Annotated in this window: 45 protein-coding genes (1 of these 45 running past the window's edge); 19 read left to right on the top strand and 26 right to left on the bottom strand. The window is 72.0% G+C overall.

The window, feature by feature from the left end; translation table 11 throughout:
• Positions 1-518 precede the first annotated feature (518 nt).
• Positions 519-968: a PTS glucose transporter subunit IIA gene (locus tag ACFU5O_RS18855; protein ID WP_384241724.1), complete on the top strand. Its 450-nt coding sequence runs from the start codon at positions 519-521 to the stop codon at positions 966-968.
• A gap of 78 nt (positions 969-1,046) precedes the next feature.
• The gene (gene ptsP, locus ACFU5O_RS18860; protein ID WP_384241726.1) at positions 1,047-2,717 is read left to right on the top strand and encodes a phosphoenolpyruvate--protein phosphotransferase; all 1,671 of its coding nucleotides are present in this window, start codon (positions 1,047-1,049) and stop codon (positions 2,715-2,717) included.
• A gap of 84 nt (positions 2,718-2,801) precedes the next feature.
• Here ptsP and ACFU5O_RS18865 read toward each other — a convergent pair whose 3' ends face one another.
• Positions 2,802-3,713, bottom strand: a complete 912-nt coding sequence (locus ACFU5O_RS18865; protein ID WP_384241728.1) for a hypothetical protein — start codon at positions 3,711-3,713, stop codon at positions 2,802-2,804.
• 86 nt (positions 3,714-3,799) lie between these two features.
• Positions 3,800-5,776 (bottom strand): acetoacetate--CoA ligase, encoded by a 1,977-nt coding sequence (locus ACFU5O_RS18870; protein ID WP_384241730.1) that lies wholly within the window; start codon positions 5,774-5,776, stop codon positions 3,800-3,802.
• A 229-nt stretch (positions 5,777-6,005) separates the two neighbouring features.
• Between ACFU5O_RS18870 and ACFU5O_RS18875 the strand changes: the two genes are divergently transcribed.
• Positions 6,006-8,366: a glycoside hydrolase family 31 protein gene (locus ACFU5O_RS18875; RefSeq protein ID WP_384241732.1), complete on the top strand. Its 2,361-nt coding sequence runs from the start codon at positions 6,006-6,008 to the stop codon at positions 8,364-8,366.
• On the opposite strand, the gene ACFU5O_RS18880 is transcribed toward ACFU5O_RS18875, so the two are convergent.
• Together ACFU5O_RS18880 and ACFU5O_RS18885 are read right to left on the bottom strand one after the other, a co-directional pair.
• Positions 8,357-8,899, bottom strand: coding sequence for an NUDIX domain-containing protein (locus ACFU5O_RS18880; protein WP_384241735.1), 543 nt, complete (start codon positions 8,897-8,899; stop codon positions 8,357-8,359). The two genes, ACFU5O_RS18875 and ACFU5O_RS18880, sit on opposite strands and share 10 nt — an antisense overlap.
• 52 nt (positions 8,900-8,951) lie before the next feature.
• Positions 8,952-9,773, bottom strand: a complete 822-nt coding sequence (locus ACFU5O_RS18885) for a M15 family metallopeptidase (protein ID WP_384241737.1) — start codon at positions 9,771-9,773, stop codon at positions 8,952-8,954.
• 199 nt (positions 9,774-9,972) lie between these two features.
• Between ACFU5O_RS18885 and ACFU5O_RS18890 the strand changes: the two genes are divergently transcribed.
• The 4 genes from ACFU5O_RS18890 (at position 9,973) to glpK (ending at position 14,280) form a co-directional block, all read left to right on the top strand.
• Positions 9,973-10,425 (top strand): Zn-ribbon domain-containing OB-fold protein, encoded by a 453-nt coding sequence (locus ACFU5O_RS18890; protein ID WP_384241739.1) that lies wholly within the window; start codon positions 9,973-9,975, stop codon positions 10,423-10,425.
• Positions 10,422-11,609, top strand: coding sequence for a lipid-transfer protein (locus tag ACFU5O_RS18895; protein ID WP_384241742.1), 1,188 nt, complete (start codon positions 10,422-10,424; stop codon positions 11,607-11,609). The genes ACFU5O_RS18890 and ACFU5O_RS18895 overlap by 4 nt, the downstream gene beginning before the upstream one ends.
• 310 nt (positions 11,610-11,919) lie before the next feature.
• Positions 11,920-12,681, top strand: a complete 762-nt coding sequence (locus ACFU5O_RS18900) for an MIP/aquaporin family protein (protein ID WP_384241744.1) — start codon at positions 11,920-11,922, stop codon at positions 12,679-12,681.
• A gap of 78 nt (positions 12,682-12,759) precedes the next feature.
• Positions 12,760-14,280 (top strand): glycerol kinase GlpK, encoded by a 1,521-nt coding sequence (gene glpK, locus ACFU5O_RS18905; RefSeq protein ID WP_384241746.1) that lies wholly within the window; start codon positions 12,760-12,762, stop codon positions 14,278-14,280.
• An 86-nt stretch (positions 14,281-14,366) separates the two neighbouring features.
• Here glpK and ACFU5O_RS18910 read toward each other — a convergent pair whose 3' ends face one another.
• Genes ACFU5O_RS18910 through ACFU5O_RS18925 form a run of 4 tightly spaced genes read right to left on the bottom strand, consistent with a single transcriptional unit; the run spans position 14,367 to position 18,557 of the window.
• On the bottom strand, positions 14,367-14,972 hold the full coding sequence (locus tag ACFU5O_RS18910) for an ATP/GTP-binding protein (RefSeq protein ID WP_384241748.1): 606 nt from the start codon (positions 14,970-14,972) through the stop codon (positions 14,367-14,369).
• Positions 14,953-15,375: a DUF742 domain-containing protein gene (locus tag ACFU5O_RS18915; protein ID WP_384241750.1), complete on the bottom strand. Its 423-nt coding sequence runs from the start codon at positions 15,373-15,375 to the stop codon at positions 14,953-14,955. Before ACFU5O_RS18915 ends, ACFU5O_RS18910 begins: the two co-directional genes overlap by 20 nt.
• A 24-nt stretch (positions 15,376-15,399) precedes the next feature.
• Entirely contained in the window at positions 15,400-15,819 is a 420-nt protein-coding gene (locus ACFU5O_RS18920) for a roadblock/LC7 domain-containing protein (RefSeq protein ID WP_384241752.1), read from the bottom strand.
• Positions 15,816-18,557, bottom strand: coding sequence for a nitrate- and nitrite sensing domain-containing protein (locus tag ACFU5O_RS18925; protein WP_384241754.1), 2,742 nt, complete (start codon positions 18,555-18,557; stop codon positions 15,816-15,818). Before ACFU5O_RS18925 ends, ACFU5O_RS18920 begins: the two co-directional genes overlap by 4 nt.
• A 449-nt stretch (positions 18,558-19,006) precedes the next feature.
• Here ACFU5O_RS18925 and ACFU5O_RS18930 point away from each other — a divergent pair, with 449 nt between their 5' ends.
• Positions 19,007-19,423, top strand: coding sequence for a hypothetical protein (locus ACFU5O_RS18930; RefSeq protein ID WP_384241756.1), 417 nt, complete (start codon positions 19,007-19,009; stop codon positions 19,421-19,423).
• Positions 19,424-19,461: 38 nt separating this feature from the next.
• Here the strand turns inward: ACFU5O_RS18930 and ACFU5O_RS18935 are convergent, their stop codons facing one another.
• From ACFU5O_RS18935 to ACFU5O_RS18950, 4 genes are all read right to left on the bottom strand, one after another.
• Positions 19,462-24,993, bottom strand: a complete 5,532-nt coding sequence (locus ACFU5O_RS18935; protein ID WP_384241759.1) for a hypothetical protein — start codon at positions 24,991-24,993, stop codon at positions 19,462-19,464.
• 33 nt (positions 24,994-25,026) lie between these two features.
• Positions 25,027-25,938: a hypothetical protein gene (locus ACFU5O_RS18940; RefSeq protein ID WP_384241761.1), complete on the bottom strand. Its 912-nt coding sequence runs from the start codon at positions 25,936-25,938 to the stop codon at positions 25,027-25,029.
• A 136-nt stretch (positions 25,939-26,074) separates the two neighbouring features.
• Entirely contained in the window at positions 26,075-27,619 is a 1,545-nt protein-coding gene (locus tag ACFU5O_RS18945) for a hypothetical protein (protein ID WP_384241763.1), read from the bottom strand.
• A 120-nt stretch (positions 27,620-27,739) separates the two neighbouring features.
• On the bottom strand, positions 27,740-28,462 hold the full coding sequence (locus ACFU5O_RS18950; RefSeq protein WP_384241764.1) for a GntR family transcriptional regulator: 723 nt from the start codon (positions 28,460-28,462) through the stop codon (positions 27,740-27,742).
• Between the two features lie 177 nt (positions 28,463-28,639).
• Between ACFU5O_RS18950 and ACFU5O_RS18955 the strand changes: the two genes are divergently transcribed.
• From ACFU5O_RS18955 to ACFU5O_RS18970, 4 genes are read left to right on the top strand one after another with little or no spacing between them, the layout of a single operon-like run.
• On the top strand, positions 28,640-29,917 hold the full coding sequence (locus tag ACFU5O_RS18955; RefSeq protein ID WP_384241766.1) for an MFS transporter: 1,278 nt from the start codon (positions 28,640-28,642) through the stop codon (positions 29,915-29,917).
• A 14-nt stretch (positions 29,918-29,931) separates the two neighbouring features.
• Positions 29,932-30,696, top strand: a complete 765-nt coding sequence (locus ACFU5O_RS18960; RefSeq protein ID WP_384241769.1) for a LamB/YcsF family protein — start codon at positions 29,932-29,934, stop codon at positions 30,694-30,696.
• Positions 30,693-31,346, top strand: coding sequence for a 5-oxoprolinase subunit PxpB (gene pxpB, locus ACFU5O_RS18965; protein WP_384241771.1), 654 nt, complete (start codon positions 30,693-30,695; stop codon positions 31,344-31,346). The genes ACFU5O_RS18960 and pxpB overlap by 4 nt, the downstream gene beginning before the upstream one ends.
• The gene (locus ACFU5O_RS18970; RefSeq protein ID WP_384241773.1) at positions 31,343-32,209 is read left to right on the top strand and encodes a biotin-dependent carboxyltransferase family protein; all 867 of its coding nucleotides are present in this window, start codon (positions 31,343-31,345) and stop codon (positions 32,207-32,209) included. Before pxpB ends, ACFU5O_RS18970 begins: the two co-directional genes overlap by 4 nt.
• Positions 32,210-32,242: 33 nt before the next feature.
• On the opposite strand, the gene ACFU5O_RS18975 is transcribed toward ACFU5O_RS18970, so the two are convergent.
• The 6 genes from ACFU5O_RS18975 to ACFU5O_RS19000 form a co-directional block, all read right to left on the bottom strand.
• Positions 32,243-35,863, bottom strand: a complete 3,621-nt coding sequence (locus ACFU5O_RS18975) for a hydantoinase B/oxoprolinase family protein (protein WP_384241775.1) — start codon at positions 35,861-35,863, stop codon at positions 32,243-32,245.
• Positions 35,860-36,696: an SGNH/GDSL hydrolase family protein gene (locus ACFU5O_RS18980; protein ID WP_384242253.1), complete on the bottom strand. Its 837-nt coding sequence runs from the start codon at positions 36,694-36,696 to the stop codon at positions 35,860-35,862. Before ACFU5O_RS18980 ends, ACFU5O_RS18975 begins: the two co-directional genes overlap by 4 nt.
• Before the next feature lie 545 nt (positions 36,697-37,241).
• Positions 37,242-38,447, bottom strand: a complete 1,206-nt coding sequence (locus ACFU5O_RS18985) for a glycosyltransferase (protein ID WP_384242255.1) — start codon at positions 38,445-38,447, stop codon at positions 37,242-37,244.
• Between the two features lie 23 nt (positions 38,448-38,470).
• A complete protein-coding gene (locus tag ACFU5O_RS18990; protein ID WP_384241778.1) occupies positions 38,471-39,586 on the bottom strand; it encodes a glycosyltransferase family 4 protein in 1,116 nt (371 codons plus the stop codon).
• Between the two features lie 459 nt (positions 39,587-40,045).
• Positions 40,046-41,464 carry a HEAT repeat domain-containing protein gene (locus ACFU5O_RS18995; protein ID WP_384241780.1) on the bottom strand — a complete coding sequence of 473 codons (1,419 nt, stop codon included), beginning with the start codon at positions 41,462-41,464 and terminating at the stop codon, positions 40,046-40,048.
• 220 nt (positions 41,465-41,684) lie between these two features.
• A complete protein-coding gene (locus tag ACFU5O_RS19000; protein ID WP_384241781.1) occupies positions 41,685-42,077 on the bottom strand; it encodes an ankyrin repeat domain-containing protein in 393 nt (130 codons plus the stop codon).
• A gap of 318 nt (positions 42,078-42,395) precedes the next feature.
• Between ACFU5O_RS19000 and ACFU5O_RS19005 the strand changes: the two genes are divergently transcribed.
• Together ACFU5O_RS19005 and ACFU5O_RS19010 are read left to right on the top strand one after the other, a co-directional pair.
• Positions 42,396-42,590: a hypothetical protein gene (locus tag ACFU5O_RS19005; RefSeq protein WP_351224353.1), complete on the top strand. Its 195-nt coding sequence runs from the start codon at positions 42,396-42,398 to the stop codon at positions 42,588-42,590.
• A gap of 46 nt (positions 42,591-42,636) precedes the next feature.
• Positions 42,637-44,316, top strand: coding sequence for a hypothetical protein (locus ACFU5O_RS19010; protein WP_384241783.1), 1,680 nt, complete (start codon positions 42,637-42,639; stop codon positions 44,314-44,316).
• A gap of 117 nt (positions 44,317-44,433) precedes the next feature.
• Here the strand turns inward: ACFU5O_RS19010 and ACFU5O_RS19015 are convergent, their stop codons facing one another.
• On the bottom strand, positions 44,434-45,933 hold the full coding sequence (locus ACFU5O_RS19015) for a PLP-dependent aminotransferase family protein (RefSeq protein WP_384241785.1): 1,500 nt from the start codon (positions 45,931-45,933) through the stop codon (positions 44,434-44,436).
• Positions 45,934-46,033: 100 nt separating this feature from the next.
• Here ACFU5O_RS19015 and ACFU5O_RS19020 point away from each other — a divergent pair, with 100 nt between their 5' ends.
• The 4 genes from ACFU5O_RS19020 to ACFU5O_RS19035 all read left to right on the top strand — a co-directional run bounded on the left by ACFU5O_RS19020 (position 46,034) and on the right by ACFU5O_RS19035 (position 49,548).
• A complete protein-coding gene (locus ACFU5O_RS19020) occupies positions 46,034-46,714 on the top strand; it encodes a YitT family protein (RefSeq protein ID WP_384241787.1) in 681 nt (226 codons plus the stop codon).
• Positions 46,711-47,484: a glycerophosphodiester phosphodiesterase gene (locus ACFU5O_RS19025; protein WP_384241790.1), complete on the top strand. Its 774-nt coding sequence runs from the start codon at positions 46,711-46,713 to the stop codon at positions 47,482-47,484. The genes ACFU5O_RS19020 and ACFU5O_RS19025 overlap by 4 nt, the downstream gene beginning before the upstream one ends.
• 53 nt (positions 47,485-47,537) lie before the next feature.
• Positions 47,538-48,905, top strand: a complete 1,368-nt coding sequence (locus ACFU5O_RS19030) for an MFS transporter (protein ID WP_384241792.1) — start codon at positions 47,538-47,540, stop codon at positions 48,903-48,905.
• Between the two features lie 268 nt (positions 48,906-49,173).
• On the top strand, positions 49,174-49,548 hold the full coding sequence (locus ACFU5O_RS19035) for an RNA polymerase-binding protein RbpA (RefSeq protein ID WP_003959706.1): 375 nt from the start codon (positions 49,174-49,176) through the stop codon (positions 49,546-49,548).
• A 292-nt stretch (positions 49,549-49,840) separates the two neighbouring features.
• Here ACFU5O_RS19035 and fxsA read toward each other — a convergent pair whose 3' ends face one another.
• The 4 genes from fxsA to ACFU5O_RS19055 all read right to left on the bottom strand — a co-directional run bounded on the left by fxsA (position 49,841) and on the right by ACFU5O_RS19055 (position 53,956).
• Positions 49,841-50,428, bottom strand: coding sequence for an FxsA family membrane protein (gene fxsA / locus ACFU5O_RS19040; RefSeq protein ID WP_384241794.1), 588 nt, complete (start codon positions 50,426-50,428; stop codon positions 49,841-49,843).
• Between the two features lie 91 nt (positions 50,429-50,519).
• Entirely contained in the window at positions 50,520-51,305 is a 786-nt protein-coding gene (locus ACFU5O_RS19045) for a polyprenol monophosphomannose synthase (RefSeq protein WP_384241796.1), read from the bottom strand.
• Between the two features lie 577 nt (positions 51,306-51,882).
• The gene (locus ACFU5O_RS19050) at positions 51,883-53,505 is read right to left on the bottom strand and encodes an amidohydrolase (protein WP_384241798.1); all 1,623 of its coding nucleotides are present in this window, start codon (positions 53,503-53,505) and stop codon (positions 51,883-51,885) included.
• 10 nt (positions 53,506-53,515) lie between these two features.
• Entirely contained in the window at positions 53,516-53,956 is a 441-nt protein-coding gene (locus tag ACFU5O_RS19055) for an Lrp/AsnC family transcriptional regulator (protein ID WP_384241800.1), read from the bottom strand.
• Between the two features lie 224 nt (positions 53,957-54,180).
• On the opposite strand from ACFU5O_RS19055, the gene ACFU5O_RS19060 reads away from it, so the two are divergent.
• The gene (locus ACFU5O_RS19060) at positions 54,181-54,585 is read left to right on the top strand and encodes a hypothetical protein (protein ID WP_384241803.1); all 405 of its coding nucleotides are present in this window, start codon (positions 54,181-54,183) and stop codon (positions 54,583-54,585) included.
• Between the two features lie 788 nt (positions 54,586-55,373).
• Here the strand turns inward: ACFU5O_RS19060 and ACFU5O_RS19065 are convergent.
• The 3 genes from ACFU5O_RS19065 to ACFU5O_RS19075 all read right to left on the bottom strand — a co-directional run.
• Complete coding sequence (locus tag ACFU5O_RS19065) at positions 55,374-56,546, bottom strand: acyl-CoA dehydrogenase family protein (protein WP_384241805.1); 1,173 nt, start codon at positions 56,544-56,546, stop codon at positions 55,374-55,376.
• A 316-nt stretch (positions 56,547-56,862) separates the two neighbouring features.
• A complete protein-coding gene (locus ACFU5O_RS19070) occupies positions 56,863-57,003 on the bottom strand; it encodes an SCO1431 family membrane protein (protein WP_384241807.1) in 141 nt (46 codons plus the stop codon).
• A 151-nt stretch (positions 57,004-57,154) separates the two neighbouring features.
• Positions 57,155-57,671, bottom strand: partial view of a peptidase C39 family protein gene (locus ACFU5O_RS19075; protein WP_384241810.1) — the end only. Its footprint extends 851 nt past the window's final position; 517 of the gene's 1,368 nt are visible here — the last part of the coding sequence; the start codon falls outside the window, past its right edge; its stop codon occupies positions 57,155-57,157.

The raw sequence follows: 57,671 nt of genomic DNA on the forward strand, positions 1-57,671 counted from the left end.
GCACGCTGTTGAGTTCTCAAGGAACGGACGCTTCCTTTGTACTCACCCTCTCGGGCTTTCCTCCGGGCGCTTCCCTTCGGTCTTTCGTGTTTCCAGTCTAACAGATCCGATTCCCGTTTCTGTCACCCACTGGAGCGGGCTGCCGGGCCGTTCCTCCGCTTTCGCGAATTCCCTTTCCGGTGTTTCCAAACCGTACCAGCCTTTTTCCGACTCGCTCACCACCACCCTGCAGGCACGCAGAGGTGTAGACCAGTGGTGTAGACCAGTTTAGGATGAGACTCGACAGGCGAGGTGCTGCCGACCTGCGGTTCACAGTCGTGTCCGCGGCCAGGCAGATCTACGACAGTACATGTCACCGGTAGGCGAGGCAAATCGCTTCCGGTGCCCTCCAGGTCCGCCCAACTGCCAGTTCTCATGCGGAACCTGGACTTCCTATGACATACGCTTCTGAGCAGTACGCCGCCCCGGACACGTCGGTGGCGGCGACTCCAGAATCTCCTTACCCCTGGGAGGCTCCTATGACCACTGTGACGTCGCCGCTGGCCGGTCGCACCATCGGGCTCGCCGCTGTGCCCGATCCGGTGTTCTCCGGTGCGATGGTCGGTCCGGGCACCGCCATCGACCCTGTGCGTGAGCCGTCGGAGGCCGTCTCTCCCGTGGACGGCATCGTTGTCTCCCTGCACCCGCACGCTTTCGTCGTCGTGGACGCCGAGGGCCACGGGGTGCTGACCCATCTCGGCATCGACACGGTGCAGCTCAACGGCGAGGGCTTCGAGCTCCTGATCCACAAGGGCGACACCGTTGCCCGTGGCCAGGCGATCGTGCGCTGGAACCCCGCCGCGGTCGAAGAGGCCGGCAAGTCCGCCATCTGCCCCGTCGTGGCATTGGAGGCCTCGGCCGACTCCCTCGTCGGCGTCCGTGAGGACGGCGACGTGAAGGCGGGCGACGAGCTGTTCGGCTGGCAGTGACCTCGCCGACGTAGTCGACGGGCCAGTCGTATGTCCATCGCGGTGGCTGGGACCGCCGCACAATCGGAGACGGGTGCAATGGAGACAACGCTGCGAGGGGTCGGCGTGAGCCACGGAGTGGCGATCGGCGAGGTTCGGCATATGGGGACGGCGGTGCTCGAACCGCCCGCCAAGCAGATCCCGGCGGAGGAGGCGGAGCGCGAGCAGGGGCGCGCTCGCCAGGCCGTCGAAGCTGTGGCCGCCGATCTGAATGCGCGCGGAAATCTGGCGGGGGGCGAAGCGCAGCACGTGCTCGAGGCGCAGGCCATGATGGCGCAGGACCCCGAGCTGATGGCCGATGTCGAGCGCCGGATCGTGGTTGGCAGCACCGCGGAGCGTGCCGTGTACGACGCCTTCGCCGCGTACCGGGCTCTGCTTGCCGGGGCCGGGGAGTACCTGGCGGGGCGCGTGGCCGACCTCGACGACGTACGGAACCGCATCGTGGCGCGGCTGTTGGGTGTCCCGATGCCGGGCGTCCCGGACAGCGACGAACCGTATGTACTGATCGCCCGGGACCTTGCGCCCGCGGACACCGCGCTGCTGGACCCGACGCTGGTGCTCGGCTTTGTGACCGAGGAGGGCGGGCCGACGAGCCACAGCGCGATTCTCGCCCGGGCGCTCGGTGTGCCGGCCGTGGTGGCGCTGCCGGGCGCCTGCGAGCTGGCGGAGGGCACGGTCGTCGCGGTGGACGGCAGCACCGGGGAGATCTTCGTCGAGCCGAGTGCGGAGAAGCGCACCGAGATGGCGCGCGCCGCAGAGGAACGGAAGGCCGCGCTGGCGGCGGCCTCGGGGCCGGGCGCGACGTCGGACGGGCACAAGGTGCCGCTGTTGGCGAACATCGGTGGCCCCGCGGATGTGCCGGCGGCGGTCGAGGCCGGGGCGGAAGGTGTCGGTCTGTTCCGTACGGAGTTCCTGTTCCTGGACGACAGCAGCCGGGCGCCGTCGGAGGCCAAGCAGGTCGAGTCGTATCGCAAGGTGCTGGAGGCGTTCCCCGAGGGCCGGGTGGTCGTGCGGGTGCTGGACGCCGGCGCGGACAAGCCGCTGGACTTCCTGACCCCGGCCGACGAGCCGAACCCGGCGCTGGGTGTGCGGGGCCTTCGCGCGCTGCTGGATCACCCGGAGGTGCTGCGGACACAGCTGACCGCGCTGTCGAAGGCGGCCGAAGGCCTGCCGGTGTACCTCGAGGTCATGGCTCCGATGGTGGCGGACCGCGCGGACGCCAAGGCGTTCGCGGACGCCTGCCGTGAGGCGGGACTGAACGCGAAGTTCGGTGCGATGGTCGAGATCCCGTCCGCCGCTCTGCGGGCGCGTTCGGTGCTGCAGGAGGTGGAGTTCCTTTCGCTGGGGACGAACGATCTGGCGCAGTACACCTTCGCGGCGGACCGGCAGGTGGGCGCGGTGTCCCGGCTTCAGGACCCGTGGCAGCCCGCGCTGCTCGACCTGGTCGCGGTGTCGGCGGAGGCGGCCAAGGCCGAGGGCAAGAGCTGCGGTGTGTGCGGTGAGGCCGCATCGGATCCGCTGCTGGCATGTGTGCTGACGGGTCTCGGTGTCACCTCTCTCTCGATGGGTGCGGCCTCGATTCCTTATGTGCGGGCCACGTTGGCGAAGTACACGCTGGCCCAGTGCGAGCGGGCCGCAGCAGCGGCGCGTGCCGCGGACAGCGCAGAGGAGGCGCGCGTGGCCGCGCAGGCGGTGTTGTCCGGGGAGTGACCGGGCGTCTCGCCCGGTGAGTCGTGCGCAGGGGCTCCCCGCCCAGGGTGGGGAGCCCCTGCGTCTTGTCCTTCCGCTGCTGCCTCAGTGGTGCAAGGTCGTGCCAGGTGGATCGCCGAGGTCGAAGCCGGCCCTGTACTCGACGCCCGGCTCGGGGGAGATCGGCTCTCCGGTGTCCGCGTCCGTGCAGTAGGCGCTGAAGACCTCGGCCTCGGTCAGCGGGGCCATGCGCCCGTGGCTCAGGCGCCAGCCGCGCAATTGGTCGGGGGCGTCGTCCGTGCTGGTGCGCAGCACCACTCCCCCGGGGCTTTCGAGGGCGATTCCGGCGGCGAGGACGGTCGTGAACTCTGCGCCTTCGGAGGAGTCGAGCACGGCAGGGGTTCCGCTGCCGGTCACGGCATGCAGGACCGCCAGGAGCTGTTCGTCGGCGGCGGGCACGCTGCAGACGAGGTGGTGCGTCCCGGGGCCTGCGGAGGTGAGGAGGCGCAGCAGCAGCTCCGAGGCCCGGTCGAAGGCCGCGCGTCCGATGTCCTCGCCGCAGTCCGCGCAGGCTCCGAGGCCGCTCAGCAGCGAAGTGGCGAACTCCCAGGTCGCCTGGCGGACCGACCTGTTGATGAGCAGCGGCACAAGGTGGTCGATGGGCTGGCCCGTGTACGCCACGGTCGGGCCGGCGGCCGCGACCTCCGCGGTGTAGCGGCTGCGGCTGGTGGAGCTGTCCGGATCGAGTCCGGTCTCGTGGCAGTAGTCGGCGAAGTCCTCGGGGTCGAAGAGGGCGACGGTCGTGTGCCCGCCCTGCGTCGAGAGCGTTCTGAGCAGGCCCTCGATCTGGTGCAGATAGTCGGGGTGGTCGGTGAACGTGAAGGTGCGGTAGCGGCGCATGGCGGTGAAGTCGCGTGCGTCGACGAGCAGGCCGACGGTGGCCGGGACATCGCGGCGCAGGGCGCGCCTCATGGACGTGTGCTGGTTCGGTCGCCGACCGCGCTTGGTGTTTGTCATGGATTCCCCCTGGTCCCCGTGAGCGCTGTTGATCAGTGCTCACTCACCGTAACCGTGAGCACTGACAACGTGACCGCGGCCGGGACTCAGGAACGCTTGCGCGCGAGCTCCTCGTAGAAGCGCAGAAGGTCGAGGTTGTCGACGGAGCCCGGGTTGACGGCCTTGGCGAGGGCGGTGCCCTGGAGCAGTCGCTTGACCGGGACTTCGATGCGCTTGCCGGTGAGGGTGTGGGGGACGCCGGGGACCTCGATGATGTCGTCGGGGACATGGCGCGGTGAGAGCTGTTCGCGGATGGTGCGCTTGATGCGCTCGCGCAGGTCGTCGTCGAGGGCGGCGCCCGGGGCGAGGTGTACGAAGAGGGGCATCCAGTAGCCGCCGTCGGGTTCCTCGAGGCCGATGACGAGGGATTCACGGATCTCCGGGAGCCGTTCGACGGCTTCGTAGATGTCGGCGGAGCCCATGCGTACGCCCTGGCGGTTGAGCGTGGAGTCGGAGCGGCCGTGGATGACGACCGAGCCGTGGTCGGTGATGGTGATCCAGTCGCCGTGCCGCCAGACTCCCGGGAACATCTCGAAGTAACTGTCGCGGTAGCGGCTGCCGTCGGCGTCGTTCCAGAAGTGGACCGGCATGGACGGCATGGGGTTGGTGACGACGAGTTCGCCGACCTCGCCGATGAGGGGCTTGCCCTGCGGGTCCCAGGCCTGGAGGTCGGTTCCGAGGCAGGGGGCCTGGAGCTCGCCGATGTGGACGGGGAGGGTCGGGACGGCGCCGGCGAAACAGCTGCAGACGTCCGTGCCGCCGCTGACGGAGGCGATCCACAGGTCGTCGCGGACCTCGTCGTGGAGCCATCGGAAGCCGTCGGGCGGGAGCGGGGAGCCCGTCGTCGCGACGCACTGGACACGTGAGAGGTCGTAGTCGCGTCCGGGGTGGACCTCGGCCTTGCGGCAGGCCATGACGTAGGCGGCGGATGTGCCGAAGAGCGTGGCGCCGGTGCGTTCGGCGATGGCCCACTGGGCGCCGGTCCCGGGGTAACCGGGGCTGCCGTCGTACAGGATGACGGTCGTGCCGGTGAGGAGGCCGGAGACGAGGAAGTTCCACATCATCCAGCCGGTGGAGGTGTACCAGAAGAATCGGTCCCCGGGCCCGAGGTCGCAGTGCAGGCCGAGCTGTTTGAAGTGCTCGAGGAGGATGCCGCCCTGGGACTGGACGATGGCCTTGGGGAGGCCGGTGGTGCCGGAGGAGTAGAGGACCCACAGGGGGTGGTCGAACGGAACCTGCTCGAAGACGGGCTCCGTGTCGCCCGATGTGAGCTCGGACCAGGGAAGGGCGCCTTCGGGTGCGGGGGTGCCGAGCAGCGGGATGTGGACGACGGCGCGCAGGGTGGGCAGTTCGTGGCGGAGTTCGGCGACGGTGTCCCGGCGGTCGTGTTCCTTGCCGCCGTAGCGGTAGCCGTCGACGGTGAAGAGGACGACGGGCTCGACCTGCTGGAAGCGGTCGAGGACGCTGCGGGCGCCGAAGTCAGGGGCGCAGGAGGTCCAGACGGCACCGACGGCCGCGGTGGCGAGGAGGGCGGTGACGGCCTCGGGGATGTTGGGCAGATAGCCGCTGACGCGGTCGCCCGGGCGTACGCCCAGGGCGCGCAGTTCGGCGGCAAGGGATCCGACCTGGCGGCGGAGCTCGGACCAGCTGATGAGGGCCTGGTCGTGTGCCTCGTCCACATGGATCAGCGCCGGCTCATGGGCGCGGGACGGGTCCTCCGCGGTGCGCAGGGCGTGCTCGGCGTAGTTCAGGGTGGCGCCGGTGAACCATTGGGCGCCGGGCATCGAGCGGTCCCCCAGGACGCGCTCGTACGGAGTGGAGAACCGTACGTCGAACCAGTCGGCCACCGCTCGCCAGAAAGTCTCCCACTCGTCGACGGACCAGCGGTGCAGCGCCGCGTAGCCGCCCTCGGCGGGGGCGCCGTACCGCTCGGCCGCCCAGGCCTGGAACCGGGTGATCCGGGCGGCGGCGATTCGGTCGGCGTCCGGCTGCCAGAGGGGGGCAGGGTTCGCTGCTGAGGTCATGGGGCGGCTCCCGGGCGGGTGTGTGGCTCTACGCGTGGTCGGCGTGTCCCGCGCACGGGCGTGGGTGTGCGCGTGACACGGCTGTCGCTGACAGGACGATGCCATGTGATCGTCTTCCGCACCAGGGTTGCCCACCCATGGTCGGCCGACTCTTTGTGTGCTCCGACCACGGGTGAACGGGAGTTGAACGGACCCCGCCAAGCCCCTGGTGGATGGCAGGGTGAGCAGCATGAACGGTCGTGAGCTGGTGCGCTCGGTGAAGGTGTTCGGCACGGTACAGGGGCTGCGCGCGGCGCGCTCGGCCTGGCGCGGCAGGCGTATGGACGCCTGGGGTCTGCCTCCGCGGGGGGCTGAGCGTGCGCGGGTGCCGGGTGCTGTCGTCGGAGCCGAGCCGTTGCCTGGCGGCGGGGTCGTACGGTTCGCGCGTTCGGAACTGCGGGTGCGTGTGGCGGTGGGGGGCAGTGTCTTCTGGGGCTGGGACGGCGCGGGGCCCGAGCCGTCGTACGCGCTCGCCGACGCCCCGCCGGAGGCGGACACGCGCGCCCAGCTGGAACCGGACAAGGACGGCGGCTGGCGGGTCGTGTCGGAGCGGGTGACGGTGGCGGTGTCCCGGCACGGCGCGGTCGAGGTGCGGACTCCGGGCGGGATCGTGCTGCGCCGGGATCTGCCTCCTCGCTGGTGGGAGCCGGTGGGCGGAGGTCCGGCGCGCTGGTTGCAGCGCACGGAGGTGTCCGCGGACGCACGGTTCTTCGGGCTGGGCGGCCGTTCGTCGGGGCCGCGGCTGCGGGACGGTACGTACCGGCTGTGGAACACCGATCCGCGAGGCAGTTTCGGACCCGGTGACGATCCGCTGTACATCACGATGCCGGTGCAGCTGGTGGTCGCGGACGCCGGGACGCATCTGGCGTTCCACGACAACTCGTGGGAAGGCCGGGTCACCCTGCGCGAGGGCGAGGAGGGCGCGGGGTCCGGCCATGACAGGCCGGGCACCGTCGAGCTCCGGGCGGCCGGCGGTCCGCTGCGCTGCTGGGTGATCGTGGGCACTCCGGCGCGCGTCCTGCGCGGCTGGACGGCGCTCACGGGCGCGCCCGTGCTCCCACCGTCGTGGGCGCTCGGCGCCCAGCACGCGCGCTGGGGCTTCGGCAGCGAGCGGGAGGTGCGCCGGGTGGTGGCGGGTTACCGGGAGCGGGGGCTTCCTCTGGCGGCGCTGCATCTGGACATCGATCACTACGACGGACACCGTGTCTTCACCGTGGACCGGACGCGTTTCCCGGACATACCGGTCCTGGCGAAGGAGCTGCGCGCGGACGGCGTACGGCTGGTGTCGATCGTCGATCCCGCGGTGAAGGCGGAGCCCGGGTACGCGGTGTACGACAGTGGGTCGGCGGTCGGCGCCTTCGTGCGGGACTCACGGGGGCGGGAGGTGCGCGGTGAGGTGTGGCCGGGCGAGTGTGCGTATCCGGACTTCACCGATCCGCGGGTGCGTGAGTGGTGGGGCGGGCTGTACGAGGAGAGGCTCGCGCAGGGCTTCTCCGGGGTGTGGCACGACATGAACGAACCCGTGTCGTTCGCCCCGTTCGGCGACATGACGCTGCCGCGCTCGGCCCGTCACGCGCTGGAGGGCCGCGGGGGCGACCATCGCGAGGCCCACAACGTCTACGCCCTGGAGATGGCGCGGGCCGGGTACGAGGGACTGCGCCGGCTGAGTCCCAGGGAGCGGCCGTTCCTGTTCTCGCGCTCCGGATGGGCGGGGATGCAGCGGTACGGCGGGACCTGGTCCGGTGATGTGTCGACGGGGTGGCCGGGTCTGCGGGCGTCGCTCTCGCTCGTGCTGGGCCTCGGACTGTGCGGGGTGCCGTATTCGGGCCCCGACGTGGGCGGCTTCGACGGCAGTCCCTCGCCCGAGCTGTTTCTGCGCTGGTTCCAGCTCGGTGCGTATCTGCCGCTGTTCCGAACGCACGCGGCGATCGGCGCGGGGCGCAGGGAGCCGTGGGAGTTCGGTCCGCAGGTACTCGGCCATGCGAAGGCGGCGATGCTCGAGCGGGAACGGCTGCGCCCGTATTTCGTCACTCTCGCCCATCTGGCGCGGCTCACGGGTGCTCCCTATGTGCGGCCGGTGTGGTGGGGGGCGCCGGGCGACCGGGCGCTGCGCGACTGCGAGGACGCTTTCCTGCTGGGCGATGCGCTGCTGGTCGCACCGGTGCTGGAGCGGGGCGCGGACCGGCGCGCGGTGCGGCTGCCGCGGGGGCGGTGGTACGACACCGTGACCGGGATGGTGTACGAGGGACCGGGGCAGGTGCTGCTGGATGCGCCCCTGTCGCGGATTCCCGTGCTGGCGCGAGCGGGTGCGGTGATTCCGGTGCGCGGGGAGGACGGCGGGACGGAGCTGGAGGTGTGGCCGCCCGTCGCCGGGCGTACCGGCACCGGGCTGGTGGTCGAGGACTCCGGAGAGGCGGCGGCGCGGCCGGAGGTCGAGCGCTACACGTCACGACTGGTGGGTGACCGGGTCGTGGTGGAGCGGGTGACGGAAGCCGGGGTGGTCAGGGCGGTGCGGCCGGTGCGGGTGCGAGGTCTGGCCGCTCAGTCGTAGTCGCCCGCGAACCAGCGTCGAACCGCGGTGGTGTGCAGCGGGAACGCGAGGTCGGCCGGCTCGTGGAGGACGTGCCAGCCCTCGGTCTCGTCCGTCGGCGCGGGGGGCGGGAGTTCGCCGGCCGGGCGCTGCGGGAGGAGTCCGAAGAGGAGCAGATGGTCACCGGGTGAGCTGAGTGCGTCGGCCAGCCGGACGTCCTGCTGGCCGGCCTCGATCCCTGTCTCCTCGCCGAGTTCGCGTACGACGGCGTGCTTCCAGTCCTCGCCGTGGTCGATGAAGCCTCCGGGCAGTGCGATGCCGCCGCGCCGAGGTTCGATGGTGCGGGTGATGACGACGAGTCCGGTGCCGCGCGCGGTTGTCACGGGAAGCAGGGCGACGGCGACCGGGAGCGGGTTGCGGTACGCCGTCTCGCCGCAGGCGGGGCAGCTGCGGGGCCAGCCGGCGCCTTCCGGGTAGCGGGCCCCGCAGCTGGAGCAGTGGGAGTCCTTGACGGGGGTCGCCGTGGGGGCCGTGGGGTCGCGGGGCTCGGTCACACGCGGACTGTAACGCGAGGAGCGGGCACCTCGTGCCGGTACGGTCAGGACGTCATGGCCGGGTCAGTGACGTCCATGAGACCGGGAAGTCGAAGTAGGTGTCGGGGAACAGCTCCGGCTTGTGCGTGAAGTGCCACCATTCCTCCGGCAGATTGACGAATCCCGCGTCGGTGAGGGTGGCTTTGAGCAGTTGACGGTTGGCGCGCTGCGCGCCCTGGACGCGCGGATCGTCCGTGTTCGACAGGGTGTCGAAGCAGTCGAACCCGGTGCCCATGTCGACGGAGTTGTCCGGGAATCGCTCACCCTTGGGGGCGTAGCAGGGAACCAGTTGCTCGCCCGGGATGTAAGGGCGGGTCTTTCCGGCCGGCAGCTTGACGACGGTGAGGTCGACGGTGCCGCCGCGGCTGTGGCCGGACTTCTCCGCGATGTAGCCGTCCTCGAACAGACGCGATTTGTCGACGTGTGGATAGAACTCCTGCTTCATCCTCTCGTCGTCGAGGTCCTTCGCCCAGCGTACGAAGTGGTCGACGGCGCGCTGGGGGCGGTAGCAGTCGTAGACCTTGAGCGAGTAGCCACGGCGCAGCAGTTGACGCTGGGCCAGGTGGAGGGCCCGGGCGGCCGGCCGGGTGAGGATGCAGACCGGCTGCCGGTACCCGTCGATGGGTTCGCCGATGAAATTGTGCGCGGTCGTGTAACGCATCTCCTGAATGATCGTCGGGTCGACCAGGCGGAGCGCGACGAACTCCGCGGGTGCCTTGGGGTCGGGCCTGACGGCCCGGGTGGCGGCGGCCGGGGACGAGGATGCGGCGGTGACCGCGAGGAGTGCGGCGGTGGTGAGGGTCAGGGCGCGGAACGCGGAAGTGAGTCCTCTCATGCGCACCGTCTATCAGTAACGGGTGGCCGGGACCACCCCCGCGAGTTCCGGCCACCCGCTCCGTATCCATCGGACGCCGCCCCGCCCTGTCCGGTTCTCGCGAGCTCCGGATTCTGGTCCACGGGTGTCTCCCCGTGGCACACTTCTGACGTTCCGTCAGATGAATGACCGACCGGTTCGGTCCCGGGGAGGGCTCGCGATGGCGCGTACGCGTACACCCGTGGTGTCCGGGTGGTTCACGGAAGAGGGCGGCGAACGGGAGTTCCGGCTGCTCGGAACCCGCTGTCCCGCCTGCACCACGGTGTTCTTCCCGCGCGAGGACAGCTACTGCCGCAATCCCGCGTGCGCGGACGGTGTGCCGACGGAGGTCGCCCTGTCGAAACGGGGCCGCGTGTGGTCGTACACGGACGGGCGGTACCGGCCGCCGGCTCCTTACGTCTCCGATCCGGATGCGGAGTGGGAGCCGTACACGCTGGTCGCGGTCGAGCTCGCGCAGGAGCGCATGGTGGTCCTCGGCCAGGCGGCTCCGGGGGTGACGGTCGCGGATCTCGCGGTCGGGATGGAGGTCGAAGTGGTGCCCGGGATTCTGAACGAGGACGCGGAGACCACCTGGACGACCTGGCACTGGCGGCCGGTGGAGGCGGCGCGGTGAGCGATGTCGCGGTGCTCGGGGCCGGGATGCACCCGTGGGGCAAATGGGGCCGGAGTTTCGTCGAGTACGGGAGGGTCGCGGCCCGCGCCGCGCTGGCCGACGCCGGTATCGGCTGGCGGCAGATCCAGTCGGTCGTCGGGGCGGACACCGTCCGCGGCGGTTATCCGGGGTATGTGGCCGGGGCCACCTTCGCGCGAGCCCTGGGCTGGCAGGGCGCCCGGGTGACCAGCGTGTACGCCGCGTGCGCTTCCGGGGCTCAGGCCATCGGCACGGCGCGTGCCCAGATCCTCGCGGGCCTGGCGGACGTGGTGCTGGTCGTGGGCGCCGACTGCGCACCCAAGGGGTTCTTCGCGCCCGCGGGCGGTGACCGTCCTGACGATCCGGACTGGCTGCGTTTCCGGGTGCTGGGGGCAACGAACCCCGCGTACTTCGCGCTCTTCGCCCGCCGTCGGATGGCTCTGCACGGCGACACACCGGACGACTTCGCACAGGTCAAGGTGAAGAACGCCGCGGCCGGAGCGCTCAACCCGTATGCCCGCTACCGCCGGACCGTTACCGCTGAGCAGGTCGCCGCGTCCGCCGTGGTGGCCGATCCGCTGCGGCTGCTCGACATCTGCGCCACGTCCGACGGGGCCGCGGCGCTCGTACTGTCGAGCATGGAGTACGCCCGCCGGCACGGAGCGGCCCGTCCCGTCCGTATCCGCGCCGTTTCGACCGTCACACCCACCTACCCCCGAACCGTCCTCGATCTCCCGGACATCGCCACGGACTCGGCGGCCGCGGCGGAACCGTCGCCGCTCGGCTTCCGCGCGTCGATCGCGCGTGCCGCCTACGAGGAGGCCGGACTCGGGCCCGAGGACCTGTCGCTGGCCGAGGTGTACGACCTTTCCACGGCACTGGAACTGGAGTGGTACGAGGACATCGGGCTGTGCGCTCCCGGAGAGGGCACAAAGCTGCTGCACGAGGGCGCGACAACACTGGGTGGTCGCACGCCCGTCAACGCGAGCGGAGGGCTCGCGTCGTTCGGCGAAGCCGTGCCTGCCCAGGCGATCGCCCAGGTGTGTGAGCTGACCTGGCAGCTGCGCGGCACGGCGGGCGACCGTCAGGTGGCCGGGGCCCGGACCGGGATCACCGCGAACCAGGGGCTGTTCGGCCACGGCTCGGCGGTCGTCGCCGTCCGCTGAGGCGACCGGCAGCCGCCGCCGGGGGCCCGCGGTCCCCGAAGCAAGCGCGGGCCGAGGGCCGTTGCGGTGGCCGCGGCGAGCACATGCCGTGAACTGCGGTTGCTGCCCGTGACCTTGACGGTGCGGTAACCACGGTGAAAACTGCCTCTTCGTCGGCGCGGCCCGCCTGAGTCGCCGCAGTTCGACACGCACGCGCACGCTCACCACGCTCGTCACGGACGCCGGACGAGGCACGGACTCCCTGCGCTGCACCGCGCACCCTGCCTTCGGCTCCGTAGCCATGGGAACCACGCCCAGCCCAGGAGCCGCCATGAGCAACGCAGACATCTTCCTCGGTGAGGTCATCGGCACCTCGATACTCATCCTCTTCGGCGCGGGTGTGTGCGCCGCCGTCACGCTCCACCACTCGAAGGCGAAAGCCTCCGGCTGGATCGTGATCACCTTCGGCTGGGGTTTCGGTGTGCTGGCAGGCGCCTACACCTCGGCGCCGTTGTCCGGCGGCCATCTCAATCCGGCCGTGACCGTGGGCGTGGCCGTCGACACCGGCGAATGGAGCAAGGTGCCGCTGTACGTCCTGGGGCAGATGACCGGCGCGATTCTGGGCGCCGTACTGGCGTGGCTGGCCTACTACGCCCAGTTCCGGGCGAACGCCGACCCGAAGACGGCCCGGCCGACGCTCGGGATCTTCTCGACCTCCCCGGAGATCCGCCGGCCCGTGGCCAACCTCGCCACCGAGATCATCGCGACGGTGGGGCTCGTCCTGCCGATCCTGGCGTTCGGGCGCAACGCCGGTATCGGCATCGGCCCGATTCCGGGCGAGGGCGCGGGGATCTACGGCTCCGGGATCTCGGTCCTCCTGGTGTCGCTGCTGGTCGTCGGCATCGGACTGTCCCTCGGCGGACCGACCGGTTACGCCGTCAACCCGGCGCGCGACCTGGGCCCGCGGATCACGCACGCACTGCTGCCCATCCCCAACAAGGGCACGTCCGACTGGGGTTATGCCTGGATCCCGGTGGCCGGCCCGCTCGTCGGCGGTGCCCTCGCGGGTCTCGTCTTCAACGCCGCCTTCTGACCACGCTTCCGGTCAGGGGCCGTCCGGCCACAGGCCGTCCGGGCACCTGACCGCCGCCTCCTCCGACAAGGGGACGTCATGACGGACAACTCCCAGAAATACGTCGCCGCGATCGACCAGGGCACCACATCGAGCCGGTGCATCATCTTCGACCATGACGGCGCGATCGTCGCCGCCGACCAGCGCGAGCACCGTCAGATCTTCCCCAAGCCCGGCTGGGTGGAGCACGACGCCACCGAGATCTGGTCCAAGGTCCAGGCAGTCGTGGCGGGAGCACTGGCCAAGGCCGGGCTGCGTGCCGGTCAGCTCAGCGCGCTCGGGATCACCAACCAGCGCGAGACGACCGTGATGTGGGACCGCCGCACGGGCAAGCCCGTGCACAACGCGATCGTCTGGCAGGACACGCGGACCGCCGCGCTGTGCGCCGAACTCGGCGGCGCGGACGGGCAGGACCGTTTCCGCGACGCCACGGGCCTACCGCTCGCCAGCTACTTCTCCGGTCCCAAGGCGGCCTGGCTGCTGGACAACGTGCCCGGGCTGCGCGGCAGGGCCGAACGCGGCGAGATCGCGTTCGGCACCATCGACTCCTGGCTGATCTGGAATCTGACGGGCGGCACCGACGGCGGGGTGCACGTCACCGACGTCACCAATGCCTCCCGCACCATGCTGATGAACCTGGAGACCCTCCGGTGGGACTCCTCCATCCTCGCGGCGATGAATGTTCCCACGGCGGTGCTCCCGGAGATCAGGCCGTCCGCCGAGGTGTACGGGACGGCTGTCGGGCAGCTCGCGGGGGTGCCGGTCGCCTCGGCGCTCGGCGACCAGCAGGCTGCTGTGTTCGGCCAGGCCTGCTACGAGACGGGCACGGCCAAGAACACTTATGGGACCGGGAGTTTCCTCCTGCTCAACACCGGGAGCAGGCCGGTTCAGTCCAAGAGCGGACTGATCACCACCGTCGGCTACAAGATCGGCGACTCCGCCCCCGTGTACTGCCTGGAAGGGTCGATCGCGATCACCGGCGCCCTGGTGCAGTGGTTCCGGGACCAGCTCGGGATCATCCGCAGTGCCGACGAGATCGAGACACTCGCGGCGAGCGTGGAGGACAACGGAGGCGCGTACATCGTGCCCGCGTTCTCGGGACTGTACGCGCCGTACTGGCGCGCGGACGCCCGTGGTGTGGTCACCGGTCTGACCCGGTACGTCACCAAGGCCCACCTCGCGCGGGCGGTGCTGGAGGCGACGAGCTGGCAGACGCGTGAGGTCGTCGACGCGATGTACCAGGACTCGGGCGTGCCCATCACCATGCTCAAGGTGGACGGCGGGATGACCGCCAACCAGCTGCTGATGCAGCATCAGGCGGACGTGCTGGGCGTACCGGTGATCCGGCCGAAGGTCTCCGAGACCACATGCCTGGGCGCGGCGTACGCCGCCGGACTGGCCACCGGTGTGTGGGGCGGCCTGGATGAGCTCGAGGCGCACTGGCAGCGCGATGCGGAGTGGTCGCCGCGGATGGCGGCCGAGCTCCGGGAGCGGGAGTACGCCAACTGGCGCAAGGCGGTGGAGCGCAGCTTCGGCTGGCACGAGGAGGAAGGCGCGTAGTCACCGTGCCCGGTCGCGCGGTGCCATGAGCCACGGCCCGTACCCCTGTCGGTGGGGGTACGGGCCGTGTTGTGCACCTCGCCCGGTCAGGTGGCCGCCGGCTCCCGCTCGCGGGTGGAGCGCACCAGGGCGTGCTCGACCACCGCCACCAGCACCGACTTGACCGACTCGCGATCGCGCGCGTCGCACATCATCAGCGGCACTTCGGGGTCCAGGTCGAGCGCGCCCCGCACCGACTCCACCGGGAAACGGTCGGCGCCCTCAAAACAGTTGACGCCGACGGTGAACGGGATCCCGCGGCGTTCGAAGTAGTCGATGGCCGCGAACGAGTCCTCCAGGCGGCGGGTGTCGGCGAGGACGACCGCACCGAGCGCGCCCTGGGCCAGCTCGTCCCACAGGAACCAGAAGCGGTCCTGGCCAGGCGTGCCGAAGAGGTACAGCACCAGATCCTCGCGGAGGGTGATCCGGCCGAAGTCCATGGCGACGGTGGTGGTGTTCTTGGACTCGACGCCGTCGAGATCGTCGACCGGCCGTCCCGCCTCGCTGAGAGTCTCCTCGGTGCGCAGCGGTTTGATCTCGCTGACGGCGCCGACGAGAGTCGTCTTGCCGACCCCGAAGCCGCCCGCCACCAGGATCTTCAGTGTCACCGGCTCGACCGGCCGCTGCGTGCGGCTAGAGCGCCCGAAGACCATTGATCACCTCGCGAAGAATGCTCACATCCGGCAGCTCGGCCGGCGGTACGGGACGGGTTACGTGGACCATGTCGTCCTCGACGAGATCACCGACGAGGACCCTCACCACCCCGACGGGCAGGTCGAGTCCGGCCGCCAGTTCGGCGATCGACTGGGGGATGGTACTGCACCGCTCCACGATCTCGACGTGTTCGGGCGCAAGCATCTGGTCCCTGCCCGGGTCCTGGGCGGCCGGTTCTGGGACGACGAGCGCGATCAGATCGAGTCGTTGCCGGGTGGCACTGCTCGTACGACCACGGGTCATCGCGTAGGGACGGACCACGGGTCCGGCGTCGTCGTCGAACCAGTGATGCGCCCGCCGGGCGTCCTTCGTCTGCTGAGCGTGCTGTCCGGCGTCATTCATGCCATTCCACTCACCCTCCGGAGGTCAGCCGGTCCGTGGTGCCGTGGCGAGGTGGGCGCCCACCCGCTTGACCATCAGCGTCATCTCGTACGCGACCTGTCCGACGTCGGAGTCGGCGTCGGACAGCACGGCGAGACAGCTGCCGTCGCCCGCGGCGGTGACGAAGAGGAACGCTTCGTCGAGTTCGACCACGGTCTGGCGGACGTGTCCGACGTCGAAGTGGCGGCCCACGCCCTTGGCGAGGCTGTGGAAGCCGGAGGCGACGGCGGCGAGATGCTCGCCGTCCTCGCGGCCGAGGTCCTTGGACGTGCCGGTCGCGAGGCCGTCGCCGGAGAGCACGAGTGCCTTGCGGATGGAGCCGACCCGATCGACCAGCTCGTCGAGGAGCCAGTTGAGCTCGCCGCTCGTCGTGGGGTTGTTTGTTGCGGCGTTCGGTGCGGTCATCGACCGTTCCCCTCCGGAGTGGTTCCCTGTGCTGGTTCGCCGGGGCCGGTGGCGTCCTCGGCGTTCTGCCGACGTCCGCGCTGCCAGCCGCGTTGCAGCGAGGCCATGCGGTCGCGTACTTCTTCCGCGTCACGTTCGTTGTCCGGTTCGCCTGCCGGTGTGCCGCCGGGTCCCCCGGCTGCCGGGCCGGACGCGTCCGCCCGCAACTGCGGGGCGAGACTGGCCTGGCGCACACGGCGCGGCAGGCCACCGAGCGTGGGGCCGGCCGGGGTGCTGTCGGACACCGGGGCCCGGTCCGCCGCCGTCGGCGGTATCGGTGCGGGTTCCATCTGCGGGCGCGAAGTCCTGTCCGTGGCTTGCCCCGGCGCCGCCGCGGACCGGCCGGAGGAAGGGTGGGGGCGACCGCGCTCATCGACCCTGCGGCCATGGTCGCTGACCAGGGTCGGCTGCCTGCGGCGGGGCAGCGGGATCGGGCCGGTGGGGCGCCGTCCGTTGCCACGCGGCCGCTCGGGCGCCTGGTCCGAGGCCTGCTGATGCTGCTCGTCGGCGGGCGTGCGCAGGAAGTCGCGGGCCCTGAAGAGCCCACCGCGCTCGCTCTCGGTGTCCTCGATGTCGGCGACCGTGTCGATGCTCGCGATGGCGGGACGGTCCTCGAATCCCGGCGTACCGACGGGGGGTTCCAGTTCGACCGGGCCGTCGAGCACCGAGGGACCGGTCAACCCCGTCGGCACCTGGGACAGTGCGGCGGGCCTGCCGTTGTCGGTGCGACGGCGCCCGCCTTCCCGCTCCCGGCCCTGGCGGCCGTTCGTGCGGTCCAGCCTGAAGCCGGTGCCCTCCGTCTCGGGGGCGTCCGTGAGCAGCGCGGCCGGGATGAAGACGACCGCGGTGGTGCCCCCGTACGGCGAAGGCTGCAGCGAGACCCGGACGTTCTGCCGCTGGGCGAGGCGGCTGACCACGAACAGGCCGAGCCGGTCGGTGTCGGAGAGCTCGAACTCCGGGGTCTCGGCGAGCCGGAGGTTCGCGTCGAGCATCGCCTCGGGGGCCATGCCGAGACCTCGGTCGTGGATCTCGAGCGTGAAGCCGTTGGCGACCCGGTCGCCGTGCACCTGGACACCGGTGTGCGGCGGCGAGAACACGGTGGCGTTCTCCAGCAGCTCCGCGATGAGGTGGGTGAGGTCGGCGACGGCGGGCCCGCCCACTCCGATCCGGGGCAGCCGGCGCACCTCGATGCGTTCGTAGTCCTCGACCTCGGCGACGGCGGCCCGTACGACGTCCATCAGCTGGATCGGTTTGCGCCACTGGCGGGAGGGGGCCGCGCCGGAGAGGATGACCAGACCTTCGGCATGCCGGCGCATACGGGTCGTCAGATGGTCGAGGCGGAAGAGGTCCGCGAGCTCCTCGGTGTCCTCCGTGCGCCGCTCCATGGTGTCGAGGAGGGTGAGCTGGCGGTGCAGCAGCACCTGGTTGCGGCGGGCGAGGTTGACGAACACCTCGGAGACGCCGCGGCGCACGTCGGCCTGTTTCACGGCGGCTTCGACGGCCGCACGCTGGAGGGTGTTGAGGGCCTGGCCGACCTGGCCGATCTCGTCCTTCTCGTACTCGAGGTGCGGCGCCTCGGTCTCGACGTCGACCGTCTCACCGGCCGCGAGTCTGCGCATGACGCTGGGCAGGCGCACGCCGGAGACCTCGTGGGCCTCCTTGCGGAGTCTGGACAGCGAGCGGACGAGGTCACGGCCGATGCGTACCGAGACGACGAGGGAGATCAGCAGGGCGAGGAAGCCGAGGACACCGGCGATCCCGGCCTTGACGAGGACGTCGTACGCGGCGGGCTCGACACGGTCCTGGTAGCGGTTGCCCGCCTCTGTGCTCTGCCTGGCCAGGTCGTCCAGTACCGGAGTCGCCAGCTCCTCCCACCGCGCGGCGTCCACGGTACGCGGGTTCCTGGTGGGGCCCGCGGCGATGAGCCGCTCCTCGGTCTCGCGCAACGGCTGTGTGTCCGGACTGCGCCAGTACTGTTCGAGGACATCGCGCTCGGACGAAGGCAGGACCTCGAGGCTGGTTTCGTACAGGAGCTTGCGGTTGGCGGCGAGGTCGGAGACCGCGCGGATCTCCGCCGGGGTGATCCTGCGCGTGATCAGCGCGGAGGTCACGAGTGCGTCCTCGCGGGAGAGCAGCTCACGGGCGCGCACGACACCGACGAGGGCGCGGCCCTGTTTCTCCAGCTCCACGTCCTCGAGTGCGTGGAGAGAGGTGAGGAAGCTGTAGCAGGGGTCGACCAGCCGGTTGTAGAACTCGAGGGCCTGGGCGCGGGTGATGGCGCTCTGCTCCACGTTCCGGCGCAGTGAACCCAGTCCGTCAAGGGCGTCGAGGAGCGAGTCCAGCCGCTGGGAGACCTCCGGGCGTACGGAATCCCGTACGTCGGTCTCCTCGGCGCTCTTCCGGATCTCGGCCACGGCCGAATCGGTGGCGGCGCGTTGGCGGCGCAGCGTCGGCAGGGAGTCGGAGGCACGCGGATCCGCGAGGTAGACCAGGGTCTGGCGGCGTTCCTTCTGGATGACACGGACCGTGTCCTCAAGGGGGTGGCCGACCCTGTCGATGATGTAACCGACATCCAGGAGCTGTTTGGCTTCCTGGCCGGTGATCGCGGTTGCGAAACCCCAGAGCGCGGTGAGGGACACGAGCGGCACGAGCAACAACGCCACGATCTTCCGGCGGATGGACTTCCCGCGAAAGCGCATGGCCTCCCCCTGATCGACGCCCGCGGCGGGCGGGTGGTGATTCCCTTTGGTGATGTGCGTGTTGCTACTTGCGTCAACAAACGGCGCGAGCCTACTACTGACACACTGACAACTCGAAGGGACGTCCGGTCGTTTTTCGGCCGCGAGGTGACGCCTTGATCATGAGTTGTCCTGGTATTCAGGGAGTTGGACCGCCACAGTGTGGCCGAGGGCACCTGACAGAAGACGACATTCCGGTCCCGGATCGATGGCTGGAATTCTCCCATCCACGGGAATCTTCGGAACGGGCCGTTCGTCTTTGTGTACGAGAAGAAGGAGTTGCCGGGGGTTGCGGGGATTTCAGTGGTTCCGGGGGCATGGACGCGGCGGATACCGAGCGCGTCTGCGTAGTGGGCCCGAAACCGGGCAGCCACCCTGTAGTCGGACAGCGTGGGGAGTGAACGCGGACCATGGGTACGGCAGATGAGACGGGTATGGCGGGCGGCCTCTGGGTGGAGGAGCCCGCGATCCGGCGGCCCATGCCGGATCCGGTACGAACGGCGGCCGTGCGTGCGGTGATAGTCACGGCCGTGACGATGACTCAGGCGATGATGGCGTTCTTCTTCAGTCTCACGGGCTCGTGGCTGGCGTTCCCGATGATCCTGAGCAGCGTGGGCAGCACGGTCCTGGCGACATGGGCCGTGCTGGACGTCTGGGTCACCCGGCAGGTGTGGAACCAGCGGCACGGAGTGGTCTCGGTGCCCAGCAGCTCGGCCCGGCAACTGCGTCGCGAGCGACGGAGTGCGCGGCGGGCGGCCAGGGCCGCGACCCGGCAGGCCGCGCGGATACGCAGGCGGAGTACGGGCGGCAGGCTGTCGCAGGCCTGACGCCCGGCCCCGCGGCGGGACACCGACGAGCGGGACGCCTACGGGGCGGCTGCCGCCGGGCCCGGGCCGTCCCCTGGCACCACGGGCTGCTCCGCGGTCGTCGGCCGGTCCACGGTGACGGGTTGCTCCGCGCTGCGTTTGAACATGCGGGTCGCCGTGATCTCGCCGTGCACGCTCTCGCCCTCGGTCCGCTGCTGCGGCAGACCGGGGCGCAGATGCTCCTCGACACTGATGTACTTCAGGCCGGCCCGCAGGTCCGCGTCATTGCGGAGTCTGATGACCAGCGGGAACTCGGCGAGGGCGGTCGTGTCGAACAGGCCCGTGGTGTAGAGCAGCTGGACTCCGAGGGCGTCCGAGACCGCGCGCTGCAGCTCCAGCAGATAGGTGGCGTTGGCCCGGCCGATGGGGTTGTCGAGGAACAGCGTGCCGGCGTGGCGGTGCTTGTCGCGGCCACGGTCGTTGCTGCGCAGGGCCGCCATGGTGCAGTAGAGCGCGATGGCGGCGGTGAGGAGCTGACCGCCGGAGAAGACGTCGCCCATCTGCCCGACCGGGACCCGCTCGGCGCGCAGCACCGCGTCCGGCTTGAGGATCTCCACGGCGACGCCCTTCGGCTGGAGCGCCGCCTGGACACCGCGCAGCAGCAGCGACATGCCGTCGCGGCGCAGATCGGAGTTCTTCTTCACCGCGGCGCGGGTCGCCTCGTCGATGACCTCGCCGAGCCGTTCGGTGAGGCTCCCCTGGTCCGGTTCCTCGAAGCGGATCCGCAGGAATTCCTGCCCGGACCACTCACCGAGGCCCTCCGGCAGCCGGGACAGCCGCTGCGCGGAACGGAGCGTGGTGAGCGCGGATTCCACCAGGCCGCGAAGACGGTCGACGATGGAGTCGCGGTTGCGCTCGAGCTGCGCAAGCTCATCGGTGAGGACGCGCAGCCGGGGCGCGAACGCCTCTGCCCACTTCGCCGCGTGCTCGGGAAGCGCCGCGGCGGGGAGTTCACGGATCTGCTGACGGGCGGGGGTGCGTACCGCCTCGTAGCGACTGGAGTTGGCGTGGCGTACGAGGACGTCACTGGCCTCGCGTACGGCCGCTTCGGCGGCGGACAGATCGGACGCACAGCCGCGCAGCGAGCGGCGCGCCTCGGCCGCGGAGTGGCGGGCCTCCTCCAGGCTGCCCGGGTAGGGCTCGGGAGTCTCCTGCTCCTCATCCGAGTGGTCCCTGAGCAGGTCGCGCAGCTGCGCCGCGGTCTCGTCGAAACCGCCGGCCGCGTCCTCGGCGGCGCGATGGGCGCGCAGCAGCTCCGTATGGGTGGCCCGGGCGGTGTCCAGCGCTCCGGTGCGGGCGGCGAGTTCGGCCGTGGCCGTACGCAGCAGTACCTGGGCCTGCTCGGCGTCGGCGGGGACCAGCTCGCCGGGCAGCTCGGTATGTGCTTCGCCGTCCTGCGGGGCGAGACGCTCGGCCTCGCCGCGGAGCCGGCCGAGCTTCTCGCTCGCCTCCGAGGCGCGGGTCTCCAGCATCTGCACCAGTGACTCCGCGCGGGCGGCGGCTGCCTGGCGGGAGGGGCCGTCGGCGCCGTCGGTGCCCTCCAGGAGCTGTGCGGCGCGCGTGCGGACCTTGTTGGTGAGGCGGTCGAGCTCGCCGAGCGCGGCGCTCTCGTCGCTCTCGGCGCGGGCCTGCTCGGCACGCAGATCGGCGCCGACGCCGACCTTCTCGTACAGCTGGGACGCGGCACGGTAGGCCTCGCGCAGGGCGGGCAGCGCGATACGGGGGGCGTCGGGGTCGGCGTCCGGGAGCTGTTCGGGGGCGCCGGCGATCTCGGCACGCTCGGCGCGAAGCGCGCGGGCGGTCCGGCGGGCGTCGTCGGCGGCACGCTGGGCGGCACGGCGGTCCTCGTCCGCGGCCCGCGCCCGCTCCAGCCATGTCGCGGCCCGTGCCTCGGACTCGGCCGCGTCGTCCGCGAGTTCGCGCAGTTTCGCCTGCCAGCCCGCCCGTTCCCGTAGCCGGAACGCCAGCCCCGCGAGCGCGTCGGCGACCCGGCGGGCGCGCTGGGCCGCGTCCTGCCGCTCGTCGCGTACACGTGCGGCGTCGGCCGCGGCCTCGTCGGCCTCGGCCCGGACGGTACGGGCTTCCCCGAGCGTCCTCTCCGCGGCCTCCGCGGCCTCCTCGGCCTCCCGCGCGGCCTCCGCGAGCTCGGCGAGCGTCCCGGCGGGACAATCCGCACGCCAGGACCCGATCCGCGCGGCCAGTGCCCGGTCCCCCGCGAGCCGCGCGGCCAGCACGCGGATCTCCTCGTCCCGGGCCGCCGCCCGAGCCCGCAGCGCCTGCCGCTCCTCGTCGGCGGCGTGCTCGTCGTGCATGGCGGGGTTCGGCGGTACGAGGAACACGTCCGCGTCGTTGCCGGTGCCCGGTCCGGGTACCGGCGCGAGCAGCGCGGCGGCGGTGCCCACGGCGACCGCGGAACGCGGCAGCAGTGCGGCCCCGGCCAGTGCGTCGCGTGCGCGCGCGTAGGAGACGGGGTCGGTGATCACGACGCCGTCCACCAGCTCCGGCCGGGCGGCCAGCACGGCGGCGTGGTCGGCGGGGTCGACGGCCTGCGCCAGATAACGCCACCCCGGCAGGGCGGGAACGCCGTGCTCGCCGAGGAATTCGACGGTGGCCAGGACATCGGGTCCCGGCGGCAGGAGTCCGCCGTCACCGAGCGCGCCCAGAATGCGGGCGTCGTCGGCGGCTGCGGTCCTCAGGTCGAACAGCTGCCGCTCGGCCGCGGTGACTCCCTGCTCGAGCAGCTCGCGCAGCTCGTCGGCGTAGCGGTCCAACTCCTCGGCGGTGAGGGGGCCTTCGGCGCTGCGCGCGGGCTCACGTCGTGCGGAGCCGCCTCCGGCGCCCGTACCCGAGCCCGATGTGGCCCGCCCGGCCGCCGAGGCGCCTTCGGCGCCCGCACGGCCAGAGGCGATGGCAGCGCCCGCCACGACCGGGCCGGAGCCGCCAGGGCCGTGCTCTCCGGCACCGCCGTGGGCGGGCCCTGAAGCACCGGCAGCAGCGGAGTCGCCGCCCGGGGAGGGCTCTGCGCCTGTCGCTCCCGGACCTGCGCCCGGGCTGAAGTTCCCTGCCGCGTCAGGCGCGGGAGCAGCGTCAGGCGCGGGAGCAGCGTCAGGCGCGGGCCCCCGGCGCACGATGCCTGCCGATCCGGCGACGGTCGGATCCGCCCCCACCGGGGCGGAGACCACCGCGTCGTCGGGGGCGCCCTTCCCGGTCGCCTCGTCGCGCAGCGAAGCGTGCACGGCCGGGCGGTGGCCGGCGGCCGCAGAGGTTCTGGCACCGGGGTGCCCGCCTCCGGACTCGGCGCCCGCGCCGATGGACGAAACGGCCGAGCCGTGGTCGTCGGCCCGTGCGGTGTCGGCCGCTCCCGATGCGTGGTCTTCCGCGGGCACGGCACCGGCCGCTCCGGAACCGGCATTCGCCGCGGATGCGTCGCCACCCGGGCCGGGCACCGGGCGCGCCGGTGCCGGCCCCTGATCTTCTGCGTCTTCTGCCCGCCCGGCGCCGGCCGTCGCGGACTCGTCCGCCGCCGGTGCGTACGAGACAGAACCCGCGCCCGCGGCCCGGCTCCTGTCGGCGCCGGGGCTGTCGGCCCCGGCGGGCCCCGTCGCCTGTCCCGGTACCGAGGCACGGCCGGTCGCCGCCGTGGACGGATCGCGGCGCGGGCCCGGGACGGCCGGGGAGGCGGGGACCACGGGCAGGCTCAGCAGTTCCGCAAGGCGCTCCGACTCCGCGATGGAGGCGGCGGCGCGGCGCTCCGCCTCGTACGCGTGCCGCGCGGCCCGGGCCGCGTCCGACGCACGGGCCGCCGTCAGTTCGGCGCGGGTCTCGGCGGCGGTGGCCTCGCGGGCACGGTCCGCGGTGGTACGGGCGGCGTCGCGGGCCGCCTCCCCCGCCGCGACCGCGGTCTTCTCCGCGTCGCTGGCGGCGAGGGCGGCGCGGGCCGGGTCGGCATCGGGGGCGGAGTCGTCGAGCCAGCCCGCGCGGACGGCCTCCGCGGTCTCCTGTTCCACTTCGGCGAGGCGTTGGCGCAGATGCCCGGCCTCGCTGCGGGCACGCTGGGCCTCCGTGGCGGCGGCGGTCGCTTCACGGTGGGCCGACTCGCCCGCTTCCTGGAGGGCGGCGGAGCGCTCCTCCTCCTCGTTGGCGACGCGCTCACCGTCCTCTGCGGCGGAGTGCAGGGCTCGTACGAGGTCGGCTGCGGCCTCGGCCCGGGCCGCCAGCGCGGGCGCGGCGTCCCGTTCGGCCTCGCGGATGGCGGCGGCGACCCGCGCCGAGCGGTCGGCGGCGGCGCGGTGGCGCAGCACCGCCTCTGCGGCCTGCCAGGCGGAGTGCAGGGTGCGCGCGTCGGTCAGCTCGCGCCGCTGGGCCGCTGCGCCCTTCTCCGCGGCGGTAAGCGCAAGTGACGCGTGCCGGTAGGCCAGTTCGGCTGCGATGAGTGAGCTGCGGCCGCGCGCCTGTTCGGCCTCTGTCACCGTGTGGGCCGCGGCCGTGACCTGCTGGGCGAGTTCCGCGGCGCGGCCACGCTCCTCCCCCGCGCGGGCGGAGAGCCTTCGGGCGAGGGTGCGGGTGCGGCGCTCGGCGCCCGCGTGGATGTCTCGGGCCCGCGTCCGCGCTTCGGCGGCTTCCACGATCCGTCCCAGCAGGTCGACGGATCCTGCTGTGAAGTCGCGCTCCGCGGTGAGTTCGGCGCGGCGTCCCAGTTTGTTGCCGAAGCCGCTGACGAGGTCGGCGAGGCCGTCCGTGTCCCGGGTGTCGGTGACGGCCCGCAGCAGCAGATCGGTGAAGTCGGAGTCCTTCTTGACCGCGAAGAGGCCGGCGGCCTCACCCTCGTCGGCGTTCATCTCCCGCTGGTAGCGGAAGAGTTCGGGGTCGAGCCCGAGGTCGCCGAGATGCTCGTTCCAGCGGTCGTGGATCTCTTCCCAGTACACGTCGAGATGCGGATACACCTTGCCCGCGTCGGTGATCGCGTCCCGGAAGCCCTTCATGGTGCGACGGCGGCCCTGTGCGCCCGACGCGCCCTCGCCGGAGGGGCGTACGGCCGTGGACTCGGCCACCGGCAGCGAGTCGAGGCTGAGCCCAGGGCCCGGCCGGAAGGAGTACCAGGCCTCGGCGAACTTGCGGGGGTCGTTGGAGACCTGCCGTCCGCGCCACTCGCTGACCTTGCCGACGACGACAAGCTCACCGGTGAGGGTGTGCTGCCACTCCAGGGCGACATGGCCGCAGTCGTCCGCCAGCAGGAACTTCCGCAGTACGCCGGAGCTCGCGCCGCCCAGGGTGTTGCGGTGGCCAGGCAGCATCACCGAGAAGATCAGCTTGAGCAGAACGGACTTGCCGCCGCCGTTCTCCAGGAAGAGCACGCCCGCGGGGGCGGGGCGGCGTGGCGGGCCGACCGGCTCCTCCTCGAAGAACTCGGCCTGTGTGGGGGCCGGGTCGGGCACGGGCGCGCCGACTCCGCGCAGGTCCAGCACGGTGTCGGCGTAGCGCGCACCGGCAGGCCCGATGGAGTAGAGGCGGACCCGGGACAGCTCGTACATGGCGGCGGACTCTCGTCAGTGGCAGGTGCGTGATCAGGCGTGGAAGGGCAGACCGGCGTCGGCGGCCAGCTCGAGGTCGTCGGCGTCGGGCGGCGGCACGAGCGTGGGCGCCCCGTCGGTGACGGGGACGACACCGAGCTCCAGCAGCTCGGCCATGGCGGCGCTGCCCGCCATGTCGCGGACCTGCAACTGGTAGCGGGCGGTGGTGCGGTAGGCACCTCCTGCGTCGTCGCCGGTGCGCTGCAGGAATCCGGAGTCGGTGAGGAAGGCGACGGCCTTGCCGACGATGCCGGTGGTGGAACCCGCGAGTCTGCGGGCGTCCTTCGTCGCGCCCGTCGCGCTGCGGCGCGCGTAGATCCGCCAGGCGGCTTCCAGTCCGGGCGTGTCGGATGCGGGGTCGGTGTTCTCACCCTGCTCCTCTGCCCGCTCCTCCAGCCGGCGGCAGGCCTGCCGTACGAACGCGTCGACGCCGTTGACCGTGATCCGGCCGATGTATCCGTCGTCGGCGAGGTCCTCGGGGCGGGGGAAGGCCAGGGCGGCGACGGCGAGATGGGCGAGACCGTGCAGGAACCGGTCCGCGGAGTCGGTGGAGGCGCGACGGGCGTAGTCGCCCATGCGGACGGCGAACACCGAGTCCTCGCCGGCGGTCACGGCCATGCCCGCGCGGGGGGAGACCTCGAGGACGACGAGCCCGAGGCCGGTGGCGACGGCGTCGGCGAGCCTGGCGAAGGCGGGCTCCTCGCGGTAGCGACGGAGCAGGTCGGCGTACTCGGCGTCACGCGCGGGCAGCAGCTTGGGCTGCAGGCCGAACGAGACGAGCCGTGCGGCGTCGGCCGCGTCCGCGGGTGTGACGCCGCCCGTCGTGGACATCGGTCCGGACGGGGGCCCCTGCGGCGCGCCCGGCTCGCCCCACGCCCCGGCGTGCTCTGCGGGCTGGTCGCTCACGGCTGCTGCTCCTCTGTGCGGTGGTACGGAAGTACGGGGTGGACGGCGGCTCCCGCGCCCCGCGGGCGCCGGGGCCGGCCGTGGCGCCGGGGACGGCTGCCCCTCGCGGGTTCGGGGGCGCGCTCCTGCGGGCGGCTCACGCCGCCTCCGTACGGTCCGCCGCCATGCCGGCCGCGTCCAGCAGGGCCGTGCCCACGATCAGGTCGGCGCCGCCGAACTCGGGGTCGTCCAGCTCGGTGCCGTCGTCGACGGCGAAGAGAAGACGCTGCTCGCCCTGGCGGTAGGCCGTGCCGACCGGAGGGCTGGCCGCGTGGACGGCGAGCAGGGCGACCAGGTAGGGGAGATCGGGGTCACGGCGGCGGGCCTCGGCGAGCAGGCCGGAGAGCCGGCGGGGGGCGTCGTGCTCCAGGTCGAGCAGCTCCATGGCGCTCGCGAGTTGCTCCTCGCTGAAGCGGCTGTCGTCCGGCGTCGCGATCAGATCGGGCTCGGGCATCTCGGCGCCGAGGTGTTCGCGCTCGACCGGCGGGGTCAGCAGCATCTCGACGAGATCGCCGACCCGCACCGAAGCGGGGGTGCGCAGCCCGGTGCCGCGCGCGAAGAAGGCGTCGGTGACACGGATGGCCTGCCCGACGGGCAGGGGCAGCAGGGGGGCGACCAGTTGTCCGTAGAGATCGATCCCGGAGCGTGCGGCGGGCGCCGCGAAGGCCTGGCGGTCCTGCTCGGCCCGGAACAGCGGGCCGGCCTCCAGGAGCCGGGACTGAAGCTGGGTGTGGCGGCGGATGCAGTCCTTGACGATGTCCACGAGCTCGGCGGCACGGCGCTTGTGCTCGGCCGTCTTCGGATCGGAGCCGGTCTCTGCCTCGTCGCGCGCCTTGCGGATGTTCGTCAGGATGGCGTTCTCGTGGCGGTACCGGTCGGCGACATGGTCGAGCGCCTCGGCGATCATGTCCGGCACGGCGTTGAGCCAGTCGACCGCGCGCACATTGCGCCGGGTCGCCTCGAGCGTCCTGCGGAGGGTCTCCGCGTACTGCACGGTCCGGTAGCGGGCCTGTTCGGCGGCGAGCTGGGCGTCGGCGAGCCGGCCGCGGCTGATCAGGACCTCCAGCTTCACCTCGGCCGCGATCTGTGCGCTGGTGACGTCCGTGTCGAGCGCGCCGACGAGGACGTTGACCGCTTCGTCCGTCGTACGGAGATAGACGCTGCCGCCGTAGCCCGGGACTTCCTCGATGAGCTTGAAGTCGTAGTCCCGGCGGACATAGACCCCGTCAGACCCGAAAGTGCCGTAAACCGCACGGAAGCCCCGGTCGACACTTCCTACGTTGATCAGGTTCTCCAGCACCCAGCGGGCGACACGCTCGTGCTCCCCCAGGGGGCGCCGCGGGGCCTGCGCCGCGACGCGCGGGAGCAGTCTCGCCACTATCTGCTCGTGGTCCGCGCCGGTGTCGAAGTCCATGTTGAGCGTGACGAGATCGATGGCGGCCAGGGCGATTTCGGCCATCGCGTAGACCGAGTACTCTCCGGCCAGATTCGCCTTGCGCGTGTCCAGATCGTGCAGGGGCGCCGTGCACGCGAGCGCACGGAGCCGCCGCGCGAGCCCTTCGTCGGCGGCCGGGCCCTGAGCGGGGCGCGGCCCCGCGCTGAGCTGGGGCGGAACGAATTCCGTCGAGGCAGGCGAAGTCACGGTGGACAGACTAGGTCCTCGCACTGACACCGGTCGAAACGGCGCAGAAACCCCGGGTTCGAGGTGGGCCCGACGGGCTCGCGCACCCCGCACCGCGCACCCCGCACCCCGCACCCCGCCCTAGCGTTCTGCCCCGCCCCCGCCCTCGTCCCGGACCAGTCCCGCGTACACCTTCACCAGCCGGGTGCGGGAGTCGTCGAGGTACTGGGCGAGCAGAGCCTCCGCCCTGTCCCGCTCGCCCGCCTCCAGCGCATCCAGAATCTCCCGGTTCCGCACGAGATAGGGCTCATGGAGTCCGCGGGGGTCGTCCACCACATGGAAGGCGAGCCGGAGTTCGGCGAGCACGCCCCGCATGAGCTCGTCGGTGCGGACGCTGCGGGCGAGCGCCACGAGTTCGCGGTGAAAGTGGATGTTGGCCGTGGAGACGCCCTTCCAGTCCTTCTCACGCGCCGCCCGCCGTCCCCTGGTCACGGCGTCGCGCAGGCTGTCGAGCGCGAACGGCGGCTCGCCCAGCCCGCGGACGACCGCGCATTCGACGAGCCTGCGGGTGCGGTAGATGTCCTCCACGTCCTCGACCGTGAGGACCCGGACGAACACACCACGGTTGAGCTGGTGCACCAGCAGCCGCTCGTGCGTCAGCAGACGGAATGCCTCACGCAGTGTGTTGCGCGAGACGCCCAGGGCGCCGCCGATGCTGTCCTCCGAGAGCCGCGCCCCCGGAGGGAAGAACCCCTCCGCGATGCGGCTGCGCAGGATGTCCGCGACCCGCTCCGCGGTGCTGGTGCGGCCCAGCAGCCGGCGGTCGTCGGACAGCTCGCCGAGCTCTGAACCCGTCGTCCCCACAGCGCCCTCTATTCCGCTCTCCCTGGCCGTCGCCCGGCCGCCGGCCCTTCCGGGCCCTCCGGATCCAATCGTAGAAGCAGGGACGGGACAACGTGACTCTTGTCGGATCGTTCAACAATCCTCTACCTTGTGGCCAGCGTCACTCAACAGCACCCCCTCCCCCTCTGCGAGGTGCAGATGAGCACGACCCGTGCACACCCGAAGCAGGACCGACTCCCTGACGACACCGGTGCGTTCGCCTGGCTGCGGGCGCTCGGACCGCGCGGACGCCGCGCCTTCGCGGGCGCGTTCGGCGGTTTCGCCCTCGACTCGTACGACTTCTTCACGCTGCCGCTGAGCATGGTGGCGATCGCCGCGTACTTCAGCCTCGACACGGGCCAGACCGGGCTGCTGACCACGGTCACCCTGGTCGTCTCGGCCATCGGCGGCGCACTGGCGGGGATCCTGGCCGACCGCATCGGCAGGGTCCGCGCATTGATGATCACAGTGATCACCTATGCGCTTTTCACCGTTCTCTGCGGATTCGCTCCCAACTACGAGACGCTGCTGGTCTTCCGCGCGCTCCAGGGCCTCGGTTTCGGTGGCGAATGGGCCGTGGGCGCCGTCCTGGTCGCGGAGTACGCGACGGCCAGGCACCGCGGCCGCACACTCGGCGCGATCCAGAGCTCATGGGCCATCGGCTGGGCGCTCGCCGTCATCGTCTACACACTGGTGTTCCAGTTCCTCGACGCCGACACCGCCTGGCGGGTGATGTTCTGGACGGGCGCGCTGCCCGCCCTCCTCGTCGTCTACGTACGGCGGAACGTGAGCGACGCGCCGGAAGCGGCCGAGCGTCGGCGGGCGAGCAGGGAGCGGGGTTCGTTCTCCACGATCTTCCGCAAGGATCTGCTGCGCACCACGCTGTTCGCGGTGCTGCTCTCCACCGGTGTGCAGGGCGGCTACTACACACTGGCCACCTGGGTACCGACCTATCTGAAGACCGAGCGCGGGCTGACCGTCGTCGGCACCGGGGGCTATCTGACGCTCCTCATATCCGGCGCCTTCATCGGGTACCTCACAGGCGGGTACCTCACCGACGTACTCGGCCGCAAACGGAACATCGCCCTGTTCGCCGTGCTCTCCGCCGCCTGCATCCTGGCCTACACCCACATCCCGTCGGGGGCCGACGGTCTGCTGCTCGTGCTCGGATTCCCGCTCGGCTTCTGCATGTCCGCGATATTCAGCGGCTTCGGATCATTCCTCGCCGAGCTGTATCCGACGGCGGTGCGCGGCACAGGTCAGGGCTTCACCTACAACACCGGCCGCGCGGCGGGGGCGTTCTTCCCCACGCTCGTCGGATTCCTCGCCGGCAGCTGGGGCGTCGGCGGCGCCCTGGTCTTCGGTGCCGTCGGCTACGGACTGGCCGTGCTCGCTCTGTTCGGGCTGCCCGAGACGCGCGGCCGAGAGCTCGTGTGAAAGGAGAAACACCCGTGACCTGGGCTTCGATCGATCTCAACGCCGACCTCGGCGAGGGCTTCGGCCGCTGGCGGCTGACCGACGACGAGCAACTGCTCCCGGTCGTCACCAGCGCCAATGTGGCCTGCGGCTTCCACGCGGGGGACGCGGCCACCATGCGGCGGGTCTGCGCCATGGCGGCCGAGCACAAGGTGCGGATCGGCGCCCAGGTCTCGTACCGCGATCTGGCCGGCTTCGGCCGCCGCCCGATGGACGTCCCGCCGGATGAGCTTGCCGCCGAAGTCGCCTACCAGATAGGCGCGCTGGAGGTGTTCGCCCGCGCGGCCGGTACGCGCGTCTCCTACGTCAAGCCGCACGGGGCGCTCTACAACCGGGTCGTCCACGACGAGGAGCAGGCGGCGGCAGTCGTCGAGGGCGTCATGCTCACCGGCGAGCGGCTGCCCGTACTGGGGCTGCCCGGATCCAGGCTGCACGCGATGGCCGAGAAGGCCGGACTCCCCGTCGTCGCCGAGGCTTTCGCGGACCGGGCCTACACGGCGGACGGCACCCTCGTGCCACGGGGGCAGGAGGGTGCCGTCGTCACCGACCCGGGGACCGTGGTGGAACGGTCGGTCTCCATGGCCAGGTTCGGCGTGGTCACCTCGCTGTGCGGACGGTCCGTCGCCGTCCGGGCCCGCTCGCTCTGTCTGCACGGCGACACCCCGGGGGCGGTGGGTCTGGCACGCCGGGTCCGGTCGCGGCTGGAGGCGTCGGGGGTCCGTGTGGAGGCCTTCGTATGAAGCTCCTGCCCGTCGGTGACCGGGCACTTCTCGTGGAGCTCGGCAGCGGCGTGGAGGCGGAGTCGCTCCACGCCGAACTCCTCCGGCGCCGCGCGGCGGGCACGCTCCCTCCGACGGCGGAGATCGTGCCCGCGGCACGGACGGTGCTGCTGGACGGCATCGAAGAACCAGGGCGACTGGCGGCGGAGCTGCCCGGATGGGACATACCGCCGCTGCCCCAGGACGCCGGAGAGGTGATCGAGATACCTGTGCGTTACGACGGGCCGGATCTGGCGGAGGTCGCGGCGCTGTGGTCGGTGGCCGCGGACGAGGTCGCGGGCATCCACTCGGCGGCCGAATTCCATGTCGCCTTCTGCGGATTCGCGCCCGGGTTCGGGTATCTGACCGGGTTGGACGAGCGGTTCGCGGTGCCGCGCAGAGCGACGCCCCGGACATCCGTGCCCGCGGGATCGGTCGCGCTGGGCGGGCCCTACACCGGTGTGTACCCCCGTTCCTCGCCCGGCGGCTGGCAGCTGATCGGGACCACCGACGTCACCCTGTGGGACCCCGCGCGCGAGCCCGCCGCCCTGCTGTCCCCCGGAGTCCGTGTGCGCTTCGTACCAGAAGGGCCCGAAGGGCCCGGAGCCCCCGAACCGGGAGCGCGCCGGTGACCGACCGGGCTCTCACGGTCGTACGGGCCGGGGCGCTGACCACCGTGCAGGACCTGGGGCGCCCAGGACACGCTCACCTCGGCGTGCCGCGCTCCGGCGCGCTCGATCCCGGCGCCCTGCGGCTGGTCAACCGGCTCGTGGGCAATTCCGAGCGGGCGGCGGCACTGGAGACCACGCTCACCGGCTGCGCGGTGCGGCCCCGTTGCGCGGTGACGGTGGCGGTGGGCGGGGCGCCGTGCCCGGTACGCGTCGACGGACGGGCGGTCGCCTGGGGTGCTCCGGTACGCGTGACGGCAGGAGCGCTGCTGGAGGTCGGGACCGCGGTGCGTGGCGTCCGGAGCTATGTGGCGGTCTCCGGGGGGATCGCGTCGGACCTGGTGCTGGGCAGCCGCTCTGCGGACCTGCTGTCCGGTCTCGGCCCCCCGCCCCTGGACGACGGCGCGGTGCTCCCGCTCGGGCCGCCCGTCGGGCCGCCCGGCCGGCTGGACGGCTCGCCCTGGCCGGCCCCGCCGGCCGAGCTGGTGCTGCGGGTCCGGCTCGGTCCGCGCCACGACTGGTTCACGCGGGCCGCCCTGCACATGCTGACCAGCGCCGCCTACCGGGTGTCGGCGGCGAGCAACCGTATCGGCCTGCGCACGGAAGGCCCGCCCCTGGAGCGTGCGGTCCGGACCGAACTGCCCAGCGAGGGCATGGTCCTGGGAGCGGTCCAGGTGCCGCCGGACGGACGGCCCGTGGTCTTTCTCGCCGATCATCCGACGACGGGCGGCTATCCCGTCGTCGCGGTGGTACGGGAAGCGGACCTGGCGGCGGCGGCGCAGGCCGCGCCCGGGACCCCGGTACGTTTCCTGCCGGTCGGCAGGTGAGCGGTACGTTTCCCGCCGGTCGGCAGGAGCGGCTCAGACCGCTCCGTAGCCGCCCCCGCCCGGCGTCCGCACCACCAGGACGTCACCGGCGCCCACCTCCACCGAGTCCACCCCGCGCAGTTCCTCGACGGTCCCGTCCGCCCGCTCCACCGCGTTCACGCCCAGCGCACCCGGGCCGCCGCCGGCCATTCCGTACGGCTCCACCCGCCGATGGCCGGTGAGCAGCGCGACCGTCATCGGCTCCAGGAAACGGATGCGCCGCACCACGCCGGAGCCGCCGTGCCAGCGGCCCGCGCCGCCGCTGCCCTCGCGGACCTCGAAGGCGTCGACGCGGACCGGGTAGCGCCACTCCAGGATCTCCGGGTCGGTGAGGCGGGAGTTGGTCATATGGGTCTGGACGGCGTCGGCGCCGTCGAAGCCGTCGCCCGCGCCGGAGCCGCTGGCCACCGTCTCGTAGTACTGCACACGGTCGTTGCCGAAGGTGACGTTGTTCATCGTGCCTGAGCCCTCGGCCTGGACGCCGAGCGCGGCGTACAGCGCTCCGGTGACGGCCTGTGAGGTCTCCACGTTGCCGGCCACCGTCGCGGCGGGGTACACCGGCGAGAGCATCGACCCGTCCGGTACGCGCACCTCGAGCGGTTCCAGGCACCCGCTGTTCAGCGGGATGTCGTCGGCGACGAGCGTCCGGAAGACGTACAGCACGGCCGCCGTCACCACCGACTTGGGGGCGTTGAAGTTCCCCGGCTGCTGCGCCGACGTACCGGTGAAGTCGAGGACCGCACTGCGGGAGTTCCGGTCCACGCGCACCGCGACCTCGATGACCGCGCCGCCGTCGGTCTCGTAGCGGTAGGAGCCGTCGCTCAGCCCGGCGACGATGCGCCGCACGGACTCCTCCGCGTTGTTCCGCACGTGCCGCATATAGGCCTGGACGACATCGAGACCGAACTCGTCGACCATGCGGGCGAGTTCGCTGATGCCCTTCTCGTTGGCGGCGATCTGGGCGCGCAGGTCGGCGAGATTGGTGCCGGGATCACGGGACGGGTGCGGAGCGCCGGTCAGCAGCTCCCGGGTCTCGGCCTCGCGCAGCCGCCCGTCGCGTACGAGCAGCCAGTTGTCGAAGAGGACGCCTTCCTCATGGATCGTCCGGCTGAAGGCCGGCATCGAACCGGGGGTGATACCGCCGATCTCGGCGTGATGGCCGCGCGAGGCCACCAGGAAGCGCGGCTTCCCGCCGCCCCCGTCCGCGTCACCGCCACGGCCGTCGCCGAATACGGGCGTCACGACGGTCACATCGGGCAGATGTGTACCGCCGTGGTACGGGTCGTTGATGGCGTACACATCGCCCGGCCGCAACGTGCCCTGGTTGCGGCGCAGCACCTCCTTGATGGACTCGCCCATCGAGCCCAGATGCACCGGGATGTGAGGGGCGTTCGCGATGAGGTTGCCCTCGGCGTCGAAGAGGGCACAGGAGAAGTCGAGCCGCTCCTTGATGTTGACGGAGTGGGCGGTGTTCTCCAGACGGACGCCCATCTGCTCGGCGATCGCCATGAAGAGGTTGTTGAACACCTCCAGCAGTACGGGGTCGACCTCCGTGCCCACGGCGGTGCGGCCGGGCCGGGGCGTCACGCGGGTGAGGAGCAGATGCCCGAGGTCGCCCACGGCGGCCCCCCAGCCCGGGTCGAGGACGGTCGTCGCGTCGGCCTCGGCGATGATCGCGGGGCCCTCGACGGTGTCGCCCGGGGACAGGTCGTCGCGCCGGTAGAGGGGCGTGTCCGTACGGTGGCCGTCGACGAACATACTCACCGTTGCCCGCACTTGGGGCCCACCGCTCCCGGCGGCCTCCTCGGTGACGACCGGCCCGTGCGGCCCGGCCGTCCCCACCGCCTCGACCGAGACGGCCTCCACGACGAGCGGCTTGTCCATGGTGAACGCGTATCTCGTGCGGTGGGCCGACTCGAACGCCTCGCGCATGGCGACGACCGTGCCGAGCGGGACCGGGAGCCCCGCGTCCGTACCGGCGTAGCGGATGAGGACGCGTGCCCGGGTGGTGATCGCGTCGTCGGGCACGGCGTCGTCGCGCAGCTCGGCCCGCGTACGCTCCGCCAGTTCGCCGCACAGCTCCTCCACGCGGCGCAGTGTGCGCTCGTCCAGCTCGGCCTCGACCGACTGCTCGCGCATGGCGGTCGCGTCGGCGAGGCCGATGCCGTACGCGGAGAGGACCCCGGCGAGCGGCGGCACGACGACGGTGGCGATGCCGAGGGCGTCGGCCACGGCGCAGGCATGCTGGCCGCCCGCGCCGCCGAAGCTCGTCAGGGCGTAGCGCGTGATGTCATGGCCACGCTGCACGGAGATCTTCTTGACGGCGTTCGCCATGTTCAGGACCGCGATCTCCAGGAAGCCGCCGGCGACTTCCTCGGGGCTGCGCTCCGTGCCGGTCGCCCTGCGGACCTCGTCCGCGAGAGCCTCGAAGCGCTCGCGCACCACGTCGGCGTCCAGCGGCTGGTCGCCGTCGGCGCCGAAGACCGCGGGGAAGTGGGCGGGCTGGACGCGGCCGAGCATCACATTGGCGTCGGTGACGGTGAGCGGGCCGCCGCGCCGGTAGCAGGCGGGTCCGGGTACGGCGCCTGCCGAGTCCGGGCCCACGCGGTAGCGCTGACCGTCGAAGTGGAGGATCGAGCCGCCGCCCGCCGCGACGGTGTGGATGTTCATCATCGGGGCGCGCATCCGTACCCCGGCGACCTGGGTGCCGAGCTCGCGCTCGAACTCCCCCGCGTAGTGCGACACGTCGGTGGACGTGCCGCCCATGTCGAAACCGATGACCCGCCGGAACCCGGCCTGCTCGGACGTGCGGGCCATCCCGACGACCCCGCCGGCCGGACCGGAAAGGACGGCGTCCTTGCCGCGGAAGTGGGCGGCTTCGCGCAGTCCGCCGTTGGACTGCATGAACATCAGCCGGATGGAGCGGAGTTCCTCGGCGATCTCGTCGACGTACCTGCGCAGGATGGGCGAGAGATAGGCGTCGACGACGGTCGTGTCACCACGCGGTACGAGCTTGATGAGCGGACTGACTTCGTGGGAACAGCTGACCTGGGTGAAGCCGAGGTCCCGGGCGGCGCCGGCGACCGCGGCCTCGTGGGCCGGGTGGCGGTAGCCGTGCATGAGGACGACGGCGGCACTGGAGAAGCCGTCGCGGCGTGCGGCCTCCAGCTCCCGGGCGACCGCCTCCAGCCGGAGCGGCGTGACGACGGTGCCGTGCGCGTCGACACGTTCCGGGACTTCGATGACGCGGTCGTACACCGCTTCTGGGAGGAGGATGCGGCGGTCGAAGAGCCGGGGGCGGTTCTGGTACGCGATCCGCAGCGCGTCCCGGAAGCCTTCGGTGATGACGAGGACGGTCGGCTCACCGCGGCGCTCCAGCAGGGCGTTGGTGGCGACGGTCGTGCCCATCTTGACGACGTCGATCCGGTCCGCCGGCACGATGTCGTCGGGCCCGAGCCCGAGAAGCAGTCTGATGCCCGCGACGGCCGCGTCGTGATAGTGCCCGGGGTTGTGTGAGAGCAGTTTGCGGGTGACGAGGTGCCCGTCGGGGCGTCTGCCGACGATGTCGGTGAACGTCCCGCCACGGTCGATCCAGAATTCCCAGCGCCCGCTCATTCCCCCATTCTGGCAAGCGGCGGGTCGAGTGACAGTGAGGCCAGCGCGGAGTACAGGGCGTTTTCCGCAACGTGGTCGAGGCGGGTACTGGTGCCACGGGCCCAGTGGCGTACCTCGGCACCGGCGAGACCGATGAGCTGGGGCAGGAGGTCGGTGCACCGGCGGGCCACCCAGCCGGTGCCGGCCGTGGCCAGCCACACCGCCTTCGCGGCACGGCTCGGTGCGGGCTGCTCCGGCTCGGCTCCGGGGGGCGCTCCGGTGGCGAGGCCTTCCGCGGCCAGCAGTTCATGGAAGCGGCGGGCGATCGCCCGGTGCCCGCGCTCGCCGGGGTGGAGCCGGTCCGCGCTCCACATGGAACGGTCCTCGACCCAGGCCGGGTCGGCGATATGGAGGTGGACTGCGCCGTAGCGCTCGGACAGTGCGTGTACGACGGCGTTCACGGCGCGCTGCCGTCGGGCGAGGGGGCGGGCGAGCGGCGCGGGCAGCGCGAGCATCGTGCCCGGGTCGGGAAGACATGCCGTCAGCAGCCGGGTGCCGCGAGCCGAGAGCGCCGCGCAGACCTTGTCGAGCCGGACGGCGAGATCGTGTATGTCGAAGGTGTGGCGGAGGGTGTCGTTCACCCCGACGACGACCGAGGCGATGTCGGGGGCGTACGCGAGGACCTCGGGCGCCTGGCTCTCTGCCACGTCGCGGGTCAGCGCCCCGCTGACGGCGAAGTTCCTGAACTCCGCGGGCCTCCGGGGCTCGCCGAGGCCCTGCGCGAGCAGCGCGGCCCATCCGCGCCAGGCTCCGTCGACCCGGTCGCCGACGCCCTCGGTGAGGGAGTCTCCCAGCGCGGCGAATCTCGGGGGGCGTGTGGGCGCGGTCGTGCCGGTCGCCGCTCTTCGGGTGCCACCGGCGGCCGCGGAGCCGGTGACGCGGGAGGCGACCGTCGTGGAGCCGGTCGGGACGGCGTCGGGTACGGGACCGGTCGCCACGGCACCTGGTTCCCCGGCCCTCAGAGGCGGGACGGTCTCCCTCGGCACGGGACAGGCGACAGCCGCCGCAGGGACGGCCGCTCCGGGGACGTTTTCTCCGGTGCCGGTGGCCCGTGACACGGCCTCGCCGGGCACGGGGCCGACGACGACCGGACCGGGCGCGGTCGCCGTGGACGTGGCATCCGTCGCGGTCACGACCGTCGCGCCCGGGCCCTTTCCGGCGGGAACATCCACGGGAGGCGCGGCCGGGCCCGTCGGCCGCACCCGGCGTACGGGCAGCGAAGCCGCCTCAGCCGCGCCGGCCGGCTCGACCGGCGCGGACCCGGCGACCCCCGCACCGCACGTGGGCGGCCCGGCCCCCGGGCCGGACGGAGCGGTGGGCGGCGGGCTCAGGTCCGTGGTCATGCCGCGACCTCCGGGTGGCCGGGTATGCGGGCGGGGGCGTCGTGCGCGGAGAGGAAGGCGGCGACCGCGCGGTCCCAGCCGAAGAGTTCGGCACGGGTCCGGGCGGCCTCGCGGCGGGCGGATTCGGGCCGCGACAGGAGTTCCCGTACGGCGTCCGCGAAGGCGGCAGGGGTGTCGGGGGCCGCGAGGCCTCCGTCGCCGATGACCTCCGGAAGGGCGGACGACGCGCTGGCGACGACCGGGGTGCCGCAGGCCAGGGCCTCCAGCGCGGACAGTCCGAAGGTCTCGGCGGGCCCCGGGGCCAGACAGATGTCCGCAGCCGCCTGCAGGTCCGCGAGGATTTCGCGGTCGGCCACGTGTCCCAGGAAGTGGACGGGCAGCCGCGCCTCCTGTGCGCGCCGGGTCAGCCCGCTCCGCAGCGGTCCGTCACCCGCGACGACCAGGGCCGCGCGCACGCCGCTCCCGCGCAGCGTGGCGAGCGTGTCGAGTGCCATGCCCGGGCGCTTCTCCACGGAGAGTCGGGAGCACATCAGCAGCAGGACCTCGGCGCCCTCCGTGTACCGGGCACGCAGCACCTTGCTGCGCCGCCCCGGCCGGCAGCGGTCCAACTCGACCCCCAGCGGCGCACGCACCACGTTGCTCGCGCCGATCCTGATGAACTCGCGCTCGGCCCACTCCGTCGTGCACACGATCCGCGAGTACGACCAGGCACTGCGCCGGTTGAGGCGGTCCGCGGTGCGCTCGGCGAAAGCGTCCGGCACCCCCCAGGTCCGCAGCACACCGTCCGCCGTCTCGTGGGACACCATCACCGAGGGGATCCGGCGACGGCGCGCCCACTCCCCCGTCCACCGCAGCGTCGTCCGGTCGGAGACCTCCAGGCGGTCGGGTGCGAGCTCCTCCAGGAGGCGGCTGAGCCGTGAGCGGCCCGCGAGGACCCGGTAGCCGCCGGTGCCGGGCAGCACCGGGCCGGGGAGGGTGACGACGCGCCCCTGGGGCGTCATCGTGTCGCTCTCCGCGTCACCGGGGACGACCAGCACCGGTTCGTGCCCGGCCGCGAGGTAGCCGCGGCCCAGCTCGCGCAGCGCGGTGCGCAGCCCGCCCGAAGCGGGGGTGACGAAGTTCGCCAGCCGCACGATGCGCAGGCCGTCACCCCTCCCGTTGGCGCTGTTCCCGTTGCCGCTGTTCCCGTTGGCGCTGTTCATGCTGTTCGTACCGTTCATGCCGTTCATGCCGCCACCGCCGTCCGCTCACGGAGCACCTCGGAGTAGTGGCCGAGCAGTTGGTCGCCGACCGCGGCCCAGGTCCGGCCCTCGACCGTGGCGCGCCCGGCCCGCCCGTATGCCTCGCGGCGCGCCGGGTCGCCGACGAGCGCGGCGACCGCCTGTGTGACCGCCGCGGTGTCGCGCGGCGGCACGAGGAGTCCGGTGCGCCCGTGGTCGACCAGGTCCAGCGGCCCGCCGGCGGCCGGGGCGATCACCGGGACCCCGCTGGCCATGGCCTCCTGGACGGTCTGGCAGAAGGTCTCGTAGGGCCCGGTGTGGGCGAAGACGTCGAACGAGGCGAAGATCCGCGCGAGGTCGTCGCCGGTGCGGCGGCCGAGGAAGACCGCGTCCGGGAGCGCCGTGCGCAGGGACGTACCGCTCGGACCGTCGCCGACCACCACGACCTTCACACCCGGCAGCCCGCAGGCGCCGGCCAGCAGCTCGACACACTTCTCGGGGGCGAGGCGGCCGACGTATCCGACGATGGTCTCGCCGTGCGGCGCCAGCTCGCGGCGCAGTGCCTCGTCCCGCAGCTCCGGGCGGAACCGTGCGGTGTCCACGCCCCGCGGCCACAGCCGCACCCGCGGGACACCGTGCTCCTCCAGGTCGCGCAGGGCGGCGCTGGAGGGAGCGAGGGTCCGGTCGGCCGCGGTGTGGACGGTGCGGATACGCCGCCACGCCGTGCCCTCGCCGGCGCCCATGTATGTGCGGGCGTAGCCGGCGAGGTCCGTCTGGTAGACGGCGACGGCGGGCAGTCCGAGCTTCGCCGCCACTCCCATGCCGCGTACCCCGAGCACGAAGGGGCTGGCGAGATGGACGACATCGGCCCGGTGCGCGGTGAGCGCGGCCGCCAGTCGTCGGCTGGGCAGGGCCACGCGGACCTGCGGATAGCCGGGCAGCGGCAGGGACGGCACCCGCACCACCGGGCAGGGGGCTTCGATGTCGGGCCCGGCGACGGCCGGGGCGATGACGAGCGGATCATGACCGCGGTCGGCGAGGTGCCGGGCGGTCTGCAGGGCGCAGTGCGCCACACCATTGACGTCTGGCGGGAAGGATTCGGTGACAATGACGACACGCATAGGGGTGTTGTCGTCGCGCCGGGGGTGGTGCGGCCAACGTGGATCTTTCCGTGCGGGGAACGTCCTATGAGCGTTTGGGCCACGCGCGTGTCCGAGGGGCCGCTCGGGCCACGACCTGCCCCGCGATGTCCTGCCCTGCCCGTTTCGACGGGTGCCCGGCGGCGTTCAGGCACGCACCTGGCGCCGGGCTCGGCGACGGCGTCCAGGGGATCGCGCCTGCCCCCTTCTTCGCACCGTTCCGCGCTTCCCGCCGCGGCGTCCTCGTACCGCTCCGCGGACGACTTTCATGCCACAGCCCCGCGGTGCACAGCGTCCGTGATGCGCACAGCGTCCGTGATGCGCGTGCGGTGACCGTCCTGGTCGGGTCGGTGACCGTCCTGGTCGGGGGCCGTCGGCCCTGGGCACCGACGCCCACCATGCCCACCACGGGCACCACGGGCACTACGGGCAACGGAAGCGTCAGAGCGGAGGCTCGTCCGGCCCGATCCGGCTGCGGACCGCCGTCTGCACCTCGGCCTCCTCCGCCGGGTCGGCGGCGAGCCTGCGCAGTCGCTCGGCGACGCGTGCGTCGCCGGTCGCGGCGTGGAGGGCGGCGACCTCTCTCGTGGTCTCCTCGCAGTCCCACAGGCATTCGACGGCGAAGCCGGTGGCGAACGTGGGATCGGTCGCGGCGAGGGCGCGTGCCGTGCGCCCGCGCAGCTGCGAGGACGCCGTCTCGCGGTAGATGTGGCGCAGCACGGGTGCCGCGCATTCGATGCCGAGCCTGCCCGCGCCGTCGGCGAGGGTCCAGAGCAAGGGGGCGTCGGGCCCGTCCGCTCGTACCGTCTCGCGGAGTGCGCCGAGGACCAGTCCGGAGTCCTGGGCGCCTCCGCGGCAGGCCAGCACTCCGGCGGCGGATGCGCCGAGCGCGTCCGGCCGGTGGACCCAGCCGCGAGCGCGGTCCACGGCGGCCTCGCCGCACATCCGCTCGAAGGCCGACACGGCGGCCTCTGCGACCATCGGGGACCCGTCGAGTGCCGCGACCTCGATGAGATCCAGCACGGCGGGATCGCGTGACTCGGCGAGGTAGTGGAGGGCGGCGCAGCGGGCGCCGTCGGGGCCGCTGCGCGCCGCCTCGACGATCAGGGGACGGTCGTCGGGCCCCGCGACGGCTCCGAGACAGCGGGCGGCGGGAATGTGCAGCGCGCTGCCGCGCTCGACGCCCTGCTGGGCCCACTCGAAGACGGCTCCCACGCTCCAGCCGGGCCGGGGCCCGCTGGGCCGCAGCTGTCGCTGCCACCGGTCGAAGGAGCCGCGTTCCCGGGCGTCCCGTACCCGCGCGCCGACCGCATCGCGCCGGTCCTCGGCCCACAGCCGCCATGGCCGGGGCTCGAAGGCATCGCGCACGGCCGTGGCCAGCTCGGCGTCGCCCTCCGGCGTCGCCGGGAATCGCGCCAGCACGGGCCCCGCGAGCGAGCGCAGCCCGTTGTCGTCGTCGCGCAGGGCGAGCTCGTCGAGGGCCCATGCCCAGTTGGAGCCGACGGCGGCGTAGCGGCGCAGCAGTGAAAGCGCGTCGTCGCGGCCGTACGAGGCGAGATGGCCGAGCACGGCGAGCGCGAGCCCGGTCCTCGACTCGTCCGTCTCGAAGTGGTCCTCGGCCCCGAAGAGATGGGCCTCGACCTCCTCGAGCCCGCCATGGAGGTCCAGGTAGAGGCGTGCGTAGTAGAGGGAGCGGTTCTCCACCTGCCAGTCGTGGCGGGGGTCGCTCAGCACGCAGTGGTTGAGGGCCGCGAGGGCTTCGGCGCGCGGCGCGGCAAGCGCGTGGAGCGTGCCGTCGCCGCGTCCTCTCTGCAGCAGGCCGAGCAGGGTGCCGCTCGGCGCTATGACTGGTTCGAACATGGGAAAGTGCCTCACATCAAGCTGTCGACGCAACCGGGGGTGTGTTCGCCTAGGCCGCGCAGCAACATGATCGGCTGCCCGTCGTCTTCCGCTCGATGAAGTCCATCTTCCTCTGCCTCTCGTCGGTGGCCCATTGCGAGCCCGACGCCATGATGACCCAGCCGTTTCGTCGCCGCGACCACATTTACGGCACCGCTCTCACCTGGTGTTCAACACCCGTTCACCGGGCGGTGAACAGCTTCAGAAGGTCTGCCTTCCCAAACATCCGCGCGGTATCCACGGCTGACGGAGTTCCCGCTTCCGGATCGGCGCCGGCGTCGAGCAGCGCGCGGATCACGGCGTCCTCACCCTTGAAGACGGCACCGGCGAGCGGGGTCTGGCCGCGGTCGTTGGCCCTGTCCGCGTCGGCCCCACGGGCGGTGAGGGCCGTGACCGCCGCGGCGTGGCCGTGGTACGCGGCGAGCATGACGAGCGAGTCGCCCTTGTCGTTGGTGAGGTTCGCCGGCACACCGGCGTCGACATAGGCGGCGAGAGCCTCGGCGTCGCCCTGGCGCGCCAGATCGAAGATCTTGGACGCGAGCTCGATCACCTCGGGATCCGGGGTTTCGCTCATCGGACTGACCACCTTCCCTCTGTGTTGACGTTCATGAACGTGCACCCCCGCGCATCCACATGCGCCCACCTGCGCTGACCTGGCCCTCGGTACGGGCGGGGCGGCTTCGTACGAGTGAATCGACAGGGTACTGCCCGTGGCGCGCCATGACCGTTCCCGTCCGCGGCAAAGATCAACGCGCCCGGGGCAACGATCCGGCGTGCGCCATTGGAGTGAAAAGTCCTGATATTCACCCGATTGCACCTTTTATCGCATAGATACTTCCTGTGAGGCTGGAAGAACTCATGGTGACTGTCCCCTCAACCAGGAGAACACCTCATGATCCTGTCCATGTCAGGCGTCGTACTGCTGGGAATCATCGTCTTCCTGTTCTTCAAGAAGGACGGGCTGAAGGCATCGCACGCGCTGGTCTCCGCACTCTTCGGCTTCTATCTGGCGGGCACGGCCATCGCCCCGAGCATCACGGCAGGAGGCGCCAGCCTCGCCAGCCTCCTGGGCGGGATCAAGTTCTGACGCCCTCGCAGCGCCTCACCCACAACTCAAGGAGCAGGAGAACGACGTGGCCCGGCGACCACTCCCCCGCATTCCGATCAGCGGCACCGACCGGATCGCCCGCAGCCGAGAGCTCGCGCGGACGGCCGCCGACAGCGCCACCGACGTACTCCAGCCGCTCATCACGATCAGCCGCGGACTGCGGCTGCTGGCCGCCGCCGGACGGCGCAAATGGGCCGACACGCCGAAGGACCGGCGAGGGCCCACGCTCTTCCTGGCGGCGGCCTGCGTGCTGGTGGTCACCCTCGTCCCGTACGGGCCCCTGCTCGGGCTGATCACGGTGATGGCACTGGCCGCCTGGACGGGACGCGAGCGCAGGCCCGTGCGCAAAGGGCCGGGCGACGCGGAGCTGGCGCGGCTGAAGGCCCTCTACGAGGCGCTCGTGCCGTACTTCTCCGTGCCGGAGGACCCCACTCCGCTGTTCGCCCACGGCGGCGAGTGGACGAAGGCGTTCAGCGACCACGAATTCGACGGCGACGGCCGGCTGACGCGCTTGAGGGTGCGCTACCCGGCGTACTTCACCGACTCGGAGGCCGAGGCGCGAGCACGGATCGAGCAGCTGCTGCACGCGAAGTCGGGCCGCGGCCGCGAGTACCTCTTCGACTGGGACGAGGAGAGCAACCAGCTCGTGATGAGCGTGCTGTCCGCGCTCCCCACCACGATCGCCGCCCAGCGCTTCGTCACCGCCCCCGGTGAGACGGTGCTGGGCTTCACCGACCCGGGAGCCGTGCCGCGGACCGTGCCGGTCGCCGACGGCGACGGCGCGTCGGACGCACATCCGGTGGTGTGGCGCACCGGGCCCCGGTCGGCGGAGCCGCATCTGCTGGCCGTGGGGCATCCCGGCAGCGGTACGACGACCCTGCTGCGCTCGATCGCCCTGCAGGCACTGCCGTACGGCGATGTGCTGGTCGTGGACGGCGGCGGAACGGGCGAGTACGCCTGTCTGACGGGACGCTCGGGCGTGCTCGCCGTCGAAAGCGGGCTCGCCGGGGCCCTGGCGAGCCTGGAGTGGGCGGCGCACGAGACGGAGCGGCGTCTCATCGCGGCCAACCGCGCCCGGCAGGCGGGCCATGCGGCTCCCGAGGACACCCGGCGCCCGCTGTGGATTCTGCTGGATCGCCCCAGCGTCTTCGGTCATCTCGCGGCGGCCGACGGGCGGACCGACCCGCAGCAGCTGCTGCAGGTGCCGCTGCGGCACGGCCGGGCGGCGTCGGTGACGGTGGTCGTGGCCGATCAGTTCGACGGGCTGGAGTTCCTCAGCGAGCCCGTACGGACCCACACCCGCGCCCGGGTCGTCCTCGGTGCCGCCCCCCGTGAGCAGGTCGAGGCGGTGCTCGGAGTCCCGCCGCACACGACCCCTACCCCGGACGTCCCGCCGGGCCGCGGCTATGCGCGCCTGGGCACGGCCGATGTGCTCCGCCTCCAGGTCCCGGCGACCCCGGACCCCTACGACGACGCCACGGCCGAGCCGCACCGGAGGGCCGTCCTGGCCCTCCTCCCGGACCGTCAGAGCCCGCCCGGTACGGAGAACCCGCCCGGCACTTTCACGGAATCCCAGAGTCCGCCCGCGGCAGCCCCGGACTCCCTGAGTGCTCCGGGGACCGTCCCCGAGCCGGCAGCCGGGAACGCACCTGTCGTCTCCTCCCACCCGCTCCCGACGACCGCCCCCGTACCGGCCGAGGGCTGACGCCGCGACGCACGCCGCCCGGACCGTGGCCGGCCGGCCACGGGGGAACGACCGGGTGCGTGGGTGACGCCGACGCGGAAGAGGCGCGACCGGTCACCCACGAAAGCGGCGCGGCCATCAGGCCACGAACGTCCTGGGTGCTTCCGTGCCCGTCGTCGCGCCCGTGACGACCAGTCGCGCCGCCGCCGCGAGACGGACCGCCGCCTCCTCCGCGACCGGACCACCGACCGTGAACGGGAGACGGACATAGCCTTCGAAGGCGCCGTCCACCCCGAAACGCGGGCCTGACGGCACCCTGACTCCGACACGTTCGCCGACCTCTGCGAGCCGGGATCCGGAGAGGCCGCCCGCGCGGACCCACAGGGTCAGTCCGCCCTGGGGCACCGCGAACTCCCAGTCGGGCAGCTCGCGGCGCACGGCCGCGACGAGCGCGTCGCGGTTCTCCCTGGCCTGGGCCCGGCGGATGGCCACCGCCTGCTCCCAGCCCCCCGTCTGCATCAGCCAGTTGACGCCGAGCTGCTCCAGGACCGGGGTGCCGAGGTCGGCGTAGGCGCGGGCGGCGACGAGCGAGCGGATGACGTCGGGCGCCGCTCGGACCCAGCCGATACGCAGGCCCGCCCAGAAGGCCTTGCTGGCAGAGCCGACCGTGATGACAGAGGAGCCGGCGGGATCGAAGGCGCAGAGCGGCCGGGGCATCTCCACATCCGGTTCGAGGCAGAGCTCGGACATCGTCTCGTCCACCACGAGCACGGTCCCGGCCGATCGCGCGGCGTCCACCAGGCGCCGCCGCTGGTCCTCGTCGGCCAGCGCCCCCGTGGGGTTGTGGAAGTCGGCGACGACATAGGCGAGACGGGGGGCCGCGTCGCGCAGGACCTGGCGCCAGCGGGGCAGGTCCCAGCCGCCCAGTCCCTCGGCCATGGCCACGGGCACCAGCCGCGCCCCGGCCTCGCGCATCAGCTGGAGGATGTTGGCGTACGAAGGGGACTCGACCGCGACCCGCTCCCCGCGCCCGGCGAACAGATGGCAGATCGCGTCCATCGCGCCCATGGCGCCCGTGGTGACCATGATCTGCTCGGGCATCGTGGGGATGCCGCGCTCGGTGTACCGGTCCGCGAGCGTCTGACGCAGCGCGGGCAGGCCCGCCGGATAGTCGCCGTGGGTGTGCGCGTACGGAGGAAGCTCCTCCAGCGCCCCCTGGACGCTCCGGGTGAGCCATGGCTCGGGCGCCGGCAGAGCCGCACAGCCCAGGTCGATCATCGAACCGAGCGACTCGGGCGGCAGGGGCTCCAGACCACGTGCGGGCAGCGGATTGCCTGCCGGCACCGCGGTCCAGCTGCCGGCTCCCCTGCGGGACTCGAGGAAGCCTTCCGCCCGCAGGGCCTCGTACGCGGCCGCCACCGTCGTACGGCTCACGGCGAGGGACACCGCCAGCTCGCGCTCGGCGGGGAGCCTGGCCGCGACGGGCACACGGCCCTCGAGGACGAGCAGCCGGACCCCGTCGGCGAGTGCCCGGTAGGCGGGCGGCCTGCGCGTGCCGGGGCCGGCCGGACGTGGCTGCTGCGCGCCTAGCTGCCGGGCGAGCTGCGCCGCCCCGACCGCCGAAGTCCACTGAGCCATGAAGTCAGTCCACCTTCCACGAATTGGCCATGGTTGACATCTGCTTCCCCGCCACAGAGTGTCATGCATCAGTCCACTCACACCACTGGGGGGCAGTAACTTGTCCAACACCTCCGGCCTCCGGGACTCGCTCAGGGGCACGCACCTCACCCGCCGGCTGCTGCAGCTCTACGCGGGTCTGGCGCTGTACGGAGCGAGCTCCGCCCTCCTGGTCCGCGGCGGCCTCGGCCTCGAGCCGTGGGGTGTGCTGCACCAGGGCCTGGCCGAGCGGACCGGGCTGACCATCGGCGTCGTCTCGATCATCGTCGGGGCAGCCGTGCTGCTCCTGTGGATCCCGATCCGCCAGAAGCCGGGCCTCGGCACCGTGTCCAACGTCTTCGTCATCGGGGTCGCGATGGACGGCACTCTCGCGGTCGTGCCCGATGTGCACGGTCTCGCCGGCCAGATCCCGGTGATGATCGCCGGGATCGTCCTCAACGGCGCGGCGACCGGCCTCTACATCTCCGCCCGTTTCGGCCCCGGCCCGCGCGACGGCCTGATGACGGGCCTGCACCGGCTCACCGGCCGCTCGATCCGCCTGGTCCGCACCGCCCTCGAGGTCGCGGTCGTGGCCACCGGCTTCGTCCTCGGCGGCTCGGTCGGCGTCGGCACGGTGGCGTACGCCCTGGCCATCGGCCCGCTCGCCCAGCTGTTCCTGCGCGTGTTCGCCATCCCGGCTGCGGAAGTCGGAAGCACGGTGGTCGCCAAGTCGTCACCCGAACGCGCGATACTTCCCAGGTGACTCGCGTACCGCTCCCCAGGCACCCCTATCTCGACCACCCCGCACTCATCCCGTTCGCGCACCGCGGCGGGACGGCCGACGGGCTGGAGAACACGGCCACCGCGTTCCGCCGCGCCGCGGCGACCGGGTACCGCTACTTCGAGACGGATGTCCACACGACCGCCGACGGAAAGCTCGTCGCGTTCCACGACTCGACGCTGGACCGGGTCACGGACGCGCGCGGCCGGATCTCGGACCTGCCGTGGAGCGAGGTGAGCAGGGCCCGGGTGGCGGGCAAGGAGCCACTGCCCCTCTTCGAGGACCTCCTGGACGAGTTCCCAGAGGCCCGCTGGAACGTGGACATCAAGGCAGAAGGCGCTCTGGAGCCCCTGGTCGACCTGGTGGGGCGGACGGAGGCCTGGGACCGGATCTGCGTCGGTTCCTTCTCGGAGAGCCGGGTGTCCCGGGCGCACCGGCTCGCGGGCCCGCGGCTGGCGACCTCGTACGGTGTGCGCGGGGTCCTGGGACTGCGACTGCGCTCCCTGGGGATACCGGCTGCGCTTCGCGCGGGCGCCGTCTGCGCGCAGGTCCCCGAGTCGCAGGGTGGCATCAGGGTCGTGGACCGCCGCTTCGTCCGGGAGGCCCACGCCCGGGGGCTGCAGGTCCATGTATGGACCGTCAACGACGCGGATCGGATGGCCGCGCTCCTGGACCTGGGAGTGGATGGCATCATGACCGATCATCTGGAGACGCTGCGCACCGTGCTGACCGACCGGGGAATCTGGGTCTGAGCGGTCCGGCCGGTGACACGTCTCACCCATGAGCACGATCGAGGGGGCGCGGCGTGACCGCTGAGACGGCGGACCGGACCGCCGGTACGGACGACGGCGACCGCCGTCGCGAGCAACGTGGCTGGTACTTCTACGATTTCGCCTGCTCCGTCTATTCGACGAGCGTGCTCACGGTCTTCCTGGGCCCCTATCTGACGGCGGTCGCGAAGGCCGCGGCGGATGCGGAGGGCTTCGTCCACCCGCTCGGCATCCCGGTACGGGCCGGTTCGGTCTTCGCCTACTCGGTCTCCGTCTCGGTGCTGCTCGCGGTGCTGGTGATGCCGCTGACGGGCGCCGTCGCGGACCGCACCGGGAGGAAGAAACCGCTGCTCGCCGCCTCTGCGTATCTGGGTGCGACGGCCACGGCGGGGATGTTCTTCCTGGACGGCGACCGCTATCTGCTGGGCGCTCTCCTCCTGATCGTCGCGAACACGTCGCTGTCGGTGTCGATGGCTCTCTACAACGCGTATCTCCCGCAGATCGCCGAGCCCGCGGAGCGGGACACGGTGTCCTCGCGCGGCTGGGCCTTCGGCTACACGTCGGGCGCGCTCGTCCTCGTGCTCGATCTGGTGCTGTACAGCGGTCATGAGTCCTTCGGGCTGACCGAGGGCGAAGCGGTGCGCATCTGTCTCGCCTCCGCGGGAGTGTGGTGGGGCGCCTTCACGCTGGTGCCCCTGCGGCGGCTGCGCGACCGCCGGCTCGCGGCCGGTGAAGCGCACCGTCCGGCCGAGGGCGCGGTCGGGGCGGGCTGGCGGCAGCTCGTCGCGACGCTGCGGGACATGCGCCGGTATCCGCTGACCCTGTCGTTCCTGCTGGCGTACCTCGTCTACAACGACGGGGTGCAGACGGTGATTTCGCAGGCGTCGGTCTACGGATCGGAGGAGCTGGACCTGGACCAGACGACCCTGATCACGGCGGTACTGGTGGTGCAGGTGCTGGCGGTGGCGGGGGCGCTGGCCATGGGGCGCCTCGCCAGGGCGTACGGCGCGAAGCGCACGATCCTCGGTTCGCTCGCGGTCTGGGCGCTCATCCTCGCGGCCGGGTACTTCCTGCCGGCCCGCACACCGGTGTGGTTCTACGCACTTGCCGCCGCGATCGGGCTCGTTCTGGGCGGCAGCCAGGCACTGTCACGGTCGCTGTTCTCCCACCTCGTGCCGCGCGGCAAGGAGGCCGAGTACTTCTCGGCCTACGAGATGAGCGACCGCGGTCTGAGCTGGCTGGGGCCTCTGGTCTTCGGCCTGACCTTCCAGCTCACGGGCAGCTACCGGGATTCGATCATCTCTTTGGTGATCTTCTTCGGGCTTGGATTCGTGCTGCTCGCAAGGGTGCCGGTGAGGCGTGCGGTGGCGGCTGCGGGGAACCCTGTACCGGAACGGATTTAGACGTTGAAGTGAAAGGCCGGTAGTGTACGCCTTTGGCCTGCCAGGCGGACCGTTACTGCGCGCTGAAATCATCAGAACGCTGGGTGACACTTTCTGCCAGATGTGACAAACCGGGCACTGGTGGGTACCTCAATTCTGGAAAAGCAGCGGCACGACGGGCGACGACGCATGACCCGCATCGGGAATCTTTACCGCCGACCGGACGTTGACCGGATGACGACGACAGCGACACCTGTCCTGTGGGCGACAAGCCCGGGAGGCACGATTCATGAGTGAGCGAGCTCTTCGCGGCACGCGCCTCGTGGTGACCAGCTACGAGACCGACCGCGGCATCGATCTGGCCCCGCGCCAGGCGGTGGAGTACGCATGCCAGAACGGACATCGTTTTGAGATGCCGTTCTCGGTAGAGGCGGAGATTCCGCCGGAGTGGGAGTGCAAGGCGTGCGGCGCCCAGGCACTCCTGGTGGACGGGGATGGCCCCGAGGAGAAGAAGGGCAAGCCCGCGCGTACGCACTGGGACATGCTGATGGAGCGGCGTACTCGAGAGGAGCTCGAGGAGGTCCTGGCCGAGCGGCTGGCGGTCCTGCGCTCCGGAGCGATGAACATCGCGGTGCACCCGCGCGACAGCCGGAAGTCCGCCTGACGACGCACCCACCGCACATAACAGATAACAGAGCGAAGAGCCGCGGGCTGCTGCACACCATGTGTGCAGCAGCCCGCGGCTCTTTCTCCGTTTTCCGGGCATCGTTTTCCGCGGGCAATGCCCGATGTGCCGTGCCGTGACCGGCTGTCGGAGGTCCCGGTCGCGTGGCGCGGAGGTCCCGGTCGCGTGGCGCGGGTCCGTCGGCGTCGGCGTCGGTGTCTGCCGCGGACCCGGCCGGGTGCGGTCCTGGGGTGGGGGCAGGTCGTGGCGCGCCGGCCCTGGTGCACCGGCCCTACGGGGTCAGGCGACGGCGTGGGTCGTCGTCGTGGCGGGGAGGCGTGGGCGCCGTCTCCTCGCGGATGACCTCACCCTGCACGACCTTTCCGTCCGGGCGGTGAATGCGGGCCTGCTGGAAGGCATCCCCGAGGGATCCGGGAGCGACCTGCCGCATCCGGCGCTCCAGGGACTTCTCCGTGTAACGCCCCAGAGCGGCACGGGCCGGCGGAACGAGGAGCAGCAGACCCGCCGCGTCGGAGATCAGCCCGGGCAGCATCAGCAGCAGACCGCCGAGCATCAGAAAGCCGTTGCCACTGCCCGTCGGCCGTTCCCCCGCCGCTGCCGTGGGCGGGACGCCCGACTGCTGCCGCTGAAGGGTCTCGGTGAGATTGCGGAAGGCGCGCCGGCCGGCCCGCTTGATGACCACGCCGCCGAGCAACGCGCCGGCCACGAGCAGGGCCAGGACCGTGAGTCCTCCTGCCGCTGTGGCCACGACAGTCAGCAGCCAGATCTCCAGCACCAGCCATACGGCGACGCCGAGGGGAAGGAGGGTACGGGCGGGCGAGCGCCTGCGGGCGGTCGGAGTCGTTGCGCCGGTCGTCATGCTCCCCAGTGTGCCTGGGTGGCCGCCGGTGTGGCGTAAGGGCCGGATCAGGAAGGACCCGGCGGCGGTTCCGGGCGGGACCAGGAACGGTTCAGGACGGCTTGGACGGGGTGGACGGCTTTCGGCCGAGGATGCGGTTCGCCCTCGCGCCGACACCCCAGGCCGTGACCCGCCACAGGGCCTCCACGACGATGTCGCGGCTCATCTTGGAGTCGCCGATCTCGCGCTCGACGAAGGTGATGGGCACCTCGACGACGTGATGGCCGGCCTCGACCGCACGGCGGGCGAGGTCGACCTGGAAGCAGTAGCCCTGCGAGGCGACGTCGTCCAGGCCCAGCCCTTCGAGCGTCTCCTTGCGGAAGGCCCGGAAGCCGCCGGTGACGTCGCGGATCGGGACTCCGAGCAGCAGACGCGAGTAGGTGCTGCCGCCCCTGGAGAGGAACTCACGGGACTTGGGCCAGTTGACCACGCGCCCGCCGGGCACCCAGCGGGAGCCGAGCACGAGATCGGCGCCCTTGAGCGCGGTGAGCAGCCGGGGCAGCTCCTCCGGCTGGTGGGAGCCGTCGGCGTCCATCTCGACGAGAACGCCGTAGCCCTGTTCCATGCCCCAGCGGAAGCCCGCGAGATACGCGGCGCCGAGCCCTTCCTTGCCCTTGCGGTGCAGCACATGGACCTGGGCGTCGTCGGCCGCGAGCTCGTCGGCGATCTTGCCCGTCCCGTCGGGGCTGTTGTCGTCGGCGACCAGGATGTCCGCCTCCGGCACGGCGGCGCGCACCCGGGAGACGATCGGCCCGATGTTCTCCGCCTCGTTGTAGGTCGGGATGATCACCAAGGCTCTGCCGAGCGGGCCGTACCGCCTTTGACCACCGTCGTTCACTGCTGCCCCTTAACGTCCGTACGCAGGGACCCACCATAGCGACCGCCGGTGGCGTAGCCACGACGGCACGGACCGGTAGCGCGAGGGGGGCGGCGAAACAGGGGCGGTACAGGGGCCCCGGCCTGCGATCGGAGGGGCCGGGGACGGGTCAGGGCCCGGCGTCCTTCGGGCCGGCCTGGAACCCGCCGGCTGCGGGTCGACCGAGTGCCGTTGTCTACTGAACGCCGGGCCCCACCCGGGTCGCACCTTCCCCCGAGCTCCTGCGGAGCAGGGGGGACCCCCACCGGCCGAAGCCTTCCCTCGCCCCCGAGGCGCGGGCGCTGAACCTGGCTCCCAGTGGTGGTGGGCCGGTGCGGCACACCACCCCATGACCCAGCGGCGTTCGACGACTGCGTGGAGGTTCGACCGGTCGGATGTCCTGTGGTGGACTCGGCCGAACCTACCGGCCCCCTGCGGCATTCTGTCAACAGTCGTGCGATCTGCGGCGATTGGTCGAACGGGCTGGTCAGCGACGAAGATCCGCAGGTCGCGAACCGAGCCGTCGGCGCGTCGATCGACGGTGCGAAATCCCTTGATGTCACTCGTTCGGTCTCACATGGACCGTTTGCCCGGACACCACGGTTCGCAGGCACTCCGGGAGCGCCCTGCCCGGGGTGAGATCGGGCAGGCCAGGGGTGCCTGAGCGGGGGTCGGTCGACCAGCGGGCGACCCGGTCGTCAGGGGCCTGGACGACGAGTTCGTCCGTGCGCCAGACCGCGTAGTCGGCGGGTGCTCCCGGCACCAGCGTGCCGGCGTCGTCCCGTCCGGTCGCCCGCCAGCCGCCCCGGGTGTGGGCGGTGAACGCCGCGCGTACGGAGATCCGGTGCTCCGGAGTCCGGTGGAAGGCGGCTGCGCGTACGGTGCCCCAGGGGTCGAGCGGAGTCACCGGGCTGTCGGAGCCGAAGGCCAGCGGGACCCCGGCGCGCAGCAGCGCGGCATACGGGTTGAGGGTCCGTGCCCGCTCGATGCCCAGGCGCTGGGCGTACATGCCTGTGTCGCCGCCCCAGGCCGCGTCGAAGGCGGGCTGCACGGATGCGGTCAGTCCGTACTCGGCGAAGGCGGCGACGGTCTCCGGGGTGAGCATCTCGGCGTGCTCGACGCGGTGTCGGGCGGCCCGGACGCGAGCGAGACCCAGGGCGGAAGCGGCCGCGCGCATGCCCTCGACGACGTTGCTGATCGCGTGGTCGCCGATCGCGTGGAAACCGGCCTGGATCCCGGCCTCGGTGCACGCCGAGACATGGGCGGCGACGGCTGCCGCGTCGAGGTGCGCGACACCTGAGTGCGCGGCGTCGGCGTAGGGCTCGTGGAGACAGGCCGTGTGCGAACCGAGTGAGCCGTCGGCGAAGAGGTCCCCGGCGGCGCCGACGGCGCCGAGGGCGCGCGCCCGTTCCACGTCGGTGTCGGCCCAGTACCCCACGACACGCGGGCCGGGCTCCTCCATGGCGGTCTTGAGCAGGCCGGTGAAGTCGTCCTCGGACGAGATGTCGGGGCCCGCGCACTCATGGACGGTGCCGATGCCGAGCGACGCGGCGTGCCGGAGCGCGGCGCGCTGGGCCTCGGACCGCTGCCCGGACGAAACGGCGGCGTACGCGGCGGCTCGCACGGCGTGGTGAGCGTCCCCGGTGAGCGGCTCGCCGTCGCGGAAGCCCCGCATGCTGCGGGCGCCTGGCACCAGGTCGAGCAGCGCTGTCGTCACGAGGGCCGAATGGACGTCGATACGCGTGAGATACAGAGGCCGTCCGCCGGTCAGCTCGTCGAGTTCGTCCCGGCGGAAGGGCCGTTGCTCGGGCCAGCGGGAGGCGTCCCAACCGTGTCCGACGAGGATGCGGTCCGCGGGCCTGGCTGCCGCGTACGCCCGGACCCGGGCCGCTGCCTCGGCGAGTGAGGCCGCGCCGGAGAGGTCGAGCCCGGTGAGCGCGAGCCCCGTCGCCGTGGTGTGCACATGTGCGTCGACGAACGCGGGAGTGACCAGCGCTCCTTCGAGGTCGACGACCTCGTCGACACCGGAGGCGAAGGCGTCCGCCGCCCCCTCGGATCCCACCCAGGCGATATGCCCGCGCTCCACGACCATGGCGGTGGCGAACGGGTCGGCGGGGCTGTGTACGTCACCGCCGCGCAGCAGCACGGTGCGGTGGTCGGCCGGGGGCACACTCTCACTCATGGGGAACAGCCTAGATTCGCGGCGGCCGTGCCTCGTACGGCGTGGAGAGCACCACGGTGGTACGTGTGGACACGCCGGCCAGCGAGCGGATCTGGCCCAGCAGGTCCTCCAGCTCCAGCGGGGTTCCGACCCTGACCTTGAGGATGTAGTTCTCCTCCCCCGCCACACTGTGACAGGCCTCGATCTCGGGCACTCCGGCGAGCCGCTCGGCGATGTCGTCGGGGGCGCTCGGGTCGAAGGGTTTCACCGAGATGAACGCCGTGAGCGGCAGTCCGACCTCCTCCGGGTCCACGACGGCGGCGTACCCGCGGATGACCCCACGCTGCTCGAGCCGTCGGACGCGCTGATGCACCGCCGAGGTGGACAGGCCGGTGGCCTTGCCCAGGTCGGTGTAGCTCATGCGCCCGTCCTTGACGAGCAACTCGACGATCTGACGATCCAGCTCCTCCATGCGGATCAACCTATTGCCCCAGGTCGCTTCCGGCACAGTCGGCCGCGGCCGGAAAGAGGGCCGTAAGGGGCGTGGCCGGGCACCTGCGACAGGCGTGTGACGAACACCACAGGTTTGTGACCGTGTCCATCGGGAGCTCGCGGTTACCCCGGGAGCCCGGGGGGAAGTGCTTGGTGTGGTCGAGACCGCAAGAGCCTGCGGCCCACCCGAGGGGGAGATTCTCCATGCAGAGTGTGAAGCGCACCGGACGTACCGAACCGGAGCCTGTTGATTCGTTCGTGTCCCACGAGGACGACGAGCGAGACACTTATGACACGTTCGAGATGTACCGGGTGATCTGCCCGGACTGCGCGCAACCGATCGCGCTGCTCGCCGACGAGGAGGAACTGCCGGAGCACGCGCTCTGCCCGACGCCCTGGAATCCGTTCGTGCTGTCGGTCTGCGCCGGCACCGGCCGGCCTGCCGGGGACGCACGCCCCGCCGACGAGTCACGGGAGGTCCAGGAGCAGGACACCGCCCTCCTGTTGACGCTCCCTCAGGGACTCGACTGGCGCACACAGCCCTTCTCGCACGCCGGAGGCCCCGGCTCGCGCCCCCTGAAGGTGCCCGGGATGCGGCGGGCCGCCTGACCTCTGCCGAGGCAGCTTCTCGCACGTGCCCCGCTACGCGCCCTGCACCACGGCGGCGGTGCCGCCCTGGTGCAGGATCGTCAAGTCCGGTTCTCCCGGCACACTTTCACCACCTCGAAGCACACCTGGCGTCCGGCCACGCGGGCCGACATGACGGCGTGCCGCGCCGCCTTCCGTACCGCGCTGCCTTCCGTGCCACGCCGCCTTCCGTACCGCGAGGCGCGCGGCCGGTGAGTTCAGCCGCGTGGTCGTCAGAAGTGCGGCCGCGACCGGGCCATGGGGCCCTCCGCGCGGAACTCGTCGGTGAGGCCCGGCCTTTACGGGGGTACGGGCCGGGTTCCCGTCGCCACCGCGGGCCTGCGCCGCCGACCGGACCGCCCGGCAAGGAACTTGACGGCATGTCAGCATCACGTCGACGGCCGGGGCCGGGGTAACCACCCGCCCTGGCGCCGGCACGCGAAACCGCGAGGTCGCAAAGGCCCGAGGAGCCCACGGCGTCCCCCACGGGTACACCACGAACTGGCGCGCGGATCGACGCGGCGGTGACCCCGGGCGCCCGCCAGGCGTTTTGACGGGCATGACCCCGCAGTACCCCACAGGCGGCCCGGGCCGTCGGCGGTTGACGACGCCACGCCAAGAAGAATCGGTTCCGCGATCGGCGGACCCGCCCATCTACCGCGATCTGCTGCGCAACTGGGCAAGCGCGGGCAAGACCCTGCCGGGCCGCCGTGACCAGGAATGGAACAGGCTCACGGCGGCGCCGGCATGGACCCGGCGGACCGGGTGGGTCAGCGGGACTCTGGCCCCGCAAGGTGACGGGCGATGACCATGCGCTGGATCTGATTGGTGCCCTCGACGATCTGCAGCACCTTGGCCTCGCGCATGAGCCGCTCGACCGGGAAGTCGGCGGTGTAGCCGTATCCGCCGAGGACCTGCACCGCGTCGGTGGTCACCTGCATCGCCACATCCGTGCAGAACAGCTTGGCCATCGCCGCCTGCTGCGAGAAAGGCCTGCCCGCGTCCCGCAGCCGTGCGGCCGCCAGGTACAGCGAGCGACCGGCCTCCACCTTCGTCGCCATGTCGGCGAGCATGAAGCGCAGTCCCTGGAAGTCCGCGATGGGCCGGCCGAACTGCTGCCGGCCCGTGGCGTAGGAGACGGCTTCGTCCAGCGCCGCCTGGGCGACACCGATGGCGCATGCCGCGATGCCGAGGCGCCCGGAGTCCAGCGCCGACAGCGCGATCGCGAAGCCCTGGCCCTCCTCGCCGATGCGACGGGAGTCGGGAACGCGGACGCCGTCGAAGTGCAGCTGGGCGGTCGGCGAGCCCTTCATGCCCATCTTCTTCTCGGGTGCCGCGGCACTCAGCCCCTCGGAGTCACCCGGCACCAGGAACGCCGTGATGCCACGGGCCCCATCGGTGCCCGTGCGGGCGAGGACGGTGTAGAAGTCGGCGACTCCGCCATGGGTGATCCAGGCCTTCGTGCCCGTGATGACCCAGTCGTCCCCGTCGCGCACGGCCTTCGTGCGCAGCGAGGCGGCGTCCGAACCGGAGGACGGCTCCGAGAGGCAGTAGGCGCCGAGAAGGCCTCCGCCGAGCATCGCCGGGAGATGCTCGGTCCGCTGCTCCTTGGTGCCGTAGTTGGCCAGTGCATGGCAGGCCAGGGAGTGGACGCTGACGCCGAGCCCGACGGTGAGGCGCGCGGCAGCGAGCTCCTCGAGGACCTGGAGGTAGACCTCGTAGGGCTGGTCGCCGCCTCCGTACTCGGAGTCGTACGGCAGGCCGAGCAGGCCGGACTCGGAGAGCAGCGAGAAGTTGTCGCGCGGGAAGTGGCCCGCGTCCTCCTCCTCGGCCGCGCGGGGTGCGATCTCCCGCTGGACGATGTCTCGGACCAGGGCGATCAGGTCCCTGGATTCCTCGGTGGGCAGGTTCCGGTCCACCGGTTGCGGGGCGCGGTCGGGCATTGCGGCGCTCTCCTCCTTGTCGGGCGCTGCGGCGGTCGCGCGCGAAGGGTAGGACGGCGCCGCCGGATGTCACCTCAAGCGCCGATGCTGCCCTCCCGGATCACGGAAGTGGCTGACCAGCGGCTGTGGCGGGTTGAGTATGCCCGATCGGCGCGCGTCCGTCACGGGGTGGAATCACGCCGTGCGCTTCCTCGCGGCGGCATCGGGCGCCGGGGAGGCAGTGGGCCCCTACGGCCGCGATGATCCGGTCCGCCGTCGCCTGGACGGGCCCGGAGCCACAGCGGCGCGACCGCGGGAGGGGCCGGCGCCCCCGGATTCACATGAGTCCGGCCTGGGTGACGAGCATCGCGAAGACGACGACGAGGACCCAGCCCACGATGTGTTCGACGATCTTGGGGCCGTTGTCGTCGGGGCCTCCGGTCCGGGTCCGGGTGGCGGCTGCGGTGGTCGCGGTCATGGATTCTCGCTCGGTGTTGTCGTGGTCATGGACGTCCCCGTGGGGGTCCCACCACGCCCTCAGGTCGTGGGGGAGTGCACCGACCACAGTGCCACTCGCACCGGCCGTGGGCAGTGACACCGGTCACGGCCCACGGACGGGCGCCTGACCGTCAGTGGATGCCGAGGACCGCGAGAGCCTTGCGCTGCGCCGGTGCGGGGTTCTCGGGCCAGTACAGGTAGCAGACGCCCCCTGTGCCGGACACCACTTTCCCGCCGGCGTTGTACCGCTTGGTACGGAGCCAGATGTTCTCCCACTCGCGGCGCCGGTAGACCCGGCGGACGGCCTCGTTGGTCGGCGAGGCCGGATCGTTCGCGATCACATCGCCGGCGGGGGTGAACCCGATGACCGTCATCAGATGGCCGGAGGTCCCGTACCCGGCGCCGGTCAGCTCCTCCTTGAGGAAGGACTGCGACGTCATGGCGGGGATTCCGGTCCGTACGAGCGCCTCCAGCTCCCGGAGCGAGCGCAGGCGGGTCACGACGGCGTTCATCCCGCGGTACGTGGCCGCGTAGGCGGCGTTGAAGGGCCAGTTGCCGCAGCCCTTGTACCGGTGGTCGTAGGTGTACCGGGCCGCGTGGCAGATCTGCGGATCGGCGAAGTCCGGGTCGACCCAGGCGAGATCACCC

The organism is Streptomyces sp. NPDC057445, assembly GCF_042802855.1.
Taxonomy (GTDB): domain Bacteria; phylum Actinomycetota; class Actinomycetes; order Streptomycetales; family Streptomycetaceae; genus Streptomyces.

Excerpts from the sequence above, each read along its gene's own strand:
- ACFU5O_RS18875 (WP_384241732.1), top strand. The coding sequence starts at position 6,006 with ATGAACGGTCGTGAGCTGGTGCGCTCGGTGAAGGTGTTCGGCACGGTA.
- ACFU5O_RS19035 (WP_003959706.1), top strand. The coding sequence starts at position 49,174 with ATGAGTGAGCGAGCTCTTCGCGGCACGCGCCTCGTGGTGACCAGCTAC.
- ACFU5O_RS18925 (WP_384241754.1), bottom strand. The coding sequence starts at position 18,557 with ATGCGCTTTCGCGGGAAGTCCATCCGCCGGAAGATCGTGGCGTTGTTG.
- ACFU5O_RS19050 (WP_384241798.1), bottom strand. The coding sequence starts at position 53,505 with ATGAGTGAGAGTGTGCCCCCGGCCGACCACCGCACCGTGCTGCTGCGC.
- ptsP (WP_384241726.1), top strand. The coding sequence starts at position 1,047 with ATGGAGACAACGCTGCGAGGGGTCGGCGTGAGCCACGGAGTGGCGATC.
- ACFU5O_RS18915 (WP_384241750.1), bottom strand. The coding sequence starts at position 15,375 with ATGAATGACGCCGGACAGCACGCTCAGCAGACGAAGGACGCCCGGCGG.
- ACFU5O_RS19015 (WP_384241785.1), bottom strand. The coding sequence starts at position 45,933 with ATGGCTCAGTGGACTTCGGCGGTCGGGGCGGCGCAGCTCGCCCGGCAG.
- ACFU5O_RS19065 (WP_384241805.1), bottom strand. The coding sequence starts at position 56,546 with ATGCCCGACCGCGCCCCGCAACCGGTGGACCGGAACCTGCCCACCGAG.
- ACFU5O_RS18955 (WP_384241766.1), top strand. The coding sequence starts at position 28,640 with ATGAGCACGACCCGTGCACACCCGAAGCAGGACCGACTCCCTGACGAC.
- ACFU5O_RS18900 (WP_384241744.1), top strand. The coding sequence starts at position 11,920 with ATGAGCAACGCAGACATCTTCCTCGGTGAGGTCATCGGCACCTCGATA.
- glpK (WP_384241746.1), top strand. The coding sequence starts at position 12,760 with ATGACGGACAACTCCCAGAAATACGTCGCCGCGATCGACCAGGGCACC.
- ACFU5O_RS18885 (WP_384241737.1), bottom strand. The coding sequence starts at position 9,773 with ATGAGAGGACTCACTTCCGCGTTCCGCGCCCTGACCCTCACCACCGCC.
- ACFU5O_RS19070 (WP_384241807.1), bottom strand. The coding sequence starts at position 57,003 with ATGACCGCGACCACCGCAGCCGCCACCCGGACCCGGACCGGAGGCCCC.
- ACFU5O_RS19060 (WP_384241803.1), top strand. The coding sequence starts at position 54,181 with ATGCAGAGTGTGAAGCGCACCGGACGTACCGAACCGGAGCCTGTTGAT.
- pxpB (WP_384241771.1), top strand. The coding sequence starts at position 30,693 with ATGAAGCTCCTGCCCGTCGGTGACCGGGCACTTCTCGTGGAGCTCGGC.
- ACFU5O_RS19055 (WP_384241800.1), bottom strand. The coding sequence starts at position 53,956 with ATGGAGGAGCTGGATCGTCAGATCGTCGAGTTGCTCGTCAAGGACGGG.
- ACFU5O_RS18870 (WP_384241730.1), bottom strand. The coding sequence starts at position 5,776 with ATGACCTCAGCAGCGAACCCTGCCCCCCTCTGGCAGCCGGACGCCGAC.
- ACFU5O_RS18995 (WP_384241780.1), bottom strand. The coding sequence starts at position 41,464 with ATGTTCGAACCAGTCATAGCGCCGAGCGGCACCCTGCTCGGCCTGCTG.
- ACFU5O_RS18935 (WP_384241759.1), bottom strand. The coding sequence starts at position 24,993 with ATGTACGAGCTGTCCCGGGTCCGCCTCTACTCCATCGGGCCTGCCGGT.
- ACFU5O_RS18865 (WP_384241728.1), bottom strand. The coding sequence starts at position 3,713 with ATGACAAACACCAAGCGCGGTCGGCGACCGAACCAGCACACGTCCATG.
- ACFU5O_RS18930 (WP_384241756.1), top strand. The coding sequence starts at position 19,007 with ATGGGTACGGCAGATGAGACGGGTATGGCGGGCGGCCTCTGGGTGGAG.
- ACFU5O_RS18985 (WP_384242255.1), bottom strand. The coding sequence starts at position 38,447 with ATGAACAGCGCCAACGGGAACAGCGGCAACGGGAACAGCGCCAACGGG.
- ACFU5O_RS19005 (WP_351224353.1), top strand. The coding sequence starts at position 42,396 with ATGATCCTGTCCATGTCAGGCGTCGTACTGCTGGGAATCATCGTCTTC.
- ACFU5O_RS18975 (WP_384241775.1), bottom strand. The coding sequence starts at position 35,863 with ATGAGCGGGCGCTGGGAATTCTGGATCGACCGTGGCGGGACGTTCACC.
- ACFU5O_RS18910 (WP_384241748.1), bottom strand. The coding sequence starts at position 14,972 with ATGGTCTTCGGGCGCTCTAGCCGCACGCAGCGGCCGGTCGAGCCGGTG.
- fxsA (WP_384241794.1), bottom strand. The coding sequence starts at position 50,428 with ATGACGACCGGCGCAACGACTCCGACCGCCCGCAGGCGCTCGCCCGCC.
- ACFU5O_RS18890 (WP_384241739.1), top strand. The coding sequence starts at position 9,973 with ATGGCGCGTACGCGTACACCCGTGGTGTCCGGGTGGTTCACGGAAGAG.
- ACFU5O_RS19000 (WP_384241781.1), bottom strand. The coding sequence starts at position 42,077 with ATGAGCGAAACCCCGGATCCCGAGGTGATCGAGCTCGCGTCCAAGATC.
- ACFU5O_RS18990 (WP_384241778.1), bottom strand. The coding sequence starts at position 39,586 with ATGCGTGTCGTCATTGTCACCGAATCCTTCCCGCCAGACGTCAATGGT.
- ACFU5O_RS18855 (WP_384241724.1), top strand. The coding sequence starts at position 519 with ATGACCACTGTGACGTCGCCGCTGGCCGGTCGCACCATCGGGCTCGCC.
- ACFU5O_RS18920 (WP_384241752.1), bottom strand. The coding sequence starts at position 15,819 with ATGACCGCACCGAACGCCGCAACAAACAACCCCACGACGAGCGGCGAG.